This window comes from Microbacterium sp. NPDC078814, assembly GCF_040702645.1.
Taxonomy (GTDB): domain Bacteria; phylum Actinomycetota; class Actinomycetes; order Actinomycetales; family Microbacteriaceae; genus Microbacterium.
Genome location: NZ_JBFBLT010000006.1, coordinates 111,039 through 168,709 on the forward strand (window position 1 = coordinate 111,039; position 57,671 = coordinate 168,709).

Consider the following 57,671-nt stretch of genomic DNA (forward strand, 5'->3'; position numbering starts at 1 on the left):
GAGCGTGCTCTTACCGCTCAGGGGCGCGCCGACGATGGCCATGTGGCCGGCTGCACCGCCGAGGGAGACCGCGAGGTTCTCGCGGCGCTGCTCCAGCGGCACGTCGACGATGCCGAGCGGGACCGTGAGCGCTCCCGCCTTCCGCCAGCGCGGGGAGACGAGACCGAGCGACGGGTCCTCGACGAGGTCGCCGAAGAGCTGGTCGAGGGTGGCCGGTGTCACCAGCGGCGGCAGCCACACCTGATGCGCCGCGGGGCCGCGTCCCTTCATGGACTCGACCGCGATCTCGAAGGTGTTGCGCTTCTCCTCCGGCTCGGCGTCGACCACGACCTCCGGCTCGTCCACCGGCGCCTCCGCCCGCCACACCGGCGCGGCGGTGAACAGCTCGACCGCGGTCGAACCCGTGCTCTGGCCGGAGCCGGACGAGGCCCGACGACGACGACGCGGCGGTGGTCCGGACACGTACGCGGCGCGGAACTGCGTCATCGTCTCGGTGTCGGACTTCAGGATGCCGGCGCCCGGCTGCGTGGGCAGGTGATAGGCGTCCGGCACGCCGAGGACCGTACGGGACTCGGCCGCCGAGAACGTCCGAAGACCGATGCGGTAGGAGAGGTGCGTGTCGAGGCCGCGCAGCTTGCCCTCCTCCAGCCGCTGGGAGGACAGCAGCAGGTGCACCTGCAGCGAGCGGCCGAGCCGGCCGATGTTGACGAACGTGTCGACGAACTCCGGCTTGGCCGACAGGAGCTCGGAGAACTCGTCGGCGACGATGAGCAGGGCCGGCAGCGGCGCCAGGTCGGTGCGGCCGCCGCGACGCGCCTTCTCGTAGTCGGCCACGTTGGCGAACGGACCGGTGGCCCGCAGCAGCTCCTGTCGGCGCACCATCTCGCCCTGGAGCGCGTCCTGCATGCGGTCGACGAGGGAGATCTCCTCACCGAGGTTCGTGATGATGGCCGAGACGTGCGGCATGTCGGCCATGCCGGCGAACGTCGCGCCACCCTTGAAGTCGACGAGCACGAAGTTGAGCTGCTCCGGCGAATGGGTCATCGCGAGCGCGAGCACGAGCGTGCGGAGCACCTCCGACTTCCCCGAGCCGGTGGCACCGATGATGAGGCCGTGGGGGCCCATACCCTGCTGCGCCGATTCCTTGATGTCGAGGATGAGCGGGCTGCCGTCCTCGGTCTGGCCGATCGGCACGCGGAGCCGGTCGCGCTCCAGGCGCGGTGCCCAGGCGGCGTCGAGGTCGAGGTCGCGCACATCGGGAAGACCGAGGAGCTCGACGAGCTCGGCCTGGCCGGTCGCGCTCTTCTTGCTCGCGATCGCCGTGCCGCCCGAGTACAGGGCGATGAGCCGACGAGCGGTCGCCTCGGCCTCGACGATGGTGATCGCGTCGGCCTCGAACGGGCGCGCGGGCACCTGCAGGCTGACGAGCTCGGCGCGTGTGCTCGCACCGCCGGTCTCGAACGCGATGCGCAGGGCGTTCGGGTCGTCGAGGTCGCCCCACCGGGCGGGCAGGTCGATCACGGTCACACCCTGGACGCCGTCGCCGGTGACTAGGGCGTCGTTGAACGACGTCGTGGCGCCGTCCGTGACGATGACGATGTGCGGCGTCTTCGGTCCGGAGCCGTCGCGGGCGAAGCGCGAGCGCTCGCGCACCTCGGGCGGCAGCATGTCCTCGAGCTCGGACAGCTGCGAGCCGATCATCCGGGCGGCGCCGAGGCCGTCGCGGACGGTGCGCGAGTGCGTGTGCGGCAGCCACTTCGCCCACTCCCACTGCGGGAGCACCCCGGTGTCCGCGGCGATGACGATCTGCAGCACGTCGGGGTCGTGCATGGTGGCCGCGTGCAGCAGCATGGCCCTGGCCAGCGCCCGGGTCTCGTCCTCGTCACCCGTGATCTCGATGCGGGCGTAGTCGCGGAGGGTGACGCCGAGCGGGAGGTTCTTCTGGACCTCGTGCGTCAGCATGAAGCGGTGCGCGGCCGAGGCGGCGACAGGGTCGAGCTGCGCCAGCGGCGGGAGCTCCGGAGCTTCGAGCGTGACGCACAGCGGCTGGTCGGTGACCCCCACGCGGACCGACAGGAAGTCGGGGTCGTTCACGCCGCGCTCCCAGACGCGGGTGCGCTCCTCCGCGAGGTACGGCAGGGTCGACGGCGCCGGCAGGTGCCAGTTCGCGGAGCGGCGCTGCTGCCGGGCGGCGACGCGGACGGTCTGCCGCAGCTCGGTCAGGTACGCCAGGTACTCGCGACGGGCACCGAGCGTGGCCGCCTGCCGCTGAGAGCGCTGCCGCCAGCCGTTGACGGCGACGAAGCCGAGCGAGGACAGCAGGAACATGCCGCCGGTGAGCAGACCGGTGACGGATTGGTTCGACATGGTGACCATGACGATCGCGCCGACGCTGCCGAGCATGGGCAGCAGCGACCCGAGGATCCCGATGCCGCCGTCGTTCGGCTGCAGCTCCGGCGGGGCCTGGACCGGGAGCCTCCCGGAGGGGACACGGGGCGGGGCGAGACGGGGTCCTGTCATGCTCTCTCTCCGGCGCTGCTGTCTGTACCTAGCAGGAGGCTGATGGTGAAGCTGCGGTTGCCCATGCGGACACGGTCGGCATCGTCGAGGAGCACGCGCTCGCCAGCGACGAGCTCGGTCGTCTGGCCGTCGTCGCTGCGGACGTCGGAGCCGTTCGTGGAACCGAAGTCGGTCACCCAGGTGCGGCCGCGGGAGTGCTCGATGCGCAGATGGGTCTTCGAGACGGACGCGTCGGGGTCGGTGACGACGATGAGGCGGTCGTCGTGCGCGCTGGCGACGGGGCCGCGCCCGAGGTTCGCGGCCACGGGGAGGGCGAGCTGCACCCGCTGGCCCGTGTCGAAGATGAGCAGGAGCGCCCCGGTCTCCGGCGCGGGAGCCTCGGCGCCCGTCTGCGGCGCCGGGGCGGGGGCGACGGTGAAGAGCGGCCGATCCGATCCGGGTGCTGCCGGTTCCGGGGTCTCGGTACGGCGGGAGGCGGCGCGGGCGTCGGTGGGCTGGGAGTCCTCGTCCACGACGGACGGCGCCGCCACCAGCGGCACGACCTGCGGCGGAGCGAGCGGAGCGGCCTCCACCGCGGCAGGAGCCGGCGGAGCCTCGACGGCCGCCTTGGCGGGCACGGCGACCACGACGGTGCCGGCGACGCGGTCGGCCCAGGACTGCCGTCTGCCGCCGCGATCCCAGGCGCTGGAGGCGACGACCACCCAGCTGCCGACAGCCACGAGGAAGCCGGCTCCGGTGATGATGCCGCGGACGAACTGGCGCCCGATCCCCGGCGACCACGGCCGGTCGGCGCGCGCGCTGCGCAGGCGCAGCACGGCGTTGCCGAGGGTGAGGCCGGTCCGCGCTTCCAGCACCCAGAGGAACAGGGCGAGCTCGAAGACCGTGAGGGCGGCGAGCAGCACGCTCTGCGTCAGCACGAGGACGACGGCGGAGGCGAGGAACACGGCAGCCGCGTCGAGGGTGAAGGCCGCGATCCGCTGAACGGTGCCGGCGGGGGCTCCGCGGAAGGCGGGGCCGAGTCCCTCGGCCGGCCGAGGGACGGTGCGCCGCGACGAGGCGATCGGCGTGGGCGGCGCGGGCGTCTGGCGCAGCGGCGTGCCGTCGACACCGGGGGGCGCCGCGATCAGGGCGGGCGGCAGCGCAGGGATCTCCCCCGGACGGTCTCCGCCGGGCGCGATCGGCGGGATCGGACCCCCGCTCGGCCAGGACTGTGATGGGCCGTTCCCGCTCATCCGGCCATCATTCCACGAACCAGGGAGAGCGCATTCGCGTACAGCAGGGCCGACGGCAGGGCGAGCGCGACGGCGAGCCATTCGAACGCGTCTCCGACCCGCGACCAGACCAGCGACTTCGCGCCCTTGGACACCGGGATGACGACGGCGACCGCCGCCAACCCGACGAGGAACAGCAGGGCCGCTCCGAGCAGGTGGAAGCCGCTCCCGAGGGCCGCCGCGACCTGGATGCCGGCGACGAGGCAGACCACGGCGCCCGCGGCACGGGGGAACCACCGGAGGAGGCGCGAGGTGGTGTGCCGCGGCGTGAGCAGCAGGGCGAGCGCGAGGCAGCAGAGCAGGGCGATCCCACCCGAGACCACGAACGCGTCGTCGGGCCAGGGCCGCAGGAACGCGACCGGAGCCATCACCGCGGCCACGATGCTCAGCACGGCGGTGCCCGCGATGAGTCGCGCGGAGGAATCGTCGACGACCGCGGTGATGCGCTCCGGACGCAGCAGCCCGACCGAGTCGGGGATGGCCCCGCGCACGGTCCACCGGCTGGTCATGAAGTGCTTGTAGTCGATGAAGTAGCCCTCGGGCAGGTTGACGAGGCTGCTCGGGAGGGCACGCAGGCCCAGCGGCACGAGGCCGAGCGAGAGGGCGGCGGCCTCCGCCTCCCCCCACCGCAGCAGCAGGGCGAGGCCCCAGACGGCGGCGAGGCCCACGAGCAGCACCGTCGCCGTCCCCGCCGCGGCGCGCATCGGCCGAGCCCTGGCCGTGACGGCGATGATCGCGGTGGTGATGCCGGCCGCGAGGAACCCGGTGGCGGTCGACAGGTGCGACGCGTCCTCCAGCCCGGCCGGGATGAGGAGAGCGCCGGCCGCGAACGACAGCAGCACCGGCGCGAGCACCCCGAGGATGCCGCGCACTCCCGCCGCGGAGTCGCGTCGCGCCCACGCGACGGCGCCGCCGACCGCACCCGCGGCGACGAGGAGGGCGACGAGCAGCCGGATCAGAGGATCGACGGCGCCCTGGGCGAAGACCGCGACGAGCAGCATCCCGCTCACGGCCAGCAGCCACCACCGTGCGCCGTGGTCGGCGCGCGTCGGGCCCGACGCCTTCTCTGCCGGGCGCACCGGCGGAGCCAGAGCCGTACGGTCGATGAGCGCGTAGAGGCCGCCGTCGACGAGGTCTTCGCACTCGGTGTCGCCGGGGATCTCGTATCCCCCGGGGCCGATCGTGACGAACCGGTCCGCGTCGGGGATCCCGCTCAGGGTGAGAGCGTCCTCCAGCGTCTCGTCGAGCGGCAGGGAGAGGTCGATGCGGCGGTCTTCGCTCTGGAGGACGATCCGACGCCGCTCTACGATCTCGACTGACACACCTGCACCTTATCCACTGCGCGCGACTCTCGCTGCGGGGCACCGCCTCCGGCGTTCCCGGGGTTCACGATGCCCCCGCGTCGACCCTCGTACCGCGCCTTCTCGAACCGGAGCGGCGTCATTCAGTCGGTGGGTTCGTCGCGGGATCCGGCGCGCGCTCCCTTGGCGCGGGGACCAGCTTCCTCGTCGTCCTCCAGCTTCGGCGCGATAGGACCACCGAGGCCCGAACGCTTCGCCTTCTCCTCCTCGTCGGCGCCACCGGCGCCGCCCATCATGCCCATGCCCGGTCGGCCACCGGCTCCTGCCGCGCCGGAAGACCCGGTGCCCGCGGCACCCGCCCCGCCGACGCCGCCAGTACCGGCCATACCGCCAGGGCCGCCTGCACCACCGACGCCGCCAACACCACCGACGGCGGAGTTACCGAGCAGACCGCCACCGGCCTTGAGTCCGGCACCGGCACCCGGGCCCAGGCCCGCACCGCCGAGTCCGCCCATGCTGCCGAAGCCGGCGATCTTCGAGCTCGCCGCGATCGCCGCCGCACCGGCGCCGCCGCCCACGATCCCTCCGAGGCCCCCGCCACCGCCGGGGAAGACCCCGCCCGGAAGGGCACCGCCGGGAAGCGAGCCGGAGCCGCCGGGACCACCGGAACCGCCGGGAAGACCGCCACCGGGCCCGCCCGGAAGCAGGCCACCGCCGGGAGAGTCGATTGAGGGATCATCGATACCCACATCGCCCGGGCGATCGCCGGGACCTTCTGGAACCCATCCTCCGCCGCCCGGCCCGGTGGGGACCGAGGGCACCGAAGGGTTCGTCGGGACCGGGGGATGATACTCGCCGACACCGGCGCCGGAAGGAGGCACACCTCCGACGCCCGGTGCGGAGCCGGACGGGCCGCCGATGCCGCTCGGATACGAGATCCGTGGAGCCGTCACACCGGGATCGGATCCGCCGGGCTGGTCATCCGTGCCGCCGGGCACGGTGACGTCCATGTCGAGCGACGCCACCCGCGCGGAGGACTCGCGGAGTTCCTTGGCCGGCTCCTGGAGCGACGCCTCGACCCGCTCGACGATCTTGCGGGCCTCTTCTTCCCGCTTGTTGCCGAGGAAGTTCCCGATGGCATCGAGTGCGGTGTCGGCGGCCAGCGGCCCCAACACAGGGTGGACGACCACCGAGCCGACGCGCGCGGCGTTCGCCCAGAAGGAATCGACCTGCGCGCTCGGGAGTTCTGCCGCTGCGGTCTCCCGGCGGATCGAGTTCGCCGTGTCGATGACCCGCGTGATGTGTGAGACGTGCGCTTCCACGTTGCGGAACCGTGCACGCAGGGTGTTCAGCGACGTCCTGGCGCTCTCAGCAGCGCTCCCCTCCCAGGCAGACGATGCGAGCACAGCAGCAAGCGCACTGTCCAACGAGCGCAGCGCGTTCTGAAGCGCAGGAGCCTTCGGGATGCGCCAGTCCTCAACAGCTCGGATGCGATTGAGTTCCGCTTCGTAACCGCCACCAGCCTGCTTACCGGCCATGGGCTCCCCCTTGCTCGTTGTTCCGTCGTCGTGAAGATCGTGTGAGCACGACCGCGAGAATGATGCCGCCCACGAGAAGGACAGCGACCAGGATGCCGCCCCCGACCAGCAGCGGCACCAATGCGTCCTGCGTGGACGAAGTCTCGCCAGGCTCGTCGCTGTCGGCGGTCGGCGCCGGCGTCGCAGCAGCAGCTGCAGCGCGGACGTCGGCCGCCGACGGCTGGGCGTTCGGGTCTTCTGCATCGAAGATCGGGTTGACATCCGGGTACGCCGTCGGATCGACAGCGAGCATCCCCGTCAGCGAGACCGCTCCATAGCCGACGCTGTCGTTCCACTCCGGCTCGTGCTCGCCCTTGGTGCCCGTGTTGCGGATGAGGCTCTGCAGCAGCTGACCCGAGGTGGCATCCGGGTACTTCTGTTTCACCACGGCGAGGAAGCCCGCCGCGATCGGCGTCGCATACGACGTGCCGGTGAGGAGGACCTGCTCGTCCCAGGAGTTCTCGCTGCCCTGCCCGAGCAGACCCATCCCCGGCGCAGCGACGATCACGTCGTCGCTCTGATTCGGCGAAGGCTCGCCCACGCCCTCGATGGTGGTGGAGCTCTGGATCTTCCCATCGGCACCGAACGACTGCACTGCAACGACGCCGTTGCCCGACGCAGGCTGCGAGGCCACCCCGGAGTTGTTCGGAAGAGCCGCCACCACGATCACGCCGGCGGCCTCCGCCTTGGCGAGGGCGTCGGTCAGATCGAAGCCCTCGAGGGAGATGGAGATGATGTCGGCGCCATCCTCGACCGCATCCTCGATCGCACGCGACACCCCGGTCGTCCCATCAGCCATGACCGTGCTGCCGTCTTCGAGCAGACACTGCTCGTCGAACTTCTCCCCCATCGCGGTATCGAACACCCCGTCGGTGACGATCGCCGGGTAGTAGAGGACCTTCGCACCAGGCGCGGCCCCGGTAACGGGAAGGCCGCCTGCCGGCGCATCTCCGGTCCCTGCGATCATCGAGACGACGTGCGTCGCATGCGACGCCGCCACATAATCGGTCGACGTCGCCGGCACCGGGTCTCCCTTGGCGTCGCGACAGTAGGAGTCCTTCACCTCGAGATCCGCGCCGCGGAGACCGACGATGTCGGGATTGATCTGACCGTCGATGACCGCGACGGTGACACCCGTCCCGTCGAAGCCCGCATCGTGCGCTGCCTGCACCTTTCCGCGATCGAACCACCACAGACCCGACTCCAGCGTCGCTGCGTGAGCGGACGCAGGGAGGAGAAGCGCCAGCGCGACGATCGACGCGACCGCAGTGGATGCGCCGGATAGCACACCGCGTCGCATCAGTAGTCGGCCTCCGCGCTCGTGTCCGAGTCGCTCTGCGCGACGGCAGAGTCGAGGAGCGACAGGATCAGCTTCGAGTCATCAGCGATGGCTGCGTCCTGCTCCGCGATCATCATGACGGCCTGACGGATCGTCTCCTGCGTCTCGTTCAAGGAGTCCACAGCATTCTGCGTGGCCACGCTCAGACGACCGGCCGCGTATGCCACCGCGTTCCGCAGCTCATCCGTCGCCTTCGACGTGCCACCCTCGGACACGGCGACTTCGTTCGCGGCAGGAAAAGCCGCTGCTTCACGGGCCAGCCGCTTGAGCTCGGCCATGATCTGATCGAAGTCGATTCCGATGGTCATCGACGCCCCCTCTTCTTTCCTCCGGCGATCCCGTCACGCCTGCTGTGCCGTCCGGTGGCTCACCGAAAAGCACAGCAGACGGCGCGGGCCCGACGCATCTCCGCGCCAGACCCGCGCCCCGGGTTCACGCGCCGAAGCGCCCCGCAGCCGACTTGTCGGTCTGCACGTACTGACCCGAGATCTCCTCGGTCTTCCCGGCGATCTGCGTGAGCAGCTGCTGCATCTCGCTCAGCGAGCGGTTCCACTTGGCCTGCGCCTGGTCGTAGGCCTGCTGCGCGGCACCATCCCACGCCGCACGCAGCTTGCTGACCTCGGACTCGAGGCGATCCAGCTCGGAACGAATACCCTGCGACCCGCTGCGGATCTGCGCCGCGAGAGCGTTGACCTGCTCCGGGCGAACGGACATCGACTGCATCATGTTCTCCTTGAAATCTCTGCGGACTGCGCTCAGGCGCCCATCATCGAGCCGAGGCCCGCGATGGTCTGCTGGTGGGATTCTTCGGTCGCGGCCTGGTCGCGCTCGGTGCCGGCGAGGGCATCCTCGAGCGTCACGAGGACCTCGTTGAGCTGACGAGCCTGCTCGTCCCACCGCGACATCAGCGTGGTGAACGATGCGGCGGCCGCACCCGTCCAGAACCCGCGCAGCTGCTCGATCTCACCGCGGACCTTCTTGGTCTGCTGATCGATCCCGGACTTCGTCTCCCGCACGGCCTGGGCTCCGCGACGCAGAGCCCCCTCTTCTGCGGAGATGACATCAGCCATTACTCACTCCCTCCGGTCCCCATGAGGACACACGCGGGGGAGCGCCTTCCCGATACGGGACGACTTCGGAACAACCCCCGACAATCTGTTTCCGCACATAGGCTAAAGCAGGTCGGTGCCCATTTCCAACGGCCTGGACAGATCCGTATCGAAATTTCTACGTTCGATCGATGAATGGCCTGACGCAGGCCCGATCCGCCTCAGCCGCAGCCCGCGCGTGCGCAACAGATAGTATCTGGCCTGTCAACTAGAGTGAGTCCGGGCCGGACCCCCGCAATGCCTGCGGCGGGAGAGCATCACACACGTGGGGGGACACCACCGATATGAGCCAGAGCGGCACCGTGGCAGGAACCGTGCTGCGGATCTCCGTGGTCAGCGACGACCGCAGGCTCGACGTGGGGGTGCCATCGCAGGTCCCCCTGGTCGAGATCATCCCCGGCTTCGCCCGCAGTCTCGGCGTGCTGGACCCGACCCTCACGCACGGCGGGTACGCGCTGCAGCGGGCGGACGGCACGCCCCTCGACCCCGCTCGCGGCGCCGCCGCCCAGGGCGTGCACGACGGCGAGCTGCTGACCCTGGTGCGCGGCGGACTCATGCGCGAGCCGCGCATCTACGACGACGTCGTGGAAGCCGTGATCGACGCGACCGCGGAGCAGCACAACTCCTGGACCCCCGCGGACAGCTCCCGCACCGCCCTCTTCGTCAGCCTTACCTTCCTCGCCCTCTGCGCCGTGCTCCTCGTCGCGACGCCGCCGACGTCTCTGCTCCCGGCGATCATCGCGGGATCGGGCGCGGTCGTGCTCAGCGTCGCCGCCGCGGTGCTGATGCGGCTGCGGCAGCCGGAGGCCGGTCATGCGCTCGGACTCACCGCCGCGGCGTACGGCGGGCTCGCGGGCTACCTCGCGGTCCCCGCGCAGAGCATCTGGGGCTGGCCGCTCGCGGCTCTCGGGCTCGGACTCGTCGTCGTCGGGGGCCTCAGCCTGGCCGTCACCCAGGACAAGCCCGAGATCCACCTCGTGCCCATCGCCCTCGGTGCCTCGATCGGGATCACGGCCACGGCGGCCGCGGTCTTCGGCGACCCGCTCGCCTCGTACGCGCTGATGCTCGCGACCACGGCGCTGCTCGCGAACGGCATCCCCTGGCTGGCTCTGAGCTCCACCCGCATCCGGGTGATCTCGCCGCAGAGCGACGCCGACATGTTCTCCGCGCCGCAGCCCATCGACGCCGAGGAGGTGAAGCGTCGCGCCGCCGCCGGCACCCGCACGCTCATCGCGCTCCGTGCCGCGCTCGGCCTCGCCGCCCTCATCGCGACCCCGCTCGTCGCCGCCAGCGGCGTCACGGGCGCCGTGCTCTGCGTGCTCGCCTTCGTCGGCATGATGTTCCAGTCGCGGCAGATGCACGCCCGCCTCGGGGTGCTCGTGCTGATGGCGATCGGGGCGATCGGCCTCGCCGCGACCGGTGTGACCGTCGCGCTCGCCCTCCCCGACGTGCGCACCTGGATGCTGCTCATCCTCGTGGTCGCCACCGTGGTGCTCATCGGGCTCACGCTGCTCACGCCGAAGGCCCGCCTCCGCCTCACGCGGCTCGGCGACACGGTCGAGGTCGTCGCGCTCGCCCTCCTGCTCCCGCTCGGGGTCATCACGGCGGGGCTCGTCTGACCGATGGCGACCAAGAAGGACCTGATCGAGGCCCAGGGCTTCAGCCGGCGACGGCTCCTCTCCGCCTTCACCGGCGGCGCCCCCGGCGGCAAGGAGCTCGAACCGGCCAAGCCGCTGCGCGCCGTCATCGCGGGCATCGCCCTCACCGTCGGCGTGATCCTCGTCGGCGTGTTCTGGGGCATCATGCAGCCGGGCCTCCCCGGCGACTGGCAGAACAACCGCCTCATCGTCGCCACCGACACGGGCGCCCGCTACGTCTCGGTCGAGGGGACGCTGTACCCCGTCATCAACACCGCCAGCGCCCGCCTGCTCATCCCCGCCGGCGAGTTCAAGGTCGTGCGCACGGATCAGGCCGCCCTCGACGGCATCCCGGTCGGCGGTTCGATCGGCATCCTCGGTGCCCCTGACGACCTGCCCACCCCGAGCGCCCTCATCAACACGGCATGGACCGCGTGCATCGACGACTCTGCCGGGACCGCCGTCTCGCTGTCAGGGGCGCCGATCGCGGAGCCGTCGACGGGCACCGGCGCGGTCGTGCAACGCGGCGACGAGCTCTTCGTGATCGCGGACGGCCTCCGGTACGCCGTCCCCGCCGACGACGCCAACGCGGTGCTGCGCGCGGTCGGCCTCGGCACCAGCGACGTCATCGAGGTCGACGGACGCTGGCTCAACCTCTTCGAGAGCGGCGCCGACCTCGAGCCGATCCGTCTGAACGCCGTCGGCGCCCGGGTGCCGGGGACCAATCTGACGGCGGGCACGATCGTGCACGTGCAGGGCAGCCCCGCGGACGAGCGCTACGTGGCCCTCGCGACCGGAGAGCTCGCGCGCCTCAGCCCGCTCGCGTACCAGCTCTACCTGCTCGGCAGCGCGCAGGAGGCCGGCGCGGACGAGGAAGAGGTGTCCCCGGCGGAGGTGGCCGACGTTCCCACCGTTCCGAACGCCGGTGGCGACGACTGGCCCATGCTTCCGCTGACGCCGCTCGCCTCCGGCGAGACCCCGTGCGCGGTCCTGGGCGGCGACGCCCGCACCGTCCTCGGGTCCACGAGCACCGAGCTGCCGGAGGACCGCGACCGTGTCGCCGTCACCGTCGGCGGCGGGGCCCTCGTGCAGACGAGCGGCCCGTCGGACGAGGCGGTGGGCATGGCCGTGCTCGTCGACGAGTCCGGTACCGCGTACGCCATCCCGGGCGCCGTGCCGGACGAGTCGGCGGAGGACGCCGCCAGCGGACCGCTCGCCCAGCTCGGTTACACCCCCGGCGACGTCGGGCGGGTGCCGAGCGCGTGGATCGACTTCTTCGCCGCCGGGCCGGCGCTGACCACAGAGGCCGCGAGAGAGTCGCCCGGCTCCGGGGACGAGTGATGCGCCGCCGCGCCGCTCTCGCCACCCTCGTGGTGGGCGCTGCCGTATGGGGGGCGCCGGCCGCCGCGGTGGCCGCGCCGACCGCTCCCACGACGATCGTGTCGATGGCGACCGGCGCCTGCGAGCCCGGCACCGTGGTGTTCGCTCCCGAGGCGCCGTCGGCACTCGCGGCCCTCGGGGCGGAGGATGCGAACCGTCTCGCCACCGGGAAGGGCGTCGTCGTGGCGGTCGTCGACTCCGGGATCGACGCCGGCAACCCGCACCTCGCCGGCGTCGTCGTCGGGGGCGTGAACCTCGTCGGCGACGGCGAACGCGGCGACGGCCTGAGCGATCTGACCGGGCACGGCACCGCCATCGCCGGGCAGATCGCGGCGCAGCCCGTCTCCGGCTCCGGCGTGGTGGGGCTCGCCCCCGATGCGCGCCTGCTGTCGGTGCGCGCGTTCCGCAGCGACTCGCCGCAGGACATCGACAAGGGGTGGGGACCGAGCGCCCAGCGCCTCGCCGACGGCATCAACTGGGCGGCGGACAACGGCGCGGACATCATCAACGTCTCGTCGTCGCAGGAGACGGACTCGCCTGCGCTGCGCGCGGCGGTGGAGCACGCGGCCGCCGTCGGAGCGCTCGTCGTCGCCAGTGGTGGCAACAGGGCCTCCGACCCGGAGGCCGAAGACGGAGCCCGGTATCCCGCCGCCTACGAGCAGGCGCTCGGCGTCAGCGCGGCCGATGCGACGGGGCTCGCGACCGACAGCTCGATCCACGGCCCGCAGGTCGGAGTCACGGCCCCCGGCGCGAACGTGCTCACCGCGGCGACGGGCGGCGGGGACTGCCTGTTCGCCTCCGACGCCCCGGCATCGAGCTTCGCGACCGGCTACGTGAGCGCGGCGGCGGCCCTGGTCGCCGAGGCGCACCCGGAGGATCCGCCCGCGGGGTGGGCGTACCGGCTCACGGCGACCGCACTTCGCGCGGATGCCGACAACCGCGATGACGTGAACGGCTGGGGCTTCATCCGGCCCTCCGCCGCCATTCAGCTCCTCCCCGACCCCACCACCCGCGGACCCGTCAGCCCCTTCTTCGACACCGGGGAGAGTGCGGTGCGGCCCCCGGTCGTGAGCGTCGAGCCCGACCACGGGGTGCCGCCGTTCGTCCTCACCCGCGAAGTGGCCCTCATCGCCGCGATCGCCGGGGCGAGCCTGCTCGGAGTCCTCGGCATCCTCATCGTCCTCCGGCGACGCCGGGAGACCCCCGCCGACGCGGCGGTCGAGGTCGAACGACAGGGCGGCCTCCTCGACCGCCCCGACCCCGAAGCCTGAGAGGCAGAGGCCGGATCAGCGGCCGGCGGCTGCCGCCTGTCGCGCCCGGACGACCGCCCCCACAAGCACCGCACCGGTGACCATGACGCCTCCCGCCAACGGCAGCAGGAGCAACCCGACGGCCGCGCTCTGCGGGTTCTGAACGACCTGACCGTAGACGAACGCCCCCATGCTGCCGAGCACTCCGACGAAGAGCGCCGCCGCGACGAGCCAGAGCAACGGGGTCATCGCGGTGCGCATGGTCGACGGCTCGCGGACGAACCGGAAGGCGAAGCCGGCGAAGAGGAACGACACCGCTGCGACGACCAGAGCCACGAGACCCCCGAAGAGGAATTCCGGGTCGGTCGACACCGCGACGAGCGCAGGAATCGCGACGATCGCCGACAGAGCACCGAGCACGACGGCGAACACGCCGGCGACACGCGGCCTGCGCGACGTGCTGCTCGTCGCCGTCGACTGCTTCGCATCTCGATCCATCCGTCTGTCCCCCCTCTTTGGACTTCCCCCACCCTAGCGAGGGCCGCAGGGCGCCGGCCTCCTCAGGCGAAGACGACGAAGCCCAGCACAACGAGACCGACGACCGACACGACGCCCGCCCCGACGGTCGCAACAAGGGTGACGACGCTCCATCGCTGCGCCTGCTTGGCGACCGACGGCAGCCCGGGCTCCACCACCCGCGTGGGCGCGGCCGCCCCGACGACGACGGGCGGAGCGGCGGGGGTGCGCGGAGCCGGACGCGGCTTGTAGATCGCGGGAGCCGGCGCGCCGTCCGGGGCGGCGAAGGAGTCGACGCGGAACCGCGGTTCGGCGGCCTGGGGTGCGGTGCCGTCGCCCTCTGCGGCGGCGCCCTTCTTCCGCCGCAGGCGTCGAGCCGGACGCGCGACCGCCACGGTGGCGTCCTCGGGGGCGTCGGCCGCCGGAGGCCCGGAGCGATCGACGACCACGGTCGCGTCATCGATGGCCTCGCCCACGGCGTCCTCGGACCCGGCATCGACCGGCTCATCGGCGACGGCGCCTTCGGGCGCATCCTCCGCGGCATCGTCGATCCGGTCGGGAGCCGGAGCCGTCTTCGCGCGATCCACCACGATGGTGGCCTCATCGACGGCGGACGATGTGTCATCGGCCGCCGGGGGCACCGGGTCCGCCGCTTCGGCCCGCCGGCGGTCGCGCCGTGTCAGGATGACGGTCTCCTCGGCCTCGTCGTCGCTCATCGCGCTCGCACCGGGACCGTCGTGCCCTCGAGCATCGAATCGGTGACCGCGGACACGGCGGCCCGTCCGCCCGTGGCGTCGTCGGGACGCGTGCGTGCGCCGCCGGAGACGACATCGATCACCAGGACCGAGATGTTGTCTCGTCCTCCGCCCTGCAGCGCGCGGCGGACGAGGGCCGCCGCCGCGGTCTCCGGGCGGCCGTTCATGGTCAGCGTCGCGCGGATGGCCTCATCGCTCACCTCGCCGGTGAGTCCGTCGGAGCACAGGAGGAGCCGCTCGCCTTCGACGACGGGGAGCAGCCAACTGTCCGCGGTGCTGTCCGGAGCCCCGACCGCGCGCGTGATGACGTTGCGGCGCGAGAACGAGGCCAGGTCTTCGGGGCGGAGCTCCCCGGCATCGACGAGCTCCTGTCCGAGGGAGTGGTCGATCGTGAGCTGCGCCAGCTCGGTACCGTGGTGCCGGTAGACCCGGGAGTCCCCCACGTTGAAGACGAGCCAGTGCGGCGCACCCTCGTGATCCACGAGGGCCACACCCGTCACGGTGCTGCCCGCACCGCGGGCGTGCGCGGCGGCGATCTCTTCGACCACCGTTGCGGCACGGCTCAGCGCATCGCTGATGTCGCCGACGTCGACCGTCCGCCCGCGCAGCGGCTCGAAGGCGGCGACGACGGCCGCGCTGGCGCGATCACCGGCGTCGTGCCCGCCCATGCCGTCGGCGACCAGGAAGACCGGACGCGCGTCGAGCACCGCGTCCTCGTTGGCCGTCCGCGTGAGCCCGGTGTCGGTCAGCGCGGCGACCCGGAGGACGACGGATTCCACGGTCACGAATCGCGCTCCGCGACGACGTGCATGCCCACTTCGCCCAGGATGAACCGGCCGGTGCCCACCACGCTCTCCCCGGCGTCCAGGAGCGTCTCCGAGCCGTCGTCGGCCACCACGACGACGCCGTTGGTGGCGTGCAGGTCGGTCAGGCGCCACTCGTCCTCCTGCACCACCAGGCGGGCGTGGGTCTTCGACAGCGTGCGGGTGGTGTCCGGGATGGCCAGCCGCTGCTCGCCCGGCTCCCCGGTGGGGTTCCGGCCGATCACGACGCTCGCGCCGGACAGCGAGAACCGACGACCGTCGTCCAGCACGAGGACGCGCCGCACCCCGCGCTTGCGGGCGACGACCACCGTGGCGTCGAGGTCGTCGTCGGTGGGACGCGGCGTCACCACGGTCTTGTCGACATCGGGGATGAGGCCCTCGGGCGCAGCCGGAGCCGGTACGGGCGCGCTCTGCGCTGCCGCGGGGGCATCGGCCGGAGACGGGACGGGACGGATCGTCGGCATCGGCGGGGCCTCGGCCTGACCAGCGTCGCGGAACGACGGCGGCACCGGGCGCACGACACGATTCGCCCCCGTCGTCGGCGCGGGGGCCAGGGCCTCCTCCGCCGCCGGGACGGCCGGTGCCGGCGCGGGCTGCGGGGCCGGCGGAGGCACGTCGCCCATCGCGGCCATGATCCCCGTCGGCGGCTGCGCTGCGACGGGCGGCTCCGGCTGCGGCGCCGGGGCGGCGGGCGGGAGAACGGGTGCCGGGGGCGAGACGGGCGCCGCGGGCGGGGTCGGCGGTGCCGGGGGGACCGCGGCCGCGGGAGAGGGAGCAGGCGGTGCCGGGGGTGCGAAGGTCGGGGACGGCGGAGCCGACGGCGGGGATGCCACGGACGGTGCCGGCGGGGAGGCCGGGGACGCGGCAGGCGGAGCGAACGACCGCGTGGCCGCCGGCTCGGCGGGCGGCGCGCTGGGGGCCGGAACCACCGCGGGCGGCGCGGCGTAGTCGGGGAAGATCAGGGACGGCGTCTCCGGCGATCCCGTCCCGGCCGGGGCGAGGGAGGGGATCGTGTACCCCGAGGCATCACGCGCAGGAGCCGTCGCCGGCGGAGCGCTGCGGCGCGGCCCGGGCTGGAGCGCCGCGAGACGGTCGCCCTCGGGATAGGGGGCGGGGCCCCAGGCGAGGACGGTCGCCCAGACCGGCGGCAGCAGGATGGCGAGCACCGTCATGCCGGCGCCCCGTCCGAAGCGCCGGTTGATCCGGTGGGTCGCGACGACCTTGAGGTAGATCCCGTAGAGCTGCACGATCGGGATGAAGTAGAACACCACCGACCAGGCGGGCACTCCCCCGCGCGCGAGGATCTCGGCCTCGTTCAGGACGGGCACCCAGCCCTTCCACCCCTCCCCGTCGATCCGGGGGAACAGGCGCGAGAGCGCGAGGGCGTACCAGACGTAGACGGCCAGGCCGACGAGCAGGCCGAGTCCGACGATGATGACGAGCATCGTGGCCAGACCGGAGTCCGCGGGCGCGGTCATGAGTCCCCCTTCTTCCGGTCATCCAGTGAACCGGTCCATCCGAGCGTACCGAGCATGGGTCGTGCACCGAAGCCGGGGAGGCGCAGCGACCGCGTCCTGGCCACGAACGAGGTCGGCCGGATGCGGGCACGCAGGCGCTGCCACCGTGTCCCCGTCTTCGCGAGCTCCGCCCGCTCCGCGTCCACGAGAGCCCACGCGGCCATCGCATCCTCGGGAGTCGGCGGGTGCTCGGCGAACACGGCACGGTCCACGAGGGCGGCGAGCCGTTGCGCGGCCGCGCGACCGCTCGATTGCGCGCGCTGCGTCCGGGTGCCCTGCCCGGCCATGGGCACGTCATGATCGGCGTAGACGTCGGCGAGCTCCTCCCAGGCGCCGGCCAGACGGACTTCGGGATCCAGGGCCGTGCGGCGCGCGTGTGCGCGCCTGCTCTTCGCGACGAGGAGCACGAGGAAGGGCAGGGCGAGCAGCAGCAGGGCGAGGAGGCCGAGGCCGACACCCCGGAGGATCGGCAGCAGGACGGCGAGGACCTCCGACGCCGGCTCCTCGAGCGGCGGCGCGTCGTTGTTCGCGTCGCTCTGCGCCTGCGGCGGGTCCAGCGCCTCGGACCGCGGCTGCTCGGGGACCGTGGGATGCTCCGGCAGCTGATCGCCCTCGGTGAGGGTGCTCGGCAGCATCGCGTACTGCGGCGTGGTGTCGACGGGGATCCACTCTCCCCCTGAGGTGCGAACCTCGACCCACGCGCTCATGTTCGCGCCGGTGCACACGTCGCCGCAGGCGGGGATCCCCGGGACCTCGTCCGCGCCGGCGAGGCGCGCGCCCATCACCACCCGGGACTCCAGCCCCCAGTGCTGCGCGAGGAGAGCCGCGGCCACGGAGAACTGCTCGTCGTCGCCGACCGCCGACACGAGCATCTCCGGCTTCGCGTCGGCGCCCGCCCGCCGCTCCTGCTCGGTCAGCGCCGTGAAGAGCTCTTCGATGCGGGCCGCGGAGTGCCCGGCATAGCTGGGTGCGAAGGCATACCCCTCGGACTGCTGCAGAGCGGCGATCCAACCGGCGGCCGCTTCGTCTTCCAGCAGAGCGTGGCTGAGATAGCCGCGGGACCGGAGGCGATCGATCACCTCGAGGTAGCCGGCGCCGGTCCGCGGCTGCTCCTGCATCTCGGCCCATTCGACGAGCGCCGGGTACCGATCGGTGTCGAGGGTCGAGCGTCCGCCCTGGAGCGCTGTGAGGTCACCGGGCTTGCCCGGCGCATCGATGAGCACGGCGTAGCGATCCCCGGGTACCAGCCCCTCCCCGCCGCCCGGCGCGTCGGCGACGGTGATCGCGGTGTCGCCGTCGGCGTTCACGTGGAAGCCGTCGGCGAGCGCGTCCGCCCGCTCCCCGGAGAAGGCGGGAGCCTCGGCGAGACCGGCCGGCGACGGGACCCAGATCCCCCGGTAGCCCTCGCCGATCGTGATCTCCATCGTCACCCGGCCGGAGCCGGGGAGGGCCGAACGGGGCAGGCGGCTGAAGCGGTCGTCGGCGTCGATGTGGAAGTCCTCGCCGTCGTAGGCGTCGAGGGTGACCAGACGGAGGCGATCCACGGCACCGGGATCGCCCTCCAGCTGCACGACCGGCGTGTCCAGCATGCCGCCGGCGAACCAGGATCGATACGAGCTGAGCGGGCTCGGCTGCTCCTGCACCACCACCATGGGCTCGATCTCGTCGCGGAGGACGGAGCGGTCCGACCAGCCGGCCGCCGCGGGAGCGATCGCGAAGCCCGCGGCCAGGGCGATCACGGCCAACCCCGCGGAGAGGAGGTGCCGGCGCACGGTGAGCCAGGCGGGGGTCGCACGGCGGGAGATGTTCGCCGCCGCCACGCTGCGCAGGGCGGCGGCGCGCTGCAGCCGCGTGCGTCCGACGAGCCAGACGAGGGACACCACGAAGACGGCGACGCCGATCAGCCATTCCCGGGGCGCGGGGAGCTCGACTCCGGCCACCGAGACCGGGGAGGACGTGCCGCTCACGCCGAAGGCGATGCCGAAGACGCTCATCGCCACGACCACGGGGACGGCGGCCACCGCCCGCCTGCCCCCGCTCCAGACGAGGAGCGTGGCGACGAACGAGCCGAACAGCATCACGACGAGGAAGGGGATGAGGACTGCCTGGTACTCGCCCAGCGGCGGGTTCAGGGTGAGCATCTGCTTCCAGCCCAGCACGACCCCGAGCACCGCGTCCCGCACGCCGCCGAGGAATGCGGGCACGGAGGTGAGCGCGGAGGGGATCGCCAGTGGCACCGAGACCAGCAGGTACACACCGGCTGCGGCAAGCGCGGCGAGCGGCGTTCCCCAGCGCAGGATGCGCGCGACGACGGCGACGGCCATGCCGAGGAGGCCGCCCACGATCCCCACGGCGAGGGCCCGGGACGACTCGTAGACCGGCCAGGCGGCCGCTGTGGCGAGGAGCACGCCGACCAGCACGTACCCCAGCGACCAGAGGGTCAGAGCCGAGGGGAGGCTGCCGCGACGCGGCCGCCCGCGCTTCGGGCCGGCCGCGTTCATCGCAGTGCTCCGCGGGCGAGCATCTGCGGGAGGTCGCCGAGCGCGCCGAGGGTCATCACCGCGAGCTCCCTGGCCGTCCGCATCGTCGGCTGCGCACCGAGCTCACTGCGCACCGCCACGGCCTCCACGGCCGCCGGGAGCTTCACCGCCGCGTGCCGTAGACGCTCGAGAGGCAGGAGGGAGCCGGTCAGCAGAAACCCGATCGACAGGTCGGGGTACGACTGCGCCGTGAGGGCGGCGACGGCTTCGAGCCGCATCACCCGTGCCGCCTGATCGATCGTGGAGGTCGCGTCGAGGAGCGCCTTGGGGGTGACCGTGGGCAGAGTGCGGATCGACAGCACCTCCGCGCGGCCGTGTTCCGGGATCTCGTTGCTCACCGAGAAGAGCACGTCCCTGCCGTCCCGCACGCCCTGCAGCGCCAGGGACGCGGCGGCGCTGACCGTGTTCTCGAACTCGTCGTCGCTCGCGTAGGACTCGGGGTCGAGGTCGAGGATGACGGCGATGCGCGCGTGCCGGGACTCCTCGTACTGCCGCACCATGAGAGTGCCCGTCTTCGCCGTCGACTTCCAGTGGATGTGGCGCGGCGAGTCGCCGACGACGTACTCCCGCACGGCGTGGAAGGAGAGGTCGGCGTCCACCAGGGTGGTGCTCGGCGTGCCCTCGAGGTCGCGGATCAGGCCCGCGCTGGTGCTGGGGAGCCGCACGGTCACCGGATGCACGTGGATGCGCTGCACGTCCGGCCAGCGCAGTTCTCGGCGGAGGATCCCGATCGGGTCGCCGCGGGTGATCGTCATGGGGCCGACATCGATGACGCCGCGGCGGTGCGCGGCGATCGTCAGCTCCTCACGGTGGTGCGCGCCCGGTCGGAGCAGCGGCACGTGCGCCTCGACGAGACCCTCCCCCACCGGCACGTCCACGACGCCGGGGAGCGAGAGGCGCTCGCCGTTGTTGCGGACGTCGAGCGTCGCACCGATCTCGGCACCGGCGACGACGCGGTCGCGGTCGAGCACGAGATCGATCCGGTAGTCATGGGCGCCGAGGATGAACGGCACGCAGGCCACCAGCAGCACGAGCGCGATCGTGGCGACCGCCCAGGCCTCCACCCAGCCGAACAGCAGCCCGGCGAGCACGCCGAGCACCACGGCCGCGGCGACGAGCATCCCCGCCGTCGTGACCGTCTCACGGACCCAGCCGACCGTGGCCCTCGTCGCGCGCCCCACGGAGCGAACCACCCGACGCGCGCCGAAGACCGCGCCGCGCACGGGACCGCGGCGCGTGCGGTCGTAACGCGTGACGGTGGACGTCCGCGTCGACGTGCTCGTGCCGGCGGTCGTCCGCGTCAGGCGGGATTCGGTGCTGAAGGTCACGCAGTGCCGTTCTCGCGCGGAGGCTCGACGTCGAGGAGGATCTGTCCGACGACGGCCACGGCCGTCACCCCGTCGAACTCGGCCTCCGGTTCGAGCACGAGGCGGTGCGCGAGGGCGACGACGGCGAGTTCGCGCACGTCGTCGGGCGTCACGAACGTGCGCCCGTTCTTGGCCGCCCACGTCATCACCAGGCGCGACAGCGCCAGGGCCCCACGCACACTGGCCCCGAGACGGACCTCGGACGCGCGCCGCGTGGCGTCGACGATGCGCATGATGTAGTCCGACACCAGCGGGTTCACGTAGACCCCGCGCGACATCTCCGCCATCGTCAGGATCGTGTCGGTGTCGACGATGCCGTCGAGCACCGTCTTCGCCCGACCGGCGCCCTGCAGGATGCGCATCGTCGCCGCCTCGTCGGGGTAGCCGATCGAGGTCTTGATCATGAAGCGGTCGAGCTGCGCCTCCGGCAGCCGGTAGGTGCCGCCCTGCTCGATGGGGTTCTGCGTCGCCATCACGAGGAACGGGGAGCCGACGGACCGGGTGACGCCGTCGACCGTGACCGTGCCCTCCTCCATGACCTCCAGCAGCGCGGACTGGGTCTTCGGGCTCGCCCGGTTGATCTCGTCGGCGAGCACGATGTTCGCGAAGACGGGCCCCGCGTGGAACTCGAACGTGCCCTCCTTCTGGTCGTAGACCGTGATGCCGGTCACATCGCCCGGAAGGAGGTCGGGCGTGAACTGGATGCGGCTGCTGGTCCCGTTGACCGTCTGGGCGACGGCGCGGGCGAGCGCCGTCTTGCCGGTTCCCGGATAGTCCTCCAGGAGGACGTGGCCGCCGCTGACGGCGGTGGCGAGCACGAGTTCGACCACGTGGCGCTTGCCGAGGATCGCCTGCTCGATGTTGCCGCTCAGGATCGAGAACGTCTCGGCGAACCAGGAGGCCTGCTCGGGAGCGATGGTGACGGGGGCTGCTGCGGTGGCTGGCATAGGGAAAGAGTATTCGTGTCGGTGTGCTCGGCGGTCAGGGGCACAGGCCCGTGATGCGATGCGTGATGGGGGTCAGGGTGGCGAAGGCTCCGGTCCACGTGATGGTCACGTCGAAGGTGCCGGGAGTGTCGACCAGGGGCGTCGCCTCGAGGATGTACGAGCCGCGTGCGGCGGCGGACACCGTCACGACGTCGCCCTCGACGACGGGCATGCAGGGTTGGAACACGGCGTTGACCACGGTCGGTGCGGTCGTCGCGGTGATGGTGACCTCGCCGGAGCAGGAGTTGCTCTGGCTGGCATGGCAGGCGCGGGCGAGCACCTGGCCCGGTGACGAGTCCGGTGTGAGCGCGAAGTCATCGCGCCACGATCCGTACATGTAGTACTTCGGCACGAAGCCGTTCTCCACCTCGATGCGCGGGGCCGAGGCCAGCCCGTACTCGTAGCGGTTCCCGTCGCGCCGGGGGTCCTTCGCGACCGTGTAGGTCGTGTCGCCGCCGGGACCGTCGACGAACGTGAACGTGAAGACCGTCGCGGTGGACGACTCCGCCACCCCGTAGCCGTTCGAGGCGCAGGCCTTGACGGAGTACACCTGGTACGGCCGCAGCCCCTGGAGGGACGGAGACTCGGACTGCACCTCGCCGCCGGACACCGCGAGCGTGCCGTCGCCGCGTGCGGTGCAGCTGACGTTGCCCGACCGCCACGCCACGTACACGACCTGGACGCCCTTGGCGCTGCCGTTGGCCTGCGCGGCGATGCCGGAGACGTTCACCGCCGTGTTCGAGACGACCGTCGCCTGGGTCGCCGCCGGGTCGAAGTACACCGAGCCGGCGACCGTCACCGAGGTGCGGAACCCGCCGCCCTCGTTCCCACCGCCGGTCGGCGGCTGGAACTGGCTGATCGGGACGATCGTCAGCGTCTGCGCCCCCGGGGACAGCGCGATCTCGGCCGTGGTGGTCGCCCCCGTGCGGTTGATGACCTCGCCCGTCTCCTCGATCCGGAACGAGACGGCGTCGTCGGCGGCGTCGATCGACACCCGGACCGCCCCGCGTCCCCGGTCGGAGACCCCCGGTCGGTACTCCGGCGTGGCCGTCGCGTTCGAGACGACAGGAGCGGCGTAGGCCCAGCTCGTGTGCGGCGACGTCGGGGCCGAGGTGCCGACGGCGTTGACGGCAGCGGCGGTGAACGTGTGCGGGGTGCCGTTCGTCAGCCCGTTGACCGTGCAGCGGTAGACGGCGCCGGCCGGGCTGCAGGACGCATTCGCCGGGGCGCCGTCCTGGAGGATCGTCACACCGGAGACCGCGGGATGCGCGCGTCCCGCCTCGCCGAGCGGCACCTCCAGCGCGACGGTCGTGCGGGTGAAGCCGACCGTCGTGACGCTCGCGGGGGCCTGGGGGAACCCCTGGAGGTCGAGGGTGAGCGTGCCGGTGCCGGTGCGGCCCTGCGCATCCGACACGACGAACGGGATCACGCACTGTCCGCCGGGCGCCTGCCCGCCGCCGGGCCAGCTCGCCGTGATGGTCTTGGCGCCCGCCGTCGAGACCGAGGCCACGTCGCAGCGCGCGCCGGCCCCGAGCGACATCAGGCGCAGCCCGGATCCCGGCTTCCCGGCGAAGGGATCGTACTCACCGGCGACGTCGACCACGTCGATCGAGCAGTTGGCGCTCGTGACGACGCACTGCTTGGTGAAGGTCGCTCCCCGCGGGGCGTCCGGCGGGGCCGCGCCGACGACGAGGCGGACGGACGCCGACGGCTGTCCGTACTGCGGCACGGTGACGCTGACGTTCTCGGTGTTGCCCGGTCGCGCATCGGCGCGCGCCTCGATCGTCAGCTTCCCGCCGCTCTGCGTGACGAGGAACGCCGAACCGGAGTAGACGATGCGGTACTCGAGGGAGGAGGCGTTGCCCTCCCGGCCCCCTTCCCACGCGGCCATGTTGGCGTAGAGGTCGACGCTCTCCGTCGCTCCGGGGGCGATCGTGTGCGAGATGGAGGAGAGCAGCAGCTGCGGCTCGGACGGGCGGACGCTGATGGGCACGTCGAGGTACGACCACCGCTTCTGCCCCTCCAGGCGCACCGGGATCAGGCAGGTGTCCGACCACGGCGCCTCGCGGCCGGCCCGGTACTCCGCTTCGCGCGGGCCGTCGGCGGTGCATTCTGCGGCAGCCCGCTGGGCGGTGAACGACCCGGTGCCGATCTCGATCGCATCGGACGACGGGAGGTCGGCGTAGTCCTGCACGGGGAAGGAGACCGCCGCGTCCTCGTCGACGACGACCGGCGTCGCGCCGGGGACGAGCTGCACCTGCATGTCGTCGAACGCCGGGATGCGCAGGAAGCCGTAGGCGACGACGTCGCGTCCGTTCGCTGCCGTTCCGGTGAGCTGGAAGGGCACCAGGGCGCCTTCCTTCGGCGCGGTGCCCACGATGCGGTTCCCCTGCACCGAATAGCCCGGCTGCTCTCCCCACAGGCGCAGCCGCAGCGAGCCGACGTCGCCGGAGGGCCAGCGGACCCGGTCGGTCACGACATCGATGCCGCGATCGGCGAGATCGTCGCGGTCGCGCGCGGTGAGCACGGTGTCCGCGATGACCGGCTGATCGGCGACCGTGCCGTCGGTGACGGTCACGACGATGAGGCCCTGCGCCGTGCTCCCCGTGCGCGACGACTTCACCGTGTAGAAGTACGAGTTGGTGCCGGCGGTCTCGCCGGCACGCAGCACGACCCGGCCGTCCTTCAGCGAGGTGTCGGAATCGATCAGCGCGTTGAGCCGGTCGTACAGCGGGTTCCCCTTGACGGGCGGCGCGTTCGGCACGAGCTCGGTGATCTCGAGCTCGCTCTGCGCCGGGTCGAGATCGTTCGAGCGCGGGTCCAGCACGACCGGCGTGCGGGATCCCGCCTCGACGCGGACGTAGTCGCTGAAGGTCACAGGGGCGGCGTCGTCCACGTCCGCATCGAGGACGCCGATGCGGACGGCCGCGCTCCCCTCCTCACCCTGCGGATCACGGACGCTGTAGCGGAATGAGACCTGGCCGCCGGCGACGCCTCCGGCCGGCGCGCGGTACACGATCGCCTCACCGTTCGCGGAGATGGTGGCCGTGCCGCCGCCCTTCTTCGGCTGCTCGACGCCGGACAGCACCACGCGGTCGCCGTCGCCGTCCATCCCGGTCGTCGGCACCGGGATGGAGACCGTCTGGCCGCTGAGGACGCGACCGGTGAGCGGCGTCGGCGTGGGGGCCCGGTTCGTGCCCGGCGGCACGACCGTGACCGTCACGACGCCGTCGTCCGACAGCGACGGATTCCGTTCGAGGGAGACGGAGTACGTCAGGCGGTACGTGCCGGGAGTCTTCGGCGCCAGATAGCGCAGCGCGTTGCGGTCGGCGAACACGAGCTCGTCCGGCTCGCCGGATCCGGTCACCTCCGGGAGCACGAGGAGCGGTTCCCCGCGCGGTGCCACATCGTTGGCCGCCACTTCGATGCGCGTGAGCGAACCGGCTCGCACCGTCACCGCATCCGGGAAGACGATCGGCCGGGTGACCGTGGACGGCGGAGTGAGGAACACGCTGACGGTGCCCTGCACGGCCCCGCCCGCGCCGTCCGCCACCGTGACGGTGGCCTTGCCGATCAGGCCGGGCTCGCCGTCCTCGGTCGTGCCGTTGACCCGCAGGCTCTCGTTGCCGACCACGCGCACGTTGAGCTGCGGCGTCGAGCTCACGGCGTCGGACAGCAGCAGCACCCGTCCGCTGGTGTTCTGCACCGCGCCGAGGACATCGACGGTCGTGTCCTCGCCCTCGCGGACGAACGCCGTCAGCGGCGCCATCGCGAGCGCCGCGGAGCCGTCGACAGCGGTGATCCGGATGACCGCGGACTGCTCGGCCTGGGTCGTGACGTCCTGCGCGGTGTAGGTGACCACGTACTGGCCCGGCCCGGCGGCGGTCAGATCGACGGTGCCGGAGGCCGCGTTCGGGGTGACCTCGAAGCCCTGTGCCGTCGCGGCGGTCTGGACGGCGTCCACGAGGCGGTACGAGCCCGACCCTCCGGACAGGTGATCGGAGATGCGCAGGGATTGCCGCTCGCCCACGCGCGCGGTCACCGCGACGGCCGACGCCTGCAACGCCGGACTGCCGCTGACCTGGACCTCGATGGTCTTCTCCGCCGTCGCCCCGTGCACGTCCTGTACGACGACCGTGACCGAGATCACGGCGTCCGCGGCATTGGGGTCGGTGTGCCGGATCGCGACCCGGCCGTCGGCCATCGGGGCCACCATCACCGGGGAGGAGGAGTCCGTCTCGTACGCGTCGCTCAGGACGAACGCATCGCCCTCGGGGTCGACCCATCCGGAGAGCGCCGAGACGATCGTGCTCCCGCCGGCGAGGATCTGCGGTGTCGGCCATTCCTGAGTGCAGGCGTCGACACCGCACCACACCGGGGCGGAGTTGACCCCGGGATCGACCACCGTCAGCGTCACGGTCGCCGGGGGCGACACGGCGGCGCCGTCCGTCACGGCATAGGTGAAGCTCGTCTGCCCGGAGCCTGCCTTCACGTTCACGACCAGGGACTGACCGTTCGCCACGAGCGACAGATCCCCGAAGTCAGGGTCGCTCAGCCCGGAGGCGACCGAGTCCGGGTCGATCGTGAGGACGTCCTTCTTGTTCGGATCGTGATCGTTGAAGAGCACGGGGAGGATGACCTGCTCCCCGGCCCGCACGCCGAACGCGTCGTCGACGGCGACCGGCGGGAGCTGCTCCGCCACGTCCTCGACGACGATCGTGCCCTCCTGCTGCTCCGTGTCGTCTTCGATCTTCCACTGCTCGAGCGGGATCAGCACGCCCTCCGGCGCGGTCCAGATGAGGCCGGTGCCCTTCTCGACCAGCACCGCGCGATCGCCGTTGCCCTGGAAGACCGGGTCGATGGCGGCCGCGTCGAGCGTCTCGTCCGGAACCTGCAGCGGGGTGGTCTCCCCCGCGCTCCAGAGGGTTCCACCGCCGCTGTCGAGCCACGCCGCGTACGTCTCCCCGCGGACCGTGACCGGTGCGGCCGGGACGCCGGAGGCCTCGGCCACCCGGTCGGCCTCCCCCGACGCGAGGTCCACGGAGACGAGGCCGTCCGAGTCGGCGACGAGCACCGCGTCGCCCTCGGCGGCACCGCGCTGCAGGCGTGCGTCCTCGGTGACGTCGAGGGTGACCGCCGCATCGCGCCCGGAGAGCCACAGCGTGCCCGAGCTCGGCTGCAGCATCGCCCAGCGCTCACCGACGACCGCGATCGCCAGCCCCTCGCCCGCCTCCGGCGCATCGGCCACGGGGGACTCGTCCCCGAGGAACCGGTGCTCGTCGATGTCGAAGCGGCGCACGGCCCCCTCGTCCGCCGAGTAGAGGACGAGCAGGCCATCCGGCGACAGCCCGATCGCATCCGCGGTGTAAGTGGGCGGGTCCTCTCCCTCCTCGACCTCGACCTCGGCGAAGGGGTCGACGAGGGCCGTGCCCGCTCCGGCCGCGAGGGTCGACACCGACACCTGCCCGGTGTCGGTGCGGTAGGCCACATAGGGCCCGGCGGAAAGGACATCCCTGGTCCCGGCGGGCGTGGGCTGCGAAGCGAGCGGCGTCCCCTCCTCCGAGCTGTCGGAGAGCAGATCGGCGGGGCTGGCCGGATCGACGTCCCACCGCTGCCGGTTCCCCTGCGCGAACAGCACGGTGCTGGAGCCGCTCTGCCAGACCGCCTCGGGGTCGTCGACGTCGCGGACCGTGTCGATCTCGGCGAGCTCGGTGTTGACGCGGGCGTACTGCCCGCTGTCGCGCATGACCCAGACCGAGGGCTCGAGTCGCGGCACCTCCTGGGACTGATACCCCTGGGCCGTCACCGCGAGCGCCACGACGACCACGAGCGCGACGATCCCGGAGACCAGCGCGATCAGCCGCCCCCGAGACGGGCGCGCGGCCTCCGCCCTGGCACGGTTCCCCGCTGCCATCAGAGGACCCCGGTGAGGAACAGTGCGGCGGTCCCGAGGCCCGCGATCACGGCGGCCCCGATCACCGCTCCGACGATGCCGACGACCAGCGGCGAACGGTTGCGGCCGCGGGGGCCCGCGGGGATGTCGTCGCGGTCACGCGGGGCGGCCTGGGCCTGAGCGGCGCGGGCGGCCCGACGGGAGTCCGGTGCGACCGTCGTGATGACCGGTCCGCGGACGGAGGTGTCCGAGAAGCTCACCGGCGCGGCCGCCGCCCACTCCGACGACGCCGCCTCGAAGGCCGTTGGCGAGATGCCGAGCTCATACTGCGCCCAGCGCAGCTTCTCCGCGAACTCCGCCATGCTCGCCGGCCGCTTCGCGGGGTCACGGTGCATGGCGCTCGCGAAGATGTCGTCGATGATCGGCGGGATGCCGGGGACGGGCACCGCGGTGTAGCGCGCCTTGATGATCCGGTCCGTGAGCTGATCGCGCGAGTTCGAACCGCGGTCGGCGCGTTCGAACGGACTGCGGCCGGCGAGCAGCGTGTAGAGCGTCGCGCCGAGGCTCCAGACCTCGCTGGGGATGGATCCGGACACGCGCTCCTGCAGCACCTCGGGGGAGCTCCAGGGCACGGACATCGCGATGGTCTCGCCCTCGCCCTCCTCGATGACGGCGGCGGCGATGCCGAAGTCGGCCAGCACGGGCGCGCCGAGCGAGTTGATGAGCACGTTCGACGGCTTGATGTCGCGGTGCAGCAGACCGGCCCGGTGCACGGTCTCCAGAGCGCCGGCCATGCGCACGCCGATGTCGAGCACCTCCGCGAGCGGGAGGGGGGCCTTCTTGTAGCGCGCGCTCATCGTGTCGGGGCAGTACTCCATCGCGAAGTACGGCCGCCCGTCCGCCGAGATGGACGCCTGGTAGATGGTGACGATCGAGGGGTGGGCGCTCAGCCGCGCCGAGATGTCGGCTTCCACGTTGAAGGTCTGCAGCACCTCGGGGTTCACGGCATCCGCGAGCAGGACCTTGACGGCGACGACGCGGCGCGGCATGTCCTGCTCGTAGAGGAACACGTCGGCGAAACCGCCGGACCCGAGCGGACGCACGTAGCTGTACCCCGCCAGCGTCGGCGGTGTCGCTGCCATGCGCGTTGCCACTCCTGCTCCTCACGGTCTGATGGGAGACCGCGCGCCTGCAGCCACCCGGCGTCGTGCGCCGGGGGATCCCCCGATGTGCCGAGTATATCGGGCGAGGGCGTGTGGCCCCGCGCTCTTCTCCGTCGAGGCGTCAGGCCTTCCAGCACCCCTCGATGTGGTCGTCCACCATGCCCGCGGACTGCATGAGGGCGTACATCGTCGTCGGCCCGACGAAGCGGAAACCCCGGCGTCGCAGTTCCTTGCTCAGCGCGGTCGACTCCGGCGTGACCGCGGGGACGTCGGCGAACTCGCGAGGCCGTGCTCCGGTCGCCGGCGGGGCGAAGGACCACATCAGGGCATCGAGCTCTCCGTCCGCCATCGACTCCACGATCCGGGCGTTGCCGATCGTCGCGAGGATCTTGGCGCGGTTGCGGATGATGCCGGAGTCGCCCATGAGGCGTTCCACGTCCGCGTCGTCGAATGCCGCCACGGCCTCCGGCACGAACCCCGCGAACACCTCGCGGAACCGCGGGCGCTTGCGCAGGATCGTGATCCAGGACAGCCCCGCCTGGAACCCCTCGAGCGCCATCTTCTCGAACAGCGCGCGGTCCCCGTGCAGCGGCGTCCCCCACTCCTCGTCGTGGTACCGGCGATATTCTGCGTCGTCGCCGACCCAGGCGCAGCGCGCGCGGGAGTCGGGCCCCAGGAGGAGGGAGGTCATCCCCTCACCGTATCCACCCCCACCGACGCCCCCGGCCCCGGTCCCGCGCCCCCGTCCCCCCGTCCTCCCGTCCTCGGTGCGAGTTCACTTCCGCCCCTCCCCCCGCCTCCCCAGGCCCGTTTCCCATCCCGCCCCGACGCCCACCTCCAACGCGGGATCGAAAAGGGCCCTTCGACGCAGATCCGCGGCACCTTTCCCATCCCGCCCCGACGCCCACCTCCAACGGGGGATCGAAAAGGGCCCTTCGACGCAGATCCGCGGCACCTTTCCCATCCCACACCGACCGCGGAGGCAGCGGACCGAGGTCCTCCGTGACGGATCAGGAAGGCGCCTCGGACGGACCGGACGGAACGGGCCGGGCGGAAAGACCGGAGCGCTCCGGACAGCTCGGACGGGACCGGGGTCAAAAGGGTCCCTCGTGTGAGCACCAGAGGTGCGCTTCTGATCCCGCACCGGACGGGAGCGGGAGCGAGACGGGAGTGTGAACGGGAGCGGGACGGGACCGGGACGGAGAACGCGCCTCGCGAGGGTGAAGGGGGCGCGCTTTTGATCTGGCACCGGGTGATCCTGCGACGGAACGGACGGACCGGGGCGGGGCGGGGTCAGTCGGCGAAGGTGGCGGCGTCGATGACGAAGCGGTAGCGGACGTCGGACGCGAGGACACGCTCGTACGCGTCGTTGATGGCCGACGCGGGGATGACCTCGATCTGCGCCGTGATGCCGTGCTCCGCGCAGAAGTCGAGCATCTCCTGGGTCTCCCGGATGCCGCCGATGTTCGAGCCGGCGATGGAGCGTCGTCCGGCGATCAGCGACCCCGCGTTCAGGGCGAGGGCCTCCGCGGGAGCACCGACGCACACGATGGTGCCGTCCACGTCGAGCAGCCCGAGGTAGGAGCGGAGGTCGATGACGGCGCTCACGGTGTTGAGGATCACGTCGAAGGAGCCCCGCAGGTCGCGGAAGGTGTCGCGGTCGCCCGTCGCGAAGTAGCGGTCGGCGCCGAGGCGGAGGCCGTCGTCCTGCTTCGCGAGCGTCTGCGACAGCACGGTCACCTCCGCGCCGAGGGCATGCGCGATCTGCACGCCCATGTGACCGAGGCCGCCGAGTCCGACCACCGCGACGCGCGTGCCGGGGCCGACCTTCCAATGCCGCAGCGGCGAGTACGTGGTGATGCCCGCGCACAGCAGCGGAGCCGCCGCGTCGAGAGGCAGCGCGTCCGGGATCCGCAGCACGAAGTCCTCGGTGACGACGACCTGCTCGGAGTAGCCGCCCTGGGTGATCGTGCCGTCGCGGTCGACCGCTCCGTAGGTACCGACGGCGCCCTGCGTGCAGAACTGCTCGTCGCCGCGGAGGCAGTACACGCACTCCCGGCACGAGTTCACCAGGCAGCCGACACCGACGCGGTCGCCGAGGGCGTGCTTCGTGACCTCGGACCCCACCGCGGCGACCGTTCCGGTGATCTCGTGTCCCGGGGCGAGTGGGTACTGCTGCGGACCCCAGTCTCCGCGCACGGTGTGGATGTCGGAGTGGCAGATGCCGGCGAAGGCGATGTCGATGAGGATGTCGTACGGGCCCAGCTCCCGGCGCTCGATGACGGTCTTCTCGAGCGGGGCGGCTTCGGCGGGGGCGGCGTAGGCGGTGACGGTCGACATGATGCTCCTCGGGTCGGTACTCGCCGAGACTATCCGCCGGCGTCGATGAATCCGCTGTCCGGAGGGCCCGGGCCGTCTACACAGCCCGGGCCGACGGCTCAGCGCTTCTGCCGCTTGAGGGTCTTCTCCAGGACGGGAGCCTGACCGGTCGCCTCAAGGTCGGCGTAGTACGCGCGGGCCTCGTCCTGCCGCTGCTTCTCCGCACCGCTCGCGATGGGAGCCCGCACGTGCTCGGGCTCGTAGCCGAACGCGTCCACGAGGTCGAGCGCGTACGGACGCAGGCGCGCGCACAGCCGATCGATGTAGCTCGACACCGCCGCCGCCCGCTGCGTGGAGAGCCGCCCGTGGATGAGGTGCCAGGCGAGGTGCTTCTCGATGAGCTGCAGGCCGAAGAGGTCGCGGAGCCAGGTCATGACCTTCTTCGTCTCGGCGTCGTCCATCGCGTGGACGGCGTCGGTGAAGGCCTCCCACTGCAGCAGCTCGCCGTGCGCCCTGGCCGCCTCGATGAGCTCGGCCTGGTTCTCGTTGAACAGCCGCGCCCCGAGCACCTTGTCCTTGCCGGCGGCACGCAGCCGGGTCGCGATGTCGGCGACCATCTGCTGCACACGCCCCGCGAGGAGATCGTGCTGCTGCTCCTCGCGCAGTCCGCGCTCCACCGACCGGGCGACCTGACCGAAGTCGGTCACCGCCTGGCCGAGCTGGCGGAGGCCTGCCCCATGGAACAGCTTGCCGGCCGTCATGCCGACGGCGTAGCGCGCGAGGGCCGCGGCGTCCTTGCCCTGGAACTGCTTCGCGTAGTCGGTCAGCAGCCGCTTGCCCACGAGCTGCAGCAGGACGTTGTTGTCGCCCTCGAACGTGACGTAGATGTCGAGGTCGGCGCGGAGTCCGACGAGCCGGTTCTCGAACATGAAGCCGGCACCGCCGCACGCCTCGCGGGCCTCCTGCAGGGTGTCGAGCGCGTGCCAGGTCGACAGCGGCTTGAGCGCGGCCGCGAGCGTCTCCAGGTCTTCCCGGTCGTCCGGGGTGTCGGTGCGACCGGAGAAGACGCCGTCGAACTTCTGCAGGAACTCGTCGTGCGCGAAGATCTGCGCATACGTCGTGGCCAGGCGCGGGAGCAGACGGCGCTGGTGCTTGCCGTAGTCCATCAGCACGACCTCCTGCCCGTCCGCCCCGTCGAACTGGCGACGCTGCGTGGCGTAGGTGATCGCGATGTGCAGGCCGAGCGCGGAGGCCCAGGAGGCGGCGCCGTCGAGCGAGACGCGTCCCTGCACGAGGGTGCCGAGCATCGTGAAGAAGCGGCGGCCGGGGCTGTCGATCGCGCTGGAGTAGGTGCCGTCCGCAGCGACATCGCCGTAGCGGTTCAACAGGTTCGTGCGCGGGATACGCACCTGGTCGAAGGAGAGACGGCCGTTGTCGATGCCGTTCAGTCCGCCCTTGAGACCGTCGTCCTCGCGACCGATGCCCGGCAGATCCACGCCGTCCTCGCCGCGCAGGGGCACGTAGAAGCAGTGCACGCCGTGGTTGACGCCGTTCGTGATGAGCTGGGCGAAGACCGTCGCCGCGATGCCATGCAGCGCCGCGTTGCCGAGGTACTCCTTCACAGCTCCCCGGAACGGCGTGTGGATGACGAACTCCTCCGTCTCCGGGTCGTAGGTGGCGGTGGTGCCGACCGCGGCGACGTCGGAGCCGTGCCCGATCTCGGTCATCGCGAACGCGCCGGGGATCGACAGGTCCATGACACCGGGGAGCCACCTGTCGTGGTGCTCCTTCGTGCCGAGCTGCAGGATCGCGGAGCCGAAGAGCCCCCACTGCACACCCGACTTGATCTGCAGGCTCGGGTCGGCGGCCACGAGCTCCTCGAACCCGGCGATGTTGCCGCCGTTGTTCTCCTCGCCGCCGAAGCGCTTCGGGAACGCCCGGTGCACCGCCTTGTTGTCGACGAGGAGGTGGAGCTGGCTGAGCACGCGCTCGCGGTGGTCGTCCTTGCCGAGCTCGTCCTTCCGCCAGAACGCGGAGTCCTTGATCATCTCGCGGGCCTGGCGGCGCACGTCGCCCCAGGTGCCCATGAGGGCGTCGTTCAGGCGGGCGACATCGATCCGCGGGGCGGTCGCGCTCTCGCGCGGGTCAGGTGTCGTCGAAGGGCGGACGGCGGCGTCGACCATGAGCGTTCCTCTCGGAGAGACGAAAGTGGATGCCTCTCATGGTAGGTGTGCGACAAAACCGCACGAAGTCCCCTGTCCGCACCCTCCAACGACTGGCCGCCCCGTCTGCGCCCGTCCTTGTCGGCTCGCGACAGGTTCCCCGTTCGGAGCTCCGTCGACCCACCCCGTTCCGTGCGTCCCGGCCCGTTGCGTGCGTCCGCACAGGGGTGGCTCGCGCGGAAGGGGGTGGGTCGGGGTCAGGAGGCGGCGATGACGGCGAGGACGCCGTCGCCGTAGGCCTCGCGCTTCTTCGCACCGATGCCGGTGATGCCGTCGAGGTCGGCGTGCGAGGTCGGCCGATGCTCCGCCAGCGCACGGAGCGTGGCGTCGCCGAAGACGATGTACGCCGGGACGCCCTGTTCCCTGGCGGTCTCGGCGCGCCAGGCCCGCAGCGCCTCGAACAGCTCCCGGTCTCCGGCGTCGAGGGCGTCGGCGGCACTCGCCTTCCGGGCGCGGGACGGCGACGACGGGCGTCCGATCGTGTCTTTCCGAAGCGGTACCGCGGTCTCGCCGCGCAGCACCCCGGCCGCGGCCTCTCCGGGTGCGAGCGTGCCGTAGTCGCCCTGCGCGACGAGGATGCCCCGGGCGAGGAGCTGGCGCACCACGCTGCGCCAGTCCTGGTCGGAGAGGTCGGCGCCGATGCCGTAGGTCGCGAGGGCGTCGTGCCGCTGCTGGCGGATGCGCTCGGTCGAGGCCCCGCGGAGGATGTCGATGAGGTGGCCCGCACCGAAGGCCTGATTCCGCTCGCGCTTGAGACGCACGATCGTGGACAGCAGCTTCTGCGCGGGGACGAGCCCGTCGAAGGTCGCCGTGTCGTCGAGGCACGTGTCGCAGTTGCCGCACGGCTGCGAGTCCTGACCGAAGTACCCGAGGAGGTTCTGCCGGCGGCACTCCACCGTCTCGCACAGCGCGAGCATCGCGTCGAGGTGCTGCCCCATCCGCATCTTGAACGTGCGGTCGCCGGGACTCTGATCGATCAGACGGCGCTGCTGCACGACATCGCCGAGCCCGTACGCCATCCACGCCACGGACGGCTCGCCGTCGCGGCCGGCGCGGCCCGTCTCCTGGTAGTACCCCTCGACCGACTTCGGCAGATCGATGTGGGCGACGAAGCGCACGTCGGGCTTGTCGATGCCCATGCCGAACGCGATGGTCGCCACCATCACCACGCCGTCTTCACGGAGGAAGCGCGACTGGTTCGCCGCCCGCACCTCGGCGGGGAGACCGGCGTGGTACGGCAGCGCGTCGAGACCCTGCGCGGCGAGATAGGTCGCCGTCTGCTCGACGGACTTGCGGCTGAGCGCATAGACGATGCCCGCCGCCCCCTCCGGCTGCGACCGGATGAACTGCACGAGCTGCTTGCGGGGATCGACCTTCGGGACGATGCGGTACTGGATGTTGGGCCGATCGAAGCTCGCCACGAAGTGCTTCGCCGCGTCGAGGTGCAGGCGCTCGGTGAGCTCCTTGTGCGTGGCCCGCGTCGCGGTGGCGGTCAGGGCCATGCGCGGGACGCCGGGGAACCGCTCGCCCAGGTCGCCGAGCGCGAGGTAGTCGGGCCGGAAGTCGTGACCCCACTGCGACACGCAGTGGGCCTCGTCGATGGCGATGACACTGAGCGTGCCGCGCTGCAGGAGGGAGGTGGTCTGCGCGCTCGACAGCCGCTCCGGGGCGACGTAGATGAGATCGAGCTCTCCGGCGACATAGGCGCGCTCGACCTCGCGGCGCTCCTCGATCGACTGGGTGGAGTTGAGGTACGCGGCCTTCACACCGTTGGCGCGCAGCGCGTCGACCTGGTCGTGCATGAGCGCGATGAGCGGGCTGATGACGAGTCCGGTGCCTTCGCGCACGAGCGCGGGCACCTGGTACGTGATGCTCTTGCCGCCGCCGGTGGGCATCAGGACGACGGCGTCGCCACCGCCGATGACCTGCTCGACGATGGCCGCCTGGTCGCCGCGGAAGTCGTCGTAGCCGAAGACGGTGTGCAGTGCCTCACGGGCCGTCGCATACCGGCTGGGCGTGGCGCGGCGGACGGCCGGCGCGGTGGTCACCGCGGTCGTCGGACCCGGACCCCAGTCGAGGGGCGGCTCGAAGCCCGCGCCCTGCGGCTCCCAGTCCATCGGCTCCGGCGGCTCGGTCGGCTCCCACCCGTCGTCCCAGGGCTGGTCGGATGCCGCGTCCGGCTCGGGGATCCATCCGTCGTACGGATCGCGGGGAGTCTGCGGCATCCCTCCAGCGTAATCACCCCGACGGACAGCGGCGCGGCGACGTCCACAGGCCCGCACCCTCGATCCCGGGCGTAGGTTGGTTCCAGACGCCGGAAGGAGCATCCGATGACCGACATCACCGTGACCCGCAACGACGAGGCCTCCCGCTACGAGATCCGTTCCGATGACGTGCTGGCCGGGTTCGCCGAGTTCGACACCCGCCCCGGCGCGATCCGCTTCCTGCACACCGAGATCGACCCGGCCTTCCAGGGCCAGGGCCTGGCCGGGAAGCTCGCCGCGGCGGCACTGACCGACGTGGCGTCGACGGGCGACGCGATCGTGCCGCTCTGCCCGTACATCGCGAAGTACCTCCAGACGCACGAGGTGCCCGGCACCGAGATCCGCTGGCCGCAGCGCCCGGGCTCGACGGCGGACGCCCCGGTGCAGAAGAAGTCGGCCGGCGCGGACGAGGACCCCACGGGCAGGGCGGAATGATCGGGCAGCGCCGCCTCGTCCTCGAACCCCGGGCGGTGCCGCTCGGCGGTGTGCGCGGCATGGAGGTGCTGCGGGTGCTGCCGCATCGCAACCTCCCCACCATCGGCGCATGGTGCTTCCTCGACCGGTTCGGCCCGGCCGAGACCCGGATGCGCGTCGAGCCGCATCCGCACATCGGTCTGCAGACGGTGACCTGGCCGCTGGTCGGCGAGATCCGGCACCGCGATTCGCTGGGCAGCGATGCCGACCTCCGGCGCGGACAGCTCAACCTCATGACGGCGGGCAACGGCATCTCGCACTCGGAGTACTCCATCGGCGACGAGCCCGTTCCGCTCGATGCGCTGCAGTTCTGGGTCGTGCTCCCGGAGTCCGCGCGCCACGGGGACGGCGGCTTCGAGCGGCACACCGACCTGCCGACGACGACCCTTCCGGCCGCGACCGGATCGGACGCCCCGGCCACGGTCGTGCTCGGCGAGTTCGCGGGCGTGCGCTCGCCGGCGACCGTGCACACGCCGATCGTCGGGGCGGAGACCGTCGTGCCGGCCGGGACCACGGTCCGCCTGCCGCTGCGGCCGGAGTGGGAGCACGCGCTGCTCCTCGTCGAGGGCGACGCCGCCGTCCCCGAGCACGCGATGACCCGCAACGACATGCTCTACCTCGGCGATTCCCGCGACGGCGTCGAGGTGACCAGCAGTGAGGGCGGCTTGCTGTTCCTCCTCGGGGGTGAGCCGTTCGAGGACGAGATCGTCATGTGGTGGAACTTCGCCGGGCGCTCCCATGACGAGATCGCCGCCGCCCGAGAGGACTGGGAGGCCGCATCCCCCCGGTTCGGCGTCGTCGAGGGGCACGACCAGCGCATCCCCGCGCCGCCGCTCCCCCCGGTGCGCCTGATGCCGCGCAGCCGCACCCTCTGACCCTCCCGCTGATTCAGGCACTCGCCACCCTCCCTGCCTGTTCTCACGCGACTGCCTGCCCTCGCGCGCGACCTCGCTGACGCGCCAGTTCAGGCACCCACGCCAGTTCAGGCCCTCCCGCCAGTTCAGGCACCCACGACAGTTCAGGCACGCACGCCAGTTCAGGCACTCCTGGTGCTCCCTGCCTGTGCTCGCGCCAGTGCCTGCCGTCCCGCTGGAGCCCCCTGGCCCGGCCACACCCTCCCCGCTCTTCAGGCACTCGCGCCGGCTCAGGCTCGAGTGGCTTTCATCTGCCTGAACCCGCGCGAACGCCTGTTCCAGGAGACAGAGTCCGGGAAGCAGAAGCAGGCTCAGGCGCGGTCGGGGGTGTGCACGCGGGCGAGGAAGCGGTCCGTGCGGGGCGAGGGCCCACGAGGGTCGAGCAACGACACGGCGACGGTGACTCCGGTCGCCAGCGGGATCGTCCAGGCGGCGGGCTGCGCGAGGTACGGTGCCGCGACGCCGACCCCATCCACCGCGGCGTGCACGAGCAGGGCGAGCCCGGTCGCGACGCCACCGCACACCATGCCCGCGACCGCCCCGCGCGCGGTGAGGCCCCGCCACCACACGCCCAGCAGCACCACGGGCGAGAGCGTCGACGCCGCCACGACGAACACCACCCCCACGCTCGACACGAGCCCCGCGGGAACCGTGAGCAGCGCGACCCCCAGCGGCACGAGCGCGCACAGCACCGCGGACAGCCGAAAGGAGCGCACGGAGCCGGAGAAGACGTCCTGGCTGATGACCCCCGCGAGCGAGACCACGAGCCCGGCCGACGTCGCCAGGAATGCGGCGAAGGCCCCGGCGACGATGAGCGCCGTCAGCAGCTCACCCGCGGGCCCGGGGAACACCCGCGACGGGAGCTGCAGCACCACGGTGTCGGCGATCCCCGGCTGCGCGAGGTCGGGGGCGGCGATCCGCGCCAGGAGCCCCATCGCGCTCGACACGGCGTAGAACGCGCTCACCATGGCGATGACGATCACCGTGGTCCGCCGCGCGGAGGCTCCGGTCGGGCTCGTGTAGAACCGCACCAGGACGTGCGGCAGGCCCATCGTGCCGAGGAGCAGCGCGAGCAGCAGCGACGCGGTCTCGTAGGCGTCGAAACCGGACGGCCCGGCCTCGGCGGGGAAGACGAGCGCGGGATCGAAGTCGTGCGGCCCTCCACTCAGGGCGAACGCGATGCACACCACCGGCACGAGGAGCGCCGTGAGCTTGAGCCAGTACTGGAACGCCTGCACGAAGGTGATCGCGCGCATGCCGCCCGCGGCGACCGCCGCCGCCACGAGCACCGCGATCGTCACGGCCCCGACCCACTCCGGCAGCCCGGCGACCACGACGAGAGTGATGCCCGCGCCGTGCAGCTGCGGCACGATGTAGAGCCAGCCGATGATGAGGACCGCGAGGCTGGTGACACGGCGCGCGGCGGTCGAGTCGAGCCGGGCCTCGACGAAGTCGGGGATCGTGTACGCCCCGCTCCGGCGCAGGGGCGCGGCCACGAACACGAGCACGAGCAGGTACCCCGCGGCGTACCCGATGGGGAACCAGAAGCCGCGGGCGCCGTCCAGCAGCACGAGCCCGGAGAGGCCGAGGAAGGTGCCCGCGGAGAGGTACTCGCCGCTGATGGCCGAGGCGTTCCAGACCGGACGCACCGTCCGCGACGCCACGAAGAAGTCGCTCGTCGTGCGCGACACCCGCAGCCCGTACACGCCGATGAGGAGGGTGGCGATCACGACCAGGGCGACCCCGACGAGGTCGAGAACGGCGTTCACTCGCGGTCCCGCAGGGCGCGGTACCGCCGCTCGTTGCGGACCGCCGTGCGCACGTACAGCACCGCGAACACGAGGATCACCGGGTAGAACGCGAAGGCCTGGAGCAGCCACGACAGCGGCAGCCCGCCGAGGACGACGGCGTCCACCTCGGGGATGAGCGCGATCCCGAGCGCCAGGGCGACGACGACCACCACGAAGCCGGCGACGGTGCCGAGGGCGAGCCGGAGCTGGCTGCGCATCAGGGCACGGGCGTAGACGGCGTCGGCCTCCGCGACCGGGGCGCCGGGCAGCGCGATCCCCCGCGTGGCGGCGGCGGAGCGGCGGGGCGGGGTGTCCGCCGTGACCCGCACCCGCTTCGGCGCCTCGGTCATCCGGTTCCCTCCCCCCGCACGAGCGCCTCCCGCACCGTCGCGACGAGCCTTCTGCTCACCGGCAGCACGGCCGTGCCGACGACGACGCCGGGTTCCCCACCCGACAGCCGCGCCTCGGTCACCGCGGCGATCCGGACGAGCGTGGAACGGTGGATGCGGAGGAATCCCGCCGGCGCCCACCGGGCCTCGAGCTCGGAGAGCGGGATGCGCACGAGGTGGCCGGGCCCGTCGTCCTCCGTGTGCAGCCGCGCGTAGTCGCCCTGCGCCTGTACCCAGCGCACGTCGCTGCGCCGGACGAACCGCACGGACGCGCCCACGGTCACCGGCAGCACCTCGTCCTCGCCGCGCGGTGCGGCCTCCTGCTCGATCACCCGGTCCACGGCGCTGCGCAGGCGTTCCCGCCGGACCGGCTTGAGGAGGTAGTCCGCCGCGCGCAGCTCGAACGCCTCGACCGCACGGGCCTCGTCGGCGGTGACGAAAACGACCGCGGGCGGCTCCGCGAGACCGAGGAGCGCGCGGGCGAGCTCGGTGCCGAGCAGGCCCGGCATGTGGATGTCGAGGAACGCGATCCGCACCGCACGCGCGGAGAGCTGACGCAGCGCGTCGGCGCCGTTTGCCGCGGTGAGGATCTCGCCGATGCGCGGGTCGGCACGCAGCAGGTGCACGAGCTCATCGAGGGCCGGCTGCTCGTCGTCGGCGACGAGGACGTCGATCATGCCGCTCCTCAGTCGTCGTCCGGGTCGTGGAGGGGCTGCGATTTCGGGACTCGCATGCGCACCAGGGTACCCGCGCCGGCGTTGGTCTCGACGACCAGACCGCCCCCGCTGCCGTAGACCTGGCGGAGGCGGGTGTCGACGTTCCGCAGGCCCACGTGACCACCCTCCTCGCGCGCCGTGAGCAGCGCGCGCAGGCCGTCCGGGTCCATGCCCACGCCGTCGTCCTCGACGAGGATCTCGGTGTGCGTGCCGTCGTCGCGGGAGGTGATGCGGATCTCGCCCCCGCCCTCCCCCGGCTCCAGGCCATGCCGCACGGCGTTCTCCACGAGCGGCTGCACCGAGAGGAAGGGGATGACCGTCGCGAGCGTCTCCGGCGCGATCTGCAGCGTCACCCGCAGGCGATCGCCGAACCGCGCGCGCTCCAGTTCGAGGTAGGAGTGGATGCTGCCCAGCTCCTCCGCGAGCGTGGTGAACTCCCCGTGCCGGCGGAAGGAGTAGCGGGTGAAGTCGGCGAACTCGAGCACGAGGTCACGGGCCCGGTCGGGGTCGGTCGTGATGAACGAGGCGATCGCGGTGAGGGCGTTGTAGATGAAGTGCGGGGAGATCTGGGCACGCAGAGCCCGGAGCTCCGCCTCGGCGAGCTGGGTGCGGGAGGCCTCGAGTCCGCCGAGCTCGACCTGCGCCGCGCACCAGTCGGCGACCTCCTCCGCCGCCCGCACGAGCGCGGCCCGCACCGGGGACGCGAAGGCGACGACCACCCCGACCGGCACCCCGTCGACGAGGATGGGCGCGCCGACCGCCTCCAGGTCGTCCGTCCGCGAGGGCGCGGGGAACACCTGCCGCCGCCCGGACGCGCGCACCTGGGCGGCGATGCGCAGGGCGGCGGATTCGAGCCCGTCCGCGGCGCCGTCGAGGGTGACCGTGTCGTCCTCGCCGACGATGGCCACCGCGGCACTGCCCAGCAGGGCCCGCAGGTGCCGGGCGGCCTTGACGGCTTCCGGCCCGGTCAGTCCGCCGCGCAGGTGCGGAGCGGCGAGGCTCGCCTGGTGCAGCGCCCGCAGTGCCCCCTGCTCCGCCTCGCTGCCGAGGTCGGCCGAGCCGCGCGCGAACCGCCGGGCGAGCAGCAGCAGCGCCGTGAGGGCGATGCCGCCGAGCGCGCCGAGGATCGCGGCGAGGACGACGTCGTTCATGCGCTCAGCCTAGGGACGCGCAGGCAGGGTCAGCAGCAGCGGGCACCGGGATTGCGGTCCTGGTCGTCCATCCGCTGACGCCAGAACTGCCGCTCCGTCAGCGGCTCCTCGTCCGGATGATGCCGACGGTGATGGGCGACGTACGTGGCGTACGCGGTGTCGCCCATCAGCGTCGTCATGTACCAGCGGATGCCGCGGCCCGCCCGGCCGAGGGCGCTCCACAGCGCCCGCAGCGGGGAGGTCGCGGCATCCGTCCGATCCACCGTGGAGGTCATCTCAGTGCCGTGCCGCCGCGCGCTCTTCGGCGAGGATCGGCTCCCACTGCTTCTCCAGCTCGCGCTCCTCCGCGTCGGGGAGGAACCCGGCCGGGGCGAAGCGGCGGGACGGCACGGGCGGGTCCTCGGTGTTCTCGCCGCCGCCGTTGCGGATCGCCTTCACGGTCGCGATGACGGCCATGACGATGACGATGATCGCGAGCACCACGAAGATGATCGACAGCGTGCCCTGCACCGCGGTGTTGCGGATGACGGCCTGCAGCACCTCCGGCGCGCCGAGCGTGGTGTCACCGGAGTTCAGCGCCTCCAGGTAGCGGAAGTGGTTCGCCCAGTATCCGATCGCCGGCACCGGCGAGAAGATCTTGTAGAGCGAGGCCGTGATGGTGACGACCGCGGTGAAGGCGAGCGGCAGCGCGATGATCCACAGCCACCGGAAGTAGCTGCGACCGCGCTTGGCGACGATGGCCAGCACCACGGCGAGCGCGATCGCCGCGAGGAGCTGGTTCGCGATGCCGAACAGCGGGAAGAACGTGTTGATGCCGCCGAGCGGGTCGGTGACGCCGAGGATGAGGATCGCTCCCCAGCCGGCCACCATGATCGCGGTGCAGATCCACACCCCGGGACGCCAGGAGACGTCGCGGAACTTCGGGAACCAGGCGCCGATCGAGTCCTGCAGCATGAAGCGGGCGACCCGGGTTCCGGCGTCCACCGCCGTGAGGATGAACAGGGCCTCGAACATGATCGCGAAGTGGTACCAGAACGCCATGAGCGCCTGTCCGCCGAGGGCCTGCTGCATGATGTGCGCGAGGCCGAGCGCGAGCGTGGGAGCCCCACCCGTGCGCGAGACGATCGACTCCTCGCCGACCGCCGCCGCCGTGCCGGTGAGCATGTCGGGCGTGAGGTTCACCCCGGTCAGCCCGAGCGAGTTCACGAAGGCGACCGCTCCCTCCACGGTGCCCCCGGTCGCGGCGGCCGGGGCGTTCATGGCGAAGTAGATGCCCTGGTCGATCGAGATCGCGGCGACGAGGGCCATGATCGCGACGAACGACTCCATGAGCATGCCGCCGTAGCCGATGAACCGGGTCTGCCGCTCCTTCTCGACGAGCTTCGGGGTCGTGCCCGACGCGATCAGCGCGTGGAATCCGGACAACGCGCCGCACGCGATCGTCACGAAGAGGAAGGGGAAGAGCGGACCGGCGAACACCGGGCCCATGCCGTTCTCGCCGAAGATGCTGACCGCGGGGACCGAGATCTCCGGACGCACGAGGACGATCGCGCCGGCGAGCATCACGATGACGCCGATCTTCATGAACGTGGAGAGGTAGTCGCGGGGCGCGAGCAGCAGCCAGACCGGCAGCACCGCGGCGATGAAGCCGTAGATGATGATGCCCCACGCGATCGTGGTGCGGTCGAGGTGGAAGATCGCCTGGCCCCACTCGGTGCCGGCGACCCAGCCGCCGCCGATGATGGCGGCCATGAGCAGCACGAAGCCGATGATCGAGACCTCGGTCACCTTGCCCGGGCGCAGATAGCGCAGGTACACGCCCATGAAGAGGGCGATCGGGATGGTCATCGCGACGGAGAAGACGCCCCACGGGCTCTCGCCGAGGGCGTTCACGACGACGAGCGCGAGGATCGCGACGATGATGAGCATGATGAGCAGCGAGGCGATGATCGCCGCAGTGCCGCCGATCTTGCCGAGCTCCTGCCGCGCCATCTGGCCGATGGTCCGGCCGCCGCGCCGCATCGAGAAGAAGAGCACCGTGTAGTCCTGCACGGCTCCCGCGAGCACGACGCCCACGATGATCCAGATGGTGCCGGGGAGGTACCCCATCTGCGCCGCGAGCACGGGGCCGACCAGGGGTCCGGCGCCGGCGATGGCGGCGAAGTGGTGACCGTAGAGCACCCGGCGGTCGGTGGGGACGTAGTCCTTGCCGTCCTGCTTCACCTCGGCGGGCGTGGCCCGGCGGTCGTCGGGGCGGGTGATGTACCGCTCGATGACCTTGGAGTAGAAGCGATAGCCGATCAGGTAGGTGCACACGGCGGCGAACACGAACCAGATCGCGTTCACGGTCTCGCCGCGCACGATGGCGAGCATCACCCAGGCGACGCCGCCGAGGAGGGCGATGGCCGTCCACAGCAGGATCTTCGGCAGGGTCCAGCGGCGGCTCTTCGCCTCGTGCTCCGCGGAGAGGGCGACGGGTGGGAGGTTCGGGTCGGTCTCGATGACGGGGTCGTCGTCGACGAGCCCGGCGCCGTCGCGGCGGCGCGACGAAGGTGCGGTCATGGGGTTCTCCTCTGGGGGCGCATCATTGCGTCTCCCCACGGTAGGGAGGGCGCCCCGCCGTCATGCCCGGATCCGAGGACGCTGCGACGAGCGGCGGGGGTCGTGCGACGAACGGAGGGCCGGACGATCTGCGCCCCGGCACGTCTGCACGACCCGGAGACGACGGCACGGCCGCACGAGGGATTCCCTCGTGCGGCCGTGACCGGGTCGTGCGACCGTTCCCGGATCACCCGGGGGCGTCGGTCTCCGGAGGCGCGGTCGGCTCCGGAGTCGGCCCCGGCGTCGGGGTCGGATCCGGGGTCGGCGTCGGCTCGGGAGTCGGCGACGGCTTCGGCGCGGGAGTCGGCGTCGGCGCGGCATCCGCGGGCGTCGTGACCGTCACCACGGTGCGCACGGCCGAGTCGCCGTACTGGACGAGTCCGAGGTAGCGGGTCCCGGCGGTCAGACCGGTCCAGCTCAGCTCGTAGCTCGTCTTCTCCCCGCGGACCGCGGCGATCGGGTTCGGCGTCGCGGTGAACGAGCCCTCCCCGTCCGGCAGCACGGAGGCGTGGGTCATGTCCCACGTCATCGGCCCGGTGGTCGCGTACACGTTCGCCACGACGAGGTAGGTGCCCGCGGTCGGTGCGGGGATCGTCACCTGCTCGTCGGCCGAGCCCGTCGCCGACTGCCAGCGCTCGTAGTAGCGCAGGTCGTCGGGGCTCACGACCCGGTAGACGGTGAGGTCGAGATCGCTGCCCTCGTCGTCGGACGAGTCGAGGTCGAAGCGCGAGAGCGTGGCACCCTCCGGCACGTCGACGATCCAGGACACGTCCTTGTTCGCGTCGCCCGAGTTCTCGTTGCCCGAGTGCCCCTCGACCGGGTTGTCCGGGTCGCTGAGGAGCTGGAACGGCGTGAGACCCGAGACGCCCAGCGCCAGATCGCCGTCGAGGCCGGGGGTGATGTCGACGGTCGTGCTGCCGTCGACGCCGCTGCCGGTGATCTCGGCCGGGGCATCCGCCGTGACCGGGAAGACCGCGATCGGCGAGCGCACCGTGTTCTTCTTGCTCGTCCAGGTGAGCGAACCCGTGGCCCACTGCTCGACCGGCGCGGTGGTGCTGTCGAACGTGACCGTGAAGGTCTTCGTCTGCCCCGGCTTGTCGAAGGAGAGCTGGGACGGCGTGACGGTGACGTTCACGCCGGGCACGGAGGCCTTCGCCGTGAACACGCCCTTCTCGGTCGAGGTGACCGAGCGGGTGACGGTCTGCGCGCTGGCCAGGGACCCGATCGAGATCGATGCCTGGTTCAGATCGCTGCCGTCGATGGGGTCGATGCCGGGGAAGTCCGACAGCCCCTTCCCGTCGAGGAACGCCGCCCAGTCTTTGAAGCCGTTCAGGTAGAGCAGACCGGGGTTCAGGAACCGCGTCGCATCGACCTGTCCGGCACCCTGCTCGAACGGGTTCGTGTTCTTCGAGCCGTCGGGCAGCACGGTGTCGGAGGCGGTCGTCATCAGGGCCGAACGGATCTCGCCCGGGGTCGCCCGCGGGTGCTCGCCGAGGTAGAGCGCACCGAGGCCCGCGATGTGCGGGGAGGCCATCGACGTCCCGGAGAGGATGCCGAAGGTCGGGTCCTCACCCGGGGCGTTGTGCGTGGCGGCGAGGATCGCCACTCCCGGAGCGGCGATGTCCGGCTTGAGGACGTCGGTGCCGTCGGCGAGGACCGGTCCGCGGCTCGAGAAGCCCGCGATCTGCGGGGTCGGCGTGGTCACACCGGTGGTGTTCTCACCGACGAGGGTGATCGGCCGATCGACGCCGCCCTGCACGTAGGCGAGCACGGCCGCACGGTGCGCGGCGTTCAGGTGCACGGTCGGCACGGCGTGGAAGTCGTTGTCGAGGGAATCCGCACCGCCGGGCACGTTCACCAGGACCATGCCGATGCCCCCGGCGTCCTTCACGACCTGGGACTTCTCCGCGCGGGCGTTGCCGCCGCGGTCGCAGACGACGATGTGTCCCGAGACCTTCGCCGGGTCGAGGGTGCCCGGCAGGCACAGCTGCGCATCCACTGCACCGGGCGCCGCGGCATCCACGGCGGCGATGGAGGGTCCCGAGACGCTGTCGCCGAACGGGACGGTCACCGAGGCCCCGGCCTGCTCGAAGCCGTCGAACTGCACGGTGCCCTCCCACGTCGGGATGGTGGAGGCGGCGACCGTCGTGTACCACGGCGAGGCGTGGTCGGCGGTGACCGGATCGGGGCCGTCGTTGCCGGCGCTGGTCGCGACGAAGACACCGGCGGCTGCGGCGTTGAGGAACGCGAGGTCTTCGGGAGCCATCACGGTGCTCGCGGCCCCGCCGCCGATCGAGTAGTTGATCACGTCGACACCGTCCGCCACGGCCTGATCGATCGCGGCCACGAGGTCGCTCAGGGCGCAGATGTCATCCGTCGTCACGGTCGTGTCCGGGCCGACGTAGCAGGCCTTGTAGGCCGCGACCTTCGCCCCGGGCGCGACACCGGAGACCGTTCCGAAGTCGACACCCTCGACCTCGGCGTCCACTCCGAAGTTGCCCGCGGCGGTGCTCGCCGTGTGCGAGCCGTGACCGTCGCCGTCGCGCGGGGAGAGGTAGTCGTACTGGAAGTCGAACCCGGCCGCCTGGGCTCCCGCGAAGAAGTACTGCCCGCCGATGAGCTTCGTCGAGTAGTCGCGCTCGTCCCAGTCCTGACCATCGACCATCGCGCCGCGGAACTGTCCGCCGTCGGACTTGTCGAAGTAGACGTAGGTGCCGTCGGTGTACGGGTCCGTGCCCTTGTGCCGACTGTTCTGCTTCTTCTGCTGCTTGAGCTTCTTGCCCTCGAACGAGGGGTGCTCGGGCGCGATGCCGGTGTCGATCACGCCGACCACGACGCCCTCGCCCGCCTTCTTCACGCCTCCGGTCTGCTGCCACACCCCACCGCGGCCCTTGCGGTCGTCGCCGAGGCCGAGGTAGTCGGTCGAGGTCTGCGCGTCGGGGTGACGGATCTCGTCCGGATACACCCCGAGGACGTCCTTCGAGGCGCGGAGCTGGTCCACCTGCTCACCCGAGAGGTCGGCGCTGAAACCGTTGAGCACCACCTGGTAGGTCGTGTCCGGGGTGACGCCGACGTCGTTGATGAGGCTGCTCTGCTCGGACTCGAGGTGCTTGACGTAGCGCTGCGCGTCCTGCGACTGCGTCTCGAGCTGCTCGCCCTCGTCGGGCTTCGTCGCCTTGAGGCCCTTGACGTCGCCTTCGTAGCTGGCGAGGGGATCGGCCTTCATGATCACGATGTAGTGCCCGGGGGTCCCCGCGACCGGAACGGGGTGCGTCACCTCCCCAGTCGCTGCGTGGCCTGCGGTTGCCGTCGATGCGATGAACAGCGTCGCCAGGGTGGTGGCTGCTGCGATCCGAAGGGGTGTTCGACCCATATCTCGCTCCTGATGATCCGATGATCCCGATGCCGCGTCGTCGCCGCACCGCGGCTCACGATAGCCCCGCCGTTCGGCGCCGGATCGAGAACTGAACGATGGTCGCACCCGATCGTGCCGATCGGTCAGGATGGACGGCGGCCGACTCTCCGAATGTCGCCAGTAGGCTGGAGACGTGGCCCGAAACTCCGTCCTGTCGACCAGAGTGCTGCTGATCTGCGCGGCGATCGGTGTCGCCACGGGCATCCTCGGCGGCATCGCCGGATGGGTCACTCCCCTCCTCCTGGCCAGCCCGCTGCTGTTCCTCTACGGCCTCGTGCTGGGCTCGCACGTGCTGCCGGGCATCATCGCGCAGGAGGTGCTGCGGCTGCCGTTCGTGGCGCTCATCACGCACGTGTTCGCCGCCCTCATCGCGAGCGCCTTCAACCCGGCGTGGTCGCTGCGGTTCATCGGCACCGCGCTGCTCTTCGGCCTCATCCAGGAGGGTGTCGCCGCCCTCACCCGCTATCGCTCCTGGGGCGCCTGGCGGTTCTTCGTCTCGGCGGTCGTGATCGGCGGCGTCGTGGCGGTCGCGGTGTTCTTCGCGGCGAACCTCGCGGTCATGCCGCTGTGGGCCCAGCTGCTGTACCTGGCGATCTCCGTGCTCGGTCCTGTGGCCTGGACGGCGATCGGCCTCGCCATCGGTTCGGCGCTGCGCACCGCCGGGGTCGCGCGCCGCTGATCGCGCACGGGCCCCGCTGGCAGCACAGGTAAGGCTCAGCTAAGTTAGAGGCACACCCTCCGTCGAGCCAGGGACGTGCCGTGCGCCCATCCGCACCCCTCCTCCGCGTGCGCGAGCTGACCCTCACCCACGCGGATGCCGCGCACCCGTCGCCCCGTGACGTGACCTTCGACATCGATCCCGGCGAGGTCGTGCTGCTGCTCGGCCCGTCCGGTTCCGGGAAGTCGACGCTCACGCTCGCCCTCAACGGCCTCATCCCGCACGCGCTCCCCGCGACGATGACCGGCACCGTCGAGGCCGGCGGCATCGGCACCACCACCGCGCACACCGCGACGCTCAGCACGCACGTCGCCATGGTCTTCCAGGATCCGGACGCGCAGATCGTCACAGGGACGGTGTACGACGAGGTGGCCTTCGGCCCGGAGAACCTCCTCCTCCCGGTGGAGACCGTGCGCGCCCGCGTGGAGGAGGCGCTGCGGCGCGTCGGCCTGTGGGAGCGCCGCGACGACAACCCCGACCACCTGTCCGGCGGCGGGCGGCAGCGTCTCGCCATCGCCTGCGCCCTCGCGATGGGCTCGCCTCTCATCGTGCTGGACGAGCCGACCGCGAACCTCGACCCCCAGGGGATCGACGACGTGTACGCGGCGCTGACCGAGGTCGTGGCCGCCGGAGATCGCGCCATCCTCCTCGTCGAGCACAACCTCGACGCCGCGATGCGTTTCGTCACGCGCACCATCGTGCTCGACCGCGAGGGCCGGGTGGTCTTCGACGGTCCGGCGGCCGAGACCATCCGCGCGCATGCCGACGAGCTCGTGGCGATGGGGGTCTGGCTGCCCGCCGCGACGCTCGCCGCGCTCCGCCTCCGCGACCGGGGGATCGTCCTCGACCCGCTGCCGCTGACGCCCGAGGCGCTGGCCGCCGCACTGCCTCCCGGCCCCGGCGCCGCGTCCTCGGTGCCGGTCGGCGACCCTCGCCCCGCCGACCGGGAGCCCATCATCCGGGCCCGCGGCCTCACGGTCACACGGCGCCGCACCGAGATCCTGCACGGGGTCGACCTCGACATCGCCGCCGGGAGCCTCACCGCGATCGTCGGGGCGAACGGGGCGGGCAAGACGACGCTGATCCAGGCTCTCGCCGGGGTCGTGCCGCCGCCGAGAGGTCGGGTCTCCGTCGACGGCATCGACCCAGGGACGGCCTCCCCTCGGGAGCTCGCGGCCCGCATCGGCTTCGTGTTCCAGAACCCGGAGCACCAGTTCATCGCCGCCACCGTGTTCGACGAGCTCGCCCACGGGCTCCGGCTGCGCCAGGTGCCGGACGACGAGGTCCGCACGCGGGTGGCGGAGATGCTGGAGCGGTTCGGGCTGACGCACAAGGCCGGCGTGCATCCGTTCCTCCTCTCCGGCGGCGAGAAGCGACGGCTCTCCGTGGGCACCGCCCTCATCACCCGTCCGCCCGTCCTCGCCCTCGACGAGCCCACGTTCGGGCAGGACCGGGCCAGAGCCGCCGAGCTCCTGCACCTGCTGGAGAGCCTGCGGGCGGACGGCACGACCGTGGTCATCGTCACGCACGACCTGCAGCTCGTCGCCGAGCACGCCACCGACACGGTCGTCCTCGCCGACGGGCGGGTGCGGGCCGCCGGTCCGACGGCGGCACTGTTCGCCGATCCCGCGATCCTCCCCTCCGCCGGCCTGCGCGTCCCCGCGTTGCAGCGGGTGCTCACCGCGGCCGGGTGGGAGGTGTCGCCATGACGATGACCACGCTCGATCCGTACGCGCCGCTCACAGCCACGTCGCGGCGGCAGTTCCTCTACGGCCTCAACCCGCTGGCGAAGGTCGCCGGGTTCGCCCCCGCCATGCTGCTCCTCGTCTTCGTGCGGGACCTGGCCACCCCCGCCGCCTTCCTCGTGCTCGCCTACGCCCTCATCCTCATCGGAGCGCGGGTGACGGGGCGCCTCCTCGCGCTGCTCCTGCTCGGTCTTCCCGCGGGCATGCTCGCGATCGGCGTCGGCTTCTCACTGTGGGTCGACGCGGCCCTGGTCGCCGACACCGCCCCCGTCGTGACGATCGGCGACTGGACCCTTTACGGCGGTGCCCTCCTCATCGGGTTCGCTACGGCGCTCCGGCTCGGATCGATCGTCGCGCTCGCGCTCATCGGCGGCCTCACCACCAGCGGCTCCGATCTCGTGCGTGCGAGCGTGCAGCAGCTGCGCGTGCCGTACCGCATCGGGTACACGGCCCTGGCCGCCTTTCGCTTCGTGCCCCGGTTCGGGCACGAGCTCGCCGTCATCCGTGCCGCGCACCGGGTGCGCGGTTACCACGGCGGCCGCGGCCCCTTCGCACGGATCGCCCGCGGCTGGGGGTACATCGTCCCGCTGCTCGCGGGTGCCATCCGGCATGCGGAGCGCGTCGCCCTCGCGATGGACTCCCGGGCGTTCGGTGCGCATCCGACGCGGACCGAGCGGCACCTCGTGCCGTTCCGCACGAGGGACACCGTCTTCACCGTGGCGATGCTCGCCGTGTCGGCCGCGATCTTCGTCGTCTTCTTCCCCTGGCAGCTCCCCTGAAAGGCGCCCGCATGGCATTCAGCAAGATGGTCAAGCCGGAGACGGCCGAGCTCCTGCACCTCACCGTGCTCCGCACCGAACGGCTCGCGCCGCACTGGGTGCGGGTGACCCTGGGCGGCGGCGAGATCGACCGCTTCCGTCCGATGGGCTACGACCAGTGGTTCCGGCTGTTCCTGCCGATCGGCGGGGAGGCCGGACTGGAGCGCGTGCCCGCCAAGGCGAACCGGATGTTCGGGTATCTGAAGTTCCTCCGCATCCCCGACGGCGAGCGCCCCGTGATGCGCAACTACACCGTGCGCGCGTACCGCCCGGCCACGCCCGAGACCGGCGCCGAGCTCGACGTCGACTTCGTGCTGCACGGCTCGGCGGCCGACGGCACCGCCGGTCCGGCCTCCCGATGGGCGGAGACCTGCGCCCCCGGCGAGCACGTCCTCATCATCGACGAGGGCCTGACATTCAACCCCGAACGGGGCACCGACCGGGTGGTGCTCGTGGGCGACGAGACCGCCCTCCCCGCGATCGCGTCGATCAGCGCCTCCCTGCCGGCCGACGCCGCGGGCACGGCGATCATCGAGGTCCCGTCCGCGGAGGACGCCCTGGAGTTCGCGCATCCGTCGGGGCTCGACGTGGTGTGGATCGTGCGGCCGCACGAGATCCCGCCCGGGGTTCTCGCCCTGGATGCCCTCGCCCGCACCGCTCTGCCCGATGCTCCGTTCCACGCGTACGCGGCCGGCGAGCAGGCCCTGGCCTCCGGCGTCCGCAAGCAGCTCGTCGGCGAGCGCGGCGTCGACAAGAACGCCGTCAGCTTCTGTGGCTACTGGAAGATCGGCGCCGCCTCCCCCGCCTCGAAGGCCGCCCGCGAGGCCGCCGCCGAGCCCCTCGCCTGAGGCCGGGCACAGCTTCGGAGTCACAGCACGGCACGCCGAGGCGGAAGACGCCGCCCCGGCGTGTCGTCGGGAACCTCCGAAGTTGTGCCCGGAGAGCGGTGCGCGGAGCGGTGCCATACTGTGGCGATGACAGTCGCCGACCTGGTTCGCCGCTGGCCCGCCGCGGGAGTGCGAGCGCGTGCCGGAGACCTCGAGCTGCGGTGGCTGGATGACGATCTCCTGGTCGTCCTGGGCGACCTCGCCGCACGCGGCGTGCACGATCCGGAGCGGATGCCCTTCGCCGTCCCCTGGACGCGCGGTGACACGGACACCGTCGTACGCCGACTCCTGTCGTACCAGTGGCACGCCCGCTCCCAGATCGCTCCCGAACGGTTCATGCTCGAACTCGGGGTGCTGGTGGACGGCATCCTCGTCGGCGTCCAGGGCGCGAGCGCCGACGATTGGGGAGTACGGCACCGAGCGGAGACGGGCTCCTGGCTCGGTATCGAGTATCAGGGCCGCGGCATCGGCACGCGGATGAGAGCGTTGATGCTTTTCGCACTGTTCGACGGCTTGGGGGCACGAGAGGTGACCTCGGGCGCCTTCGCAGACAACGCCGCCTCGAACGCGATCTCCCGGAGGGTCGGCTACCGTCCCCACGGCACGACGATGGTGGTCCGCGAGAACGCGGCGACTCCGCACCACAACTACTCGATGACCAGGGATCGCTTCGAGGCTGTCCGCGAGCAGAATCTCGCCCTGCTGGGAGGTGCCGTCACGCTCGACGGGTTCGACACCCTCCGGCTCATGCTCATCCCCTGACCGGGCACGACTTCGGAGTCACAGCACGGCACGCCGAGGCGGAAGACGCCGCCCCGGCGTGCCGATAAGAATCTCCGAAGCTGTGCCCGGGGACCTCAGCGCTTGCCGGCGATCTGACGCCCGACGATCTCGCGCATGATCTCGTTCGTGCCGCCGTAGATGCGGTGCACACGGGCGTCGAGGAAGGCGCGGGCGATCGGGTACTCGGTGATGTAGCCGTAGCCGCCGTGGAGCTGGACCCCGGCGTCGAGCACCTCCCACTCGCGCTCGGTGGCCCAGAACTTGACCTTTGCGGCCTCTTCGGCCGAGAGCCTGCCGTCCTTGTACGCCAGGAGCGCGCGGTCGATGAAGGCCCACAGCGCGTCGACCGTGGCGGACATGTCGGCGATGGTGAAGCGGCTGTTCTGGAAGTCGATGATGCGCTCCCCGAAGGCCTCGCGGTCCTTCGTGTAGGCGACGGTCCAGTCGAGCGCGGCCTGTGCGGCGGCGGCTCCGGCCACGCCGATCGAGAGGCGCTCGAGCGGGAGGTTCATCATGAGCTGGATGAAGCCCTTGCCCTCGACGCCGCCGATGAGGTTCTCCTCGGGCACGAACACGTCGCTGAACGACAGCTCGGCGGTGTCGTGACCGTGGAAGCCCATCTTCGAGAGCTTCTTGCCGTTGTCGAACCCCTCCATGCCCTTCTCGATGAGGACGAGGCTGAACGCGTCGGGCCGGTTGCCCTCGCCCGTCTTGACGAAGGTCACGACGAGGTCGGCGGTCGCACCGGACGAGATGAACGTCTTGGCGCCGTTGACGAGGTAGCCGCCGTCGACCTTCTTCGCCGTGGTCTTGATGCCGCGGAGGTCGGAGCCGGCACCGGGCTCGGTCATGGCGAGCGCGCCGACGACCTCGCCGGTGGCCATGCGGGGCAGCCACTTCTCCTTCTGCTCCTGCGTGCCCATGTGCACGAGGTACGGGACGGCCAGGTCGTCCTGGATGCCGAAGGCGCCGGCGAGCGAACCCGCACCGGCTGCGATGACCTCTTCGTTCACGATCGCGCGGAAGCGGTAGTCCTGCAGCATCCCGGCGCCGCCGAACTCCTCGGGCACGGAGAGCCCGATGATGCCGGCCTCACCCGCGGCGCGCATCGTGGCGCGGTCCACCTCGCCGGCGGCGTCCCACTTCTCGATCGCCTCGTGCGTGACGTGGCGCTTGACGAAATCCTTGACGAGGTCGCGGAATGCCTCGTGATCCTCTTCGTAGATGTCGCGTTCCATGCCGTCCTCCCGAACGTGTCGTGCGTCGTTGCTCCGGCGAGTCTACGGCGGGAACACGGGGCAGGACAGGCGATTGTGAGAATGCATCCCATCCCGAGTGGGACTGGGTACCGCGTTTGTGGAAAGCCTCAGAGCACGCCGAGCGCCACCGCGGACCCGTCCGTTCAGTGCTCGTAGTCGGGAGCGGCGGGCAGGCCGAAGAACTCCTCGAGGGTGTGGAAGCCGCCCTCGTGATACGCCGCCGCGAGCTCCGTGCCGACGTAACGCAGGTGCCAGGGCTCCGGCGCATACCCGGTGACCGGGGTGCCGACCTGCTCGTAGCGCACGATGAACCCGTACTCCCAGGCGTGCGCGGCCACCCACTCGCTCTGCCGCGTCGCCCCGAAGCCGTCGAGACCGCCGCATTCGGCATCGCAGGCCACCACGTCGAGGGCGAGACCGGTCTGATGCTCGCTATGACCCGGCCGCGCCGAGCCGGCGTCCGCGTCGGCCTGCCCCTGGTCCCGCACGTGGGCCCCGTAGGTCGCGACCTGGAGCCCGTAGGAGCGGTAGCCGTTGTTCGCGCCGATGCGGCCGACGCCCGCAGCCGCGGCGGCCTCCGCCATGCGCCCGACCGCGTCGGCGACCTCCGCGCGCACGCGGCCCGACGGCGTCGTCATCTGCAGGGGCACCTGGCCCAGTCCCGCGGGCTCGTAGGCGGCCGGATCGAGCGGACGCCCCTTGTTCACCACCACCCAGATCCGGGCGGGATCGCTGAGCGAGACGCAGGGCGCGTTCCCCGCGACCACCGCCTCACGGAAGCGCGCTCCGCCGCCGAACCCCGCGATGGTGGCAGCGTCATCCCCCGCCGCGATCGCCTCCTGCACCCCGGGGTCGGCACAGGGGTCCGCCGCGGGCGTCGCCGCGTTCTCCACCGTCGGCACCTGCATCACCGCGACCGGCCGCGGCATCTCCTCCGAGGCGACAGGGGTCGCGGCCGCCCCGGTGAGGGACAGCAGCACGCCCACCGCGGTCACCGCCAGCCCGACCGGGAGGGCGGCGCCGAAGATCGGGGAGCGCGGCGCCGCATGCTGAGCGTACGGCGAGGAGGGCATGGCCCCATTCTTCCATTCGAACATTGATGCCATACTCGCTTGACTTCGATTCGATTCTTTGTTCGACTAGGACGATGCGGTGGCAGGGACAGAAGCTCGCGGACAGCGACGAGGCGGCGCTGCCCGGTCTCGAGAACCGGTCCAGCGTCCTGCGCACGGTGACGACGCCGGAGTTCGCCGGGATGACGTTCCACGAGGTGCTGTCGAAGTCCGCTCTCAACCACGTCCCCGGGGCGTCGCGCATGCCCTTCGCCTGGACGATCAACCCCTACCGCGGCTGCTCCCATGCCTGCACGTACTGCTTCGCACGAGGCACGCACGAGTACCTCGACCTCGACGGCGGTGCCGACTTCGACACCCAGATCGTCGTCAAGGTCAACGTCGTCGAGGTGCTCGAACGGGAGCTGCGCCGCGGGAGCTGGCAGCACGAGACGGTCGCCCTCGGCACGAACACCGACCCGTACCAGCGGGCCGAGGGGCGCTACGCCCTCATGCCCGGCATCATCGAGGCGCTCGCGGCGTCGGGCACCCCGATGTCGATCCTCACGAAGGGCACGCTGATCCGCCGCGACATCCCGCTGCTGAAGAAGGCGGCGCAGCGCGTGCCGGTCGACGTGCAGATGTCGATCGCGATGTACGACGACGCGCTGCAGAAAGCGATCGAGCCCGGCGCTCCGACCACGCAGGCCCGCCTCGACACGGTGCGCGCCCTTGCCGACGCCGGGTTCCCGGTCACGGTGTTCCTCATGCCGATCATGCCGCACCTCACCGACTCCCTCGCCGCGATCGACGACGCCCTGCGCCGCATCAAGGCCGCCGGAGCGCGGAGCGTGATCTACGGAGCCCTGCACCTGCGTCCGGGCGTCAAGCCGTGGTTCTTCCAGTGGCTCGGCGAGAACCGTCCCGACCTCGTGTCGTCGTACCGGGGGCTCTATCCCGGAGCGTCCGTCGAGGCGCCGAAGCCGTATCGGCAGTGGCTCGCCAAGCGCGCTCGTCCCCTCATCCGGATGCACGGACTCGACGGCCGGCACGAAGACGACTATCCGCGGCGCGGGTTCCGCCCGGGCCAAGGCCACGTGCAGACGGAGACCCCGGCGGCCGGGCCGGTGATGTTCACCCCGAGCGGCCGCGCTGCCGCGTCCCCTCCTCCCCAGCCGATGCTGTTCTGAGTCGGTCACGGAAGGGGTGCTGCGCCACGTAGGCTCGAGGATCATGGCGATCGGTTCGACAGTCCACACGTTCGAGATGCAGCTGGCCGACACCGATCGCGGGGTCTACGAGGACGTCTCGCTCCGCGTCGCCCGGCATCCCTCCGAGACCGACGCGTACATGCTCACCCGGGTGCTCGCGTATGGACTCGAGTTCGCGGAGGGCATCGCGTTCGGCGGCAGCGTCTCCGACACGGACGAGCCCGCCGTGCTCGTGCGCGACCTCACGGGGCGGGTCACCGTCTGGATCGAGGTGGGCGCTCCCGATGCCGCACGGCTGCATCATGCCACCCGCCTCGCGGACCGGACGGTGGTCTACACGCACCGCGATCCCGCCAAGGTCATGGCGCCGTGGGCCGACAAGCGCATCCACCGGGCCGAGGACATCCGGGTCTACAGCTTCGATCCCGGCTTCGTCGACACCGCCACGCCCCACCTCGCCCGCCGCAACACCCTGACCCTCACGGTCACCGAGGGCGTCCTCTACCTCGACCTCAACGGTACGTCCCTGATGACGTCCCTCCACGAGCACACCCTCCCCTGACCCGGCCGGTGCGGAGTGCGAAAAGGCCCCGGAGACCGAAGTCTCCGGGGCCTTTCTGATCCCGAACGGGTCAGGAGGTGAGCTCGGCGGCGGACGGCACGCGCCCGGCGATCTCCTCGATCACGTCGTCGTCCAGGCGGGCCTGCTCGAACGGGGCCTCGATCTCGGCGCGACCGAGCAGCTCGGTCATCCGGCGCTGGCGCTGCCGAGTGATGAGCGTGACGACCCGGCCCGAGCGCCCCGCGCGACCCGTGCGACCGGAGCGGTGCAGGTACGTCTTGTACTCGTCCGGCGCGTCGGCCTGGACCACGAGGTCGATGTCGTCGACGTGGATGCCGCGCGCGGCGACGTCGGTGGCCACGAGGACGTTCACCCGACCCGAGGTCAGCTTCTCCAGGTTGCGCGTGCGCTTGGCCTGGTTGAGATCGCCGTGCAGCGAGACGGCCGGGATTCCCGCGTCGTCGAACTGGTCAGCCAGCATCTCGGCGTAGGCGCGCGTGCGGGCGAAGACCAGCGTCTTGCCCTCGCGGTCGACGAGCGACGTGAGGATGTCCGCCTTGTCGCGGTGCTCGATGACGAGCACCCGGTGCTCGATGGTGCTGGAGCCCTGGTCTTCGCCCGCGACCTCGAACACGGCGGGGTCGACGAGGAACTCGTCCACCAGCGCCGCGACCTCGCGGTCGAGCGTCGCGGAGAACAGGAGCTTCTGGCTGCCCTCGGCCGTGCGGCGGAGGATGCGCTGCACGGGCTCGACGAATCCGAGCTCGCACATGTGGTCGGCCTCGTCGAGCACCGCGATCCGGCAGTCGGACAGGTCGAGCTTGCCCTGGTTCATCAGGTCCTCGATACGGCCGGGGGTGCCGATGACGATGTCGACGCCCTTCTTCAGCGCGCCCACCTGGCGGCCCTGCGGCACGCCGCCGTAGATCTGCGTCGTGAAGAGGCCGACGCTGCGGGCGATCGGCTGGATGGTCCGGTCGATCTGCAGCGCGAGCTCGCGCGTCGGGGCGAGGATGATCGCGCGCGGCGCCCGTCCGAACTCACGACGCTTGCCCGCCTGCGACTGCAGCACCCGCTCGACGAGCGGTGCCCCGAAGGCGATGGTCTTGCCGGAGCCCGTGCGTCCGCGGGCGAGCACGTCGCGCCCCTCGAGGACGGCGGGAATGCTCGCCGCCTGGATCGGGAACGGCGTCGCGGCGCCCATGTTGTTCAGGGTCTCGGTGATGTTGGAGCCTAGGCCGAGGTCGGCGAACGTGACGCCCTCGACCTCGACGGCCTGCACGGCCTGTGCCTCGAGGCGCTCGTGGACGACGTCGTCGGCCTGCTCGAACGCCGCCTTCGGCTTCGCGTTCCAGTCGCTCCGGGTCGGACGCTCGTCGCGACGAGGGCGCTCGTCCCGACGCGGCCGCTCGGTGCGGTAGGCCCCTCCGGTCGAC

General features: G+C 71.8%; 43 protein-coding genes (2 of these 43 cut by a window edge). 12 read left to right on the plus strand and 31 right to left on the minus strand.

Annotation, left to right across the window (positions count from 1 at the left end; translation table 11 throughout):
• From AB0300_RS13300 to AB0300_RS13335, 8 genes are all read right to left on the minus strand, one after another.
• Window positions 1-2,520, minus strand: partial view of a type VII secretion protein EccC gene (locus AB0300_RS13300; RefSeq protein ID WP_025104637.1) — the 5' portion only. 1,455 nt of this gene lie to the left of the window's left edge; the window shows 2,520 of its 3,975 coding nt (coding positions 1-2,520); it begins with the start codon at window positions 2,518-2,520; the stop codon falls past the left edge of the window.
• Window positions 2,517-3,752 carry an FHA domain-containing protein gene (locus tag AB0300_RS13305; protein WP_366216157.1) on the minus strand — a complete coding sequence of 412 codons (1,236 nt, stop codon included), beginning with the start codon at window positions 3,750-3,752 and terminating at the stop codon, window positions 2,517-2,519. Before AB0300_RS13305 ends, AB0300_RS13300 begins: the two co-directional genes overlap by 4 nt.
• On the minus strand, window positions 3,749-5,113 hold the full coding sequence (locus AB0300_RS13310) for a hypothetical protein (protein ID WP_249521801.1): 1,365 nt from the start codon (window positions 5,111-5,113) through the stop codon (window positions 3,749-3,751). Before AB0300_RS13310 ends, AB0300_RS13305 begins: the two co-directional genes overlap by 4 nt.
• 122 nt (window positions 5,114-5,235) lie before the next feature.
• Window positions 5,236-6,630, minus strand: coding sequence for a hypothetical protein (locus AB0300_RS13315; protein WP_303709717.1), 1,395 nt, complete (start codon window positions 6,628-6,630; stop codon window positions 5,236-5,238).
• Window positions 6,620-7,957, minus strand: coding sequence for a S8/S53 family peptidase (locus AB0300_RS13320; protein ID WP_231729395.1), 1,338 nt, complete (start codon window positions 7,955-7,957; stop codon window positions 6,620-6,622). The genes AB0300_RS13315 and AB0300_RS13320 overlap by 11 nt, the downstream gene beginning before the upstream one ends.
• Window positions 7,958-7,968: 11 nt before the next feature.
• Window positions 7,969-8,316, minus strand: a complete 348-nt coding sequence (locus AB0300_RS13325; RefSeq protein WP_025104642.1) for a hypothetical protein — start codon at window positions 8,314-8,316, stop codon at window positions 7,969-7,971.
• Between the two features lie 124 nt (window positions 8,317-8,440).
• Window positions 8,441-8,731 carry a WXG100 family type VII secretion target gene (locus AB0300_RS13330; protein WP_366216158.1) on the minus strand — a complete coding sequence of 97 codons (291 nt, stop codon included), beginning with the start codon at window positions 8,729-8,731 and terminating at the stop codon, window positions 8,441-8,443.
• A 32-nt stretch (window positions 8,732-8,763) separates the two neighbouring features.
• Window positions 8,764-9,078, minus strand: coding sequence for a WXG100 family type VII secretion target (locus AB0300_RS13335; protein ID WP_025104644.1), 315 nt, complete (start codon window positions 9,076-9,078; stop codon window positions 8,764-8,766).
• A gap of 323 nt (window positions 9,079-9,401) precedes the next feature.
• On the opposite strand from AB0300_RS13335, the gene eccD reads away from it, so the two are divergent.
• From eccD to AB0300_RS13350, 3 genes are read left to right on the plus strand one after another with little or no spacing between them, the layout of a single operon-like run.
• On the plus strand, window positions 9,402-10,736 hold the full coding sequence (gene eccD, locus AB0300_RS13340) for a type VII secretion integral membrane protein EccD (RefSeq protein ID WP_060923226.1): 1,335 nt from the start codon (window positions 9,402-9,404) through the stop codon (window positions 10,734-10,736).
• Window positions 10,737-10,739: 3 nt separating this feature from the next.
• Window positions 10,740-12,095 carry a type VII secretion protein EccB gene (gene eccB / locus AB0300_RS13345; RefSeq protein ID WP_338565371.1) on the plus strand — a complete coding sequence of 452 codons (1,356 nt, stop codon included), beginning with the start codon at window positions 10,740-10,742 and terminating at the stop codon, window positions 12,093-12,095.
• On the plus strand, window positions 12,095-13,405 hold the full coding sequence (locus AB0300_RS13350; protein ID WP_126894604.1) for a S8 family serine peptidase: 1,311 nt from the start codon (window positions 12,095-12,097) through the stop codon (window positions 13,403-13,405). Before eccB ends, AB0300_RS13350 begins: the two co-directional genes overlap by 1 nt.
• 15 nt (window positions 13,406-13,420) lie before the next feature.
• Here AB0300_RS13350 and AB0300_RS13355 read toward each other — a convergent pair whose 3' ends face one another.
• The 13 genes from AB0300_RS13355 to recQ form a co-directional block, all read right to left on the minus strand.
• Window positions 13,421-13,882 (minus strand): hypothetical protein, encoded by a 462-nt coding sequence (locus AB0300_RS13355; RefSeq protein ID WP_025104648.1) that lies wholly within the window; start codon window positions 13,880-13,882, stop codon window positions 13,421-13,423.
• A 62-nt stretch (window positions 13,883-13,944) separates the two neighbouring features.
• Window positions 13,945-14,616, minus strand: a complete 672-nt coding sequence (locus AB0300_RS13360; RefSeq protein ID WP_249521805.1) for a hypothetical protein — start codon at window positions 14,614-14,616, stop codon at window positions 13,945-13,947.
• Window positions 14,613-15,440, minus strand: a complete 828-nt coding sequence (locus tag AB0300_RS13365) for a protein phosphatase 2C domain-containing protein (RefSeq protein ID WP_366216159.1) — start codon at window positions 15,438-15,440, stop codon at window positions 14,613-14,615. Before AB0300_RS13365 ends, AB0300_RS13360 begins: the two co-directional genes overlap by 4 nt.
• Entirely contained in the window at window positions 15,437-16,957 is a 1,521-nt protein-coding gene (locus AB0300_RS13370) for a DUF5684 domain-containing protein (protein WP_366216160.1), read from the minus strand. The genes AB0300_RS13365 and AB0300_RS13370 overlap by 4 nt, the downstream gene beginning before the upstream one ends.
• Window positions 16,954-19,497, minus strand: coding sequence for a transglutaminase-like domain-containing protein (locus AB0300_RS13375; RefSeq protein WP_366216161.1), 2,544 nt, complete (start codon window positions 19,495-19,497; stop codon window positions 16,954-16,956). The genes AB0300_RS13370 and AB0300_RS13375 overlap by 4 nt, the downstream gene beginning before the upstream one ends.
• Window positions 19,494-20,864: a DUF58 domain-containing protein gene (locus tag AB0300_RS13380; RefSeq protein WP_366216162.1), complete on the minus strand. Its 1,371-nt coding sequence runs from the start codon at window positions 20,862-20,864 to the stop codon at window positions 19,494-19,496. The genes AB0300_RS13375 and AB0300_RS13380 overlap by 4 nt, the downstream gene beginning before the upstream one ends.
• On the minus strand, window positions 20,861-21,850 hold the full coding sequence (locus AB0300_RS13385; RefSeq protein WP_366216163.1) for a MoxR family ATPase: 990 nt from the start codon (window positions 21,848-21,850) through the stop codon (window positions 20,861-20,863). The genes AB0300_RS13380 and AB0300_RS13385 overlap by 4 nt, the downstream gene beginning before the upstream one ends.
• A 34-nt stretch (window positions 21,851-21,884) precedes the next feature.
• Window positions 21,885-27,803, minus strand: a complete 5,919-nt coding sequence (locus AB0300_RS13390) for an Ig-like domain-containing protein (RefSeq protein ID WP_366216164.1) — start codon at window positions 27,801-27,803, stop codon at window positions 21,885-21,887.
• Window positions 27,803-28,924, minus strand: coding sequence for a serine/threonine-protein kinase (locus tag AB0300_RS13395; RefSeq protein WP_062766200.1), 1,122 nt, complete (start codon window positions 28,922-28,924; stop codon window positions 27,803-27,805). Before AB0300_RS13395 ends, AB0300_RS13390 begins: the two co-directional genes overlap by 1 nt.
• A 142-nt stretch (window positions 28,925-29,066) precedes the next feature.
• Window positions 29,067-29,636, minus strand: coding sequence for a DNA-3-methyladenine glycosylase I (locus AB0300_RS13400; RefSeq protein ID WP_366216165.1), 570 nt, complete (start codon window positions 29,634-29,636; stop codon window positions 29,067-29,069).
• A 602-nt stretch (window positions 29,637-30,238) separates the two neighbouring features.
• Entirely contained in the window at window positions 30,239-31,285 is a 1,047-nt protein-coding gene (locus tag AB0300_RS13405) for an NAD(P)-dependent alcohol dehydrogenase (RefSeq protein WP_303709732.1), read from the minus strand.
• A 98-nt stretch (window positions 31,286-31,383) separates the two neighbouring features.
• On the minus strand, window positions 31,384-33,447 hold the full coding sequence (locus AB0300_RS13410) for an acyl-CoA dehydrogenase (protein ID WP_126894291.1): 2,064 nt from the start codon (window positions 33,445-33,447) through the stop codon (window positions 31,384-31,386).
• Window positions 33,448-33,683: 236 nt separating this feature from the next.
• Window positions 33,684-35,711: a DNA helicase RecQ gene (recQ, locus tag AB0300_RS13415; protein WP_062635353.1), complete on the minus strand. Its 2,028-nt coding sequence runs from the start codon at window positions 35,709-35,711 to the stop codon at window positions 33,684-33,686.
• Between the two features lie 105 nt (window positions 35,712-35,816).
• Here recQ and AB0300_RS13420 point away from each other — a divergent pair, with 105 nt between their 5' ends.
• Window positions 35,817-36,185, plus strand: a complete 369-nt coding sequence (locus AB0300_RS13420) for a GNAT family N-acetyltransferase (RefSeq protein WP_366216166.1) — start codon at window positions 35,817-35,819, stop codon at window positions 36,183-36,185.
• Window positions 36,182-37,099: a pirin family protein gene (locus AB0300_RS13425; protein ID WP_366216167.1), complete on the plus strand. Its 918-nt coding sequence runs from the start codon at window positions 36,182-36,184 to the stop codon at window positions 37,097-37,099. The genes AB0300_RS13420 and AB0300_RS13425 overlap by 4 nt, the downstream gene beginning before the upstream one ends.
• Before the next feature lie 350 nt (window positions 37,100-37,449).
• Here AB0300_RS13425 and AB0300_RS13430 read toward each other — a convergent pair whose 3' ends face one another.
• From AB0300_RS13430 to AB0300_RS13460, 7 genes are all read right to left on the minus strand, one after another.
• Entirely contained in the window at window positions 37,450-38,907 is a 1,458-nt protein-coding gene (locus tag AB0300_RS13430) for a cation acetate symporter (RefSeq protein ID WP_085604875.1), read from the minus strand.
• Window positions 38,904-39,278 (minus strand): hypothetical protein, encoded by a 375-nt coding sequence (locus AB0300_RS13435; protein ID WP_025104664.1) that lies wholly within the window; start codon window positions 39,276-39,278, stop codon window positions 38,904-38,906. Before AB0300_RS13435 ends, AB0300_RS13430 begins: the two co-directional genes overlap by 4 nt.
• Window positions 39,275-39,994, minus strand: coding sequence for a LytTR family DNA-binding domain-containing protein (locus AB0300_RS13440; RefSeq protein WP_025104665.1), 720 nt, complete (start codon window positions 39,992-39,994; stop codon window positions 39,275-39,277). The genes AB0300_RS13435 and AB0300_RS13440 overlap by 4 nt, the downstream gene beginning before the upstream one ends.
• 8 nt (window positions 39,995-40,002) lie before the next feature.
• Entirely contained in the window at window positions 40,003-41,184 is a 1,182-nt protein-coding gene (locus AB0300_RS13445) for a histidine kinase (protein ID WP_366216168.1), read from the minus strand.
• Window positions 41,185-41,213: 29 nt separating this feature from the next.
• Window positions 41,214-41,459, minus strand: a complete 246-nt coding sequence (locus AB0300_RS13450; protein ID WP_366216169.1) for a YbdD/YjiX family protein — start codon at window positions 41,457-41,459, stop codon at window positions 41,214-41,216.
• Window position 41,460: 1 nt separating this feature from the next.
• Window positions 41,461-43,746, minus strand: coding sequence for a carbon starvation CstA family protein (locus tag AB0300_RS13455; RefSeq protein ID WP_025104668.1), 2,286 nt, complete (start codon window positions 43,744-43,746; stop codon window positions 41,461-41,463).
• A 226-nt stretch (window positions 43,747-43,972) separates the two neighbouring features.
• Entirely contained in the window at window positions 43,973-47,062 is a 3,090-nt protein-coding gene (locus tag AB0300_RS13460; RefSeq protein ID WP_366216170.1) for a S8 family peptidase, read from the minus strand.
• A 271-nt stretch (window positions 47,063-47,333) separates the two neighbouring features.
• Between AB0300_RS13460 and AB0300_RS13465 the strand changes: the two genes are divergently transcribed.
• From AB0300_RS13465 to AB0300_RS13485, 5 genes are all read left to right on the plus strand, one after another.
• Complete coding sequence (locus tag AB0300_RS13465; protein ID WP_338565353.1) at window positions 47,334-47,879, plus strand: ECF transporter S component; 546 nt, start codon at window positions 47,334-47,336, stop codon at window positions 47,877-47,879.
• Window positions 47,880-47,959: 80 nt separating this feature from the next.
• On the plus strand, window positions 47,960-49,627 hold the full coding sequence (locus tag AB0300_RS13470) for an energy-coupling factor transporter ATPase (RefSeq protein ID WP_366216171.1): 1,668 nt from the start codon (window positions 47,960-47,962) through the stop codon (window positions 49,625-49,627).
• Window positions 49,624-50,442, plus strand: a complete 819-nt coding sequence (locus AB0300_RS13475) for an energy-coupling factor transporter transmembrane component T (RefSeq protein ID WP_366216172.1) — start codon at window positions 49,624-49,626, stop codon at window positions 50,440-50,442. The genes AB0300_RS13470 and AB0300_RS13475 overlap by 4 nt, the downstream gene beginning before the upstream one ends.
• A gap of 11 nt (window positions 50,443-50,453) precedes the next feature.
• A complete protein-coding gene (locus AB0300_RS13480) occupies window positions 50,454-51,329 on the plus strand; it encodes a siderophore-interacting protein (RefSeq protein WP_060923067.1) in 876 nt (291 codons plus the stop codon).
• 126 nt (window positions 51,330-51,455) lie between these two features.
• Window positions 51,456-52,130, plus strand: coding sequence for a GNAT family protein (locus AB0300_RS13485; RefSeq protein WP_366216173.1), 675 nt, complete (start codon window positions 51,456-51,458; stop codon window positions 52,128-52,130).
• 95 nt (window positions 52,131-52,225) lie between these two features.
• Here AB0300_RS13485 and AB0300_RS13490 read toward each other — a convergent pair whose 3' ends face one another.
• On the minus strand, window positions 52,226-53,389 hold the full coding sequence (locus tag AB0300_RS13490; RefSeq protein WP_025104683.1) for an acyl-CoA dehydrogenase family protein: 1,164 nt from the start codon (window positions 53,387-53,389) through the stop codon (window positions 52,226-52,228).
• Between the two features lie 164 nt (window positions 53,390-53,553).
• Window positions 53,554-54,483: a M15 family metallopeptidase gene (locus tag AB0300_RS13495; protein WP_315106812.1), complete on the minus strand. Its 930-nt coding sequence runs from the start codon at window positions 54,481-54,483 to the stop codon at window positions 53,554-53,556.
• 74 nt (window positions 54,484-54,557) lie between these two features.
• Here AB0300_RS13495 and AB0300_RS13500 point away from each other — a divergent pair, with 74 nt between their 5' ends.
• Both AB0300_RS13500 and AB0300_RS13505 read left to right on the plus strand, forming a co-directional pair.
• Window positions 54,558-55,652, plus strand: a complete 1,095-nt coding sequence (locus AB0300_RS13500) for an Rv2578c family radical SAM protein (protein WP_366216174.1) — start codon at window positions 54,558-54,560, stop codon at window positions 55,650-55,652.
• Between the two features lie 43 nt (window positions 55,653-55,695).
• On the plus strand, window positions 55,696-56,235 hold the full coding sequence (locus tag AB0300_RS13505; protein WP_062637342.1) for a YaeQ family protein: 540 nt from the start codon (window positions 55,696-55,698) through the stop codon (window positions 56,233-56,235).
• 70 nt (window positions 56,236-56,305) lie between these two features.
• Here the strand turns inward: AB0300_RS13505 and AB0300_RS13510 are convergent, their stop codons facing one another.
• A protein-coding gene (locus AB0300_RS13510; RefSeq protein ID WP_366216175.1) for a DEAD/DEAH box helicase crosses the window boundary here: on the minus strand, window positions 56,306-57,671 show its 3' portion. 701 nt of this gene lie beyond the right edge of the window; only the last 1,366 of its 2,067 coding nucleotides appear in the window; its start codon lies off the right edge, out of view — the gene reads right to left on this strand; the stop codon is at window positions 56,306-56,308.

Excerpts from the sequence above, each read along its gene's own strand:
- AB0300_RS13305 (WP_366216157.1), bottom strand. The coding sequence starts at position 3,752 with ATGAGCGGGAACGGCCCATCACAGTCCTGGCCGAGCGGGGGTCCGATC.
- AB0300_RS13315 (WP_303709717.1), bottom strand. The coding sequence starts at position 6,630 with ATGGCCGGTAAGCAGGCTGGTGGCGGTTACGAAGCGGAACTCAATCGC.
- AB0300_RS13325 (WP_025104642.1), bottom strand. The coding sequence starts at position 8,316 with ATGACCATCGGAATCGACTTCGATCAGATCATGGCCGAGCTCAAGCGG.
- AB0300_RS13330 (WP_366216158.1), bottom strand. The coding sequence starts at position 8,731 with ATGCAGTCGATGTCCGTTCGCCCGGAGCAGGTCAACGCTCTCGCGGCG.
- AB0300_RS13335 (WP_025104644.1), bottom strand. The coding sequence starts at position 9,078 with ATGGCTGATGTCATCTCCGCAGAAGAGGGGGCTCTGCGTCGCGGAGCC.
- eccD (WP_060923226.1), top strand. The coding sequence starts at position 9,402 with ATGAGCCAGAGCGGCACCGTGGCAGGAACCGTGCTGCGGATCTCCGTG.
- eccB (WP_338565371.1), top strand. The coding sequence starts at position 10,740 with ATGGCGACCAAGAAGGACCTGATCGAGGCCCAGGGCTTCAGCCGGCGA.
- AB0300_RS13350 (WP_126894604.1), top strand. The coding sequence starts at position 12,095 with ATGCGCCGCCGCGCCGCTCTCGCCACCCTCGTGGTGGGCGCTGCCGTA.
- AB0300_RS13355 (WP_025104648.1), bottom strand. The coding sequence starts at position 13,882 with ATGGATCGAGATGCGAAGCAGTCGACGGCGACGAGCAGCACGTCGCGC.
- AB0300_RS13360 (WP_249521805.1), bottom strand. The coding sequence starts at position 14,616 with ATGAGCGACGACGAGGCCGAGGAGACCGTCATCCTGACACGGCGCGAC.
- AB0300_RS13370 (WP_366216160.1), bottom strand. The coding sequence starts at position 16,957 with ATGACCGCGCCCGCGGACTCCGGTCTGGCCACGATGCTCGTCATCATC.
- AB0300_RS13375 (WP_366216161.1), bottom strand. The coding sequence starts at position 19,497 with ATGAACGCGGCCGGCCCGAAGCGCGGGCGGCCGCGTCGCGGCAGCCTC.
- AB0300_RS13385 (WP_366216163.1), bottom strand. The coding sequence starts at position 21,850 with ATGCCAGCCACCGCAGCAGCCCCCGTCACCATCGCTCCCGAGCAGGCC.
- AB0300_RS13390 (WP_366216164.1), bottom strand. The coding sequence starts at position 27,803 with ATGGCAGCGGGGAACCGTGCCAGGGCGGAGGCCGCGCGCCCGTCTCGG.
- AB0300_RS13395 (WP_062766200.1), bottom strand. The coding sequence starts at position 28,924 with ATGGCAGCGACACCGCCGACGCTGGCGGGGTACAGCTACGTGCGTCCG.
- AB0300_RS13400 (WP_366216165.1), bottom strand. The coding sequence starts at position 29,636 with ATGACCTCCCTCCTCCTGGGGCCCGACTCCCGCGCGCGCTGCGCCTGG.
- AB0300_RS13405 (WP_303709732.1), bottom strand. The coding sequence starts at position 31,285 with ATGTCGACCGTCACCGCCTACGCCGCCCCCGCCGAAGCCGCCCCGCTC.
- AB0300_RS13410 (WP_126894291.1), bottom strand. The coding sequence starts at position 33,447 with ATGGTCGACGCCGCCGTCCGCCCTTCGACGACACCTGACCCGCGCGAG.
- recQ (WP_062635353.1), bottom strand. The coding sequence starts at position 35,711 with ATGCCGCAGACTCCCCGCGATCCGTACGACGGATGGATCCCCGAGCCG.
- AB0300_RS13420 (WP_366216166.1), top strand. The coding sequence starts at position 35,817 with ATGACCGACATCACCGTGACCCGCAACGACGAGGCCTCCCGCTACGAG.
- AB0300_RS13425 (WP_366216167.1), top strand. The coding sequence starts at position 36,182 with ATGATCGGGCAGCGCCGCCTCGTCCTCGAACCCCGGGCGGTGCCGCTC.
- AB0300_RS13435 (WP_025104664.1), bottom strand. The coding sequence starts at position 39,278 with ATGACCGAGGCGCCGAAGCGGGTGCGGGTCACGGCGGACACCCCGCCC.
- AB0300_RS13440 (WP_025104665.1), bottom strand. The coding sequence starts at position 39,994 with ATGATCGACGTCCTCGTCGCCGACGACGAGCAGCCGGCCCTCGATGAG.
- AB0300_RS13445 (WP_366216168.1), bottom strand. The coding sequence starts at position 41,184 with ATGAACGACGTCGTCCTCGCCGCGATCCTCGGCGCGCTCGGCGGCATC.
- AB0300_RS13450 (WP_366216169.1), bottom strand. The coding sequence starts at position 41,459 with ATGACCTCCACGGTGGATCGGACGGATGCCGCGACCTCCCCGCTGCGG.
- AB0300_RS13455 (WP_025104668.1), bottom strand. The coding sequence starts at position 43,746 with ATGACCGCACCTTCGTCGCGCCGCCGCGACGGCGCCGGGCTCGTCGAC.
- AB0300_RS13475 (WP_366216172.1), top strand. The coding sequence starts at position 49,624 with ATGACGATGACCACGCTCGATCCGTACGCGCCGCTCACAGCCACGTCG.
- AB0300_RS13480 (WP_060923067.1), top strand. The coding sequence starts at position 50,454 with ATGGCATTCAGCAAGATGGTCAAGCCGGAGACGGCCGAGCTCCTGCAC.
- AB0300_RS13485 (WP_366216173.1), top strand. The coding sequence starts at position 51,456 with ATGACAGTCGCCGACCTGGTTCGCCGCTGGCCCGCCGCGGGAGTGCGA.
- AB0300_RS13490 (WP_025104683.1), bottom strand. The coding sequence starts at position 53,389 with ATGGAACGCGACATCTACGAAGAGGATCACGAGGCATTCCGCGACCTC.
- AB0300_RS13495 (WP_315106812.1), bottom strand. The coding sequence starts at position 54,483 with ATGCCCTCCTCGCCGTACGCTCAGCATGCGGCGCCGCGCTCCCCGATC.
- AB0300_RS13500 (WP_366216174.1), top strand. The coding sequence starts at position 54,558 with ATGCGGTGGCAGGGACAGAAGCTCGCGGACAGCGACGAGGCGGCGCTG.
- AB0300_RS13505 (WP_062637342.1), top strand. The coding sequence starts at position 55,696 with ATGGCGATCGGTTCGACAGTCCACACGTTCGAGATGCAGCTGGCCGAC.